Below are 56,249 nucleotides of genomic sequence, written 5' to 3'. Positions count from 1 at the left end.
GTGGTTTCGGCGGCGCTGCTGGTGGCCCTGCTGGCGATCTGGCAGATCGCCACTTCGGGCGTCGGCCAGACCCAGGCGATGGATCCGGAATACGCCAAGCTGATGGGCCTGACGGCGACGCAGGGCAAATCGGCAATGCCCGGCCCGCTCGATGTGGCGAAGATTCTCTGGGGCCATCTCGCCGATCCCTTCTATATCAAGGGGCCGAACGATCAGGGCATCGGCATCCAGCTCGGCTACTCCATCGGCCGCGTCGCGCTCGGCTTCGGCCTGGCGGTGATCGTCGCGGTGCCGCTCGGTTTCCTGATCGGCCTGTCGCCGCTGTTCCGCCAGGCGCTCGATCCGTTCATTCAGGTGATGCGGCCGGTTTCTCCATTGGCGTGGATGCCGCTGGCGCTCTACACGATCAAGGACAGCGCGATCTCATCGATCTTCGTCATCTTCATCTGCTCGGTCTGGCCGATGCTGACCAACACGGCCTTTGCCGTAGCGAATGTGCGGAAAGAGTGGCTTAACGTGGCGCGCACACTGGAGGTCGGCACCTTCCGCAAGATTTTCCGGGTCATCCTGCCGGCGGCGGCTCCCACCATCCTCACCGGCATGCGCATCTCGATCTCGATTGCCTGGCTGGTGATCGTGGCGGCCGAGATGCTCGTCGGCGGCACCGGCATCGGCTACTTCGTCTGGAACGAGTGGAACAACCTGTCGATCGCCAATGTGATCAACGCCATCCTGTTCATCGGCGTGATCGGCATGCTGCTCGACCAGCTGCTCGGTTTCCTCACGCGCCTCGTCACCTTTACCGAGTAGTTGCATGAGCCAGCATTTCATTTCTGTCGAAGCGCTCAAACGCCAGTTCCCCGGCAACGATACGGCGGTGTTCGACGACCTGTGGTTCAGCATGGACAAGGGCGAGTTCGTCTGCGTCATCGGTCATTCCGGCTGCGGCAAGACCACCGTGCTCAACATCATGGCCGGGCTGGATCATGCCAGCGCGGGCGGTATCATTTTTGACGGCACGGCGATCGAAGGTCCCAGCCTGGACCGTGCCGTGGTGTTCCAGGGTCATGCCCTGATGCCGTGGATGAGCGTGCTCGACAACGTGATGTTCGCGGTGCAGTCGCGCTGGCCGAAATGGAGCAAGGCCAAGGCGGCCGAACAGGCGCGCAAATATATCGCCATGGTCAACCTGACCGGCGCCGAGGACAAAAAGCCCTCACAGCTTTCGGGCGGCATGAAGCAGCGTGTCGGCATTGCCCGCGCGCTCAGCATCGAGCCGAAAACCCTGCTGATGGACGAACCATTTTCGGCTCTCGATGCCCTCACGCGCGGAACATTGCAGGATGAGGTGCTGCGCATCCGCGCCACGACCAGCCTGACCGTCTTCATGATCACTCATGATGTCGATGAGGCGATCCTGCTGGCCGACCGCATTGTGCTGATGACCAACGGGCCGGGTGCCCGCATTGCCGAAATTCTGGTCAACACCCTGCCCAAGACCCGCACGCGCGAAACCCTGCACCAGCTCGCCGACTATTATCCGATGCGCAACCACCTGCTCGATTTCCTGGTGCGGCGCTCGAAGAACTTCATCCCGCCGCCGGGCTGGGATGCCAGGAAACCGCCGCATGTTCGCGCCGCCGGCGTGAATGCGGCCGCCGAATAACACGACCCGAAGAAAGCACAGGAGAGAGACCCGTGAAGCGCGAAGCCGTTACCGAAAAGATCTGCGACGTGAAACGTGCGAAAGGCCTGACCTGGAAGGCCATCGCCAAGAAGATCGATGCCAGGGAATCACATATCCTGATCACCGCGGCCCTGCTGGGCCAGATGAAGCTGGAGCCGGCGCAGGCCGCCAAGGCCGCCAAGCTGCTCGGCCTCAGCAAGATGGAAGAGAAACTGCTCTGCGAGATTCCCTATCGCGGTTCACTGCCGCCGGGCCCGCCGACCGATCCGACCATCTATCGTTTCTACGAACTGGTGCAGGTTTACGGCACCACCTGGAAGGAGCTGATTCACGAGGAATTCGGCGACGGCATCATGTCGGCGATCGATTTCAACATGACGATGGAACGCCTGCCCGATCCGAAGGGCGACCGCGTCAAAATCGTGATGACAGGTAAATATCTCGAATACAAGCGGTACTGATCGTCGCTTCGGTGCGATGAGCGCACGGCTGCCGCAGGGTTAACCCTTCGGGGGTAGACGGCAGTCTGGATCAACAGGCGATGGCGGGATGTCGTGATGCGGCATCCCGCTTTTTTGTTGCTCGCGGGCACACGTGATCCGCGCAGAAGTCGTTCCGCCATCCCCGCAAGCGTGCTCTTGGCACGGATCATGCTTCGTTTTCAGTCGGCAATCATTCGATTGCAGCATCGCAAAAAGCGATAGAGGTGCGTGCATGTCCGATCGTCTTGGCGCTGGCCGCAACAGGTCGCGCAGTCTTTCCGTACTCGGTTTCATCGGATATGCCGCCTCACAGATGTTCGAATCCCGCCAGCTGACGGCGGAAGCACCGGCCGCGGCCATGGCCATCGCCTATGCGATTGCCGCCGGCGGACTGTGCCATGACCTGCAGCGCGAACGCGGCTCCAGCGCATTGTATCTCGGCAGCGGCGGCAGGGAATTCCGCGAGCAGCTGAAGGCGGCGCGCAGCAGCGTCGACCAGAAAGTGCTGGCGCTCCGCGCCGCGCTGGAGGACTGCAGCGATTTTGCGGTACTGCAGGATCTGGCGGCTGCCGGCGCAATCCTGAGCGCGACGCTCGACACGGCCCGCAATGCGCGCGACAGCATCGACCGGCTCGGCTTCACCACGCAGCAGTCGTTTGCCAACTGGACAACGCCGATCCGGCAGGCGCTGGAGAGCGTGCGCAGCCTCGGCTACATGCTGCAGAACATGGCGATTGCACGCGGGCTGGATGCCTTCCTCGCCCTGCTCGAAGGTCTGGAGAAATCGGCGCAGGAGCGCGCCACCGGCTCCGGCGCGCTGGCGGCGGGCAAGTTCGAGCTGACAGTGTTCCAGCGTCTGATGAGTCTCGGCTTCTTGCAGGATGCCGATTTCGCCGTCTTTAAATCGCATGCCAGCAAACAGCAGGTCGTGTTTTTCGATGAGGTCTGCGCCGGCCCTGCCTTTGCCGAAGTGGTGCAGTTGCGTGCGGCCATCTACGACGGCTATGCGCATGGAAATTCCACGGGCGGCATCGCCGCACCGCACTGGTTCCAGGTCACCACCCAGCGTATCGACCAGATCTGCCGCGTGCGCGACCGCGTCGCCGAAGACCTGTCCGCCACTTGCAGGACCCTGCTTGAACAGAAATCAGACCGGCTCGCCGCCGTGTTCGGTTTCTGCCTGATGCTCGGCCTGCCGGTGATCGCCAGCTTCGGCATTCTGGCCGGCGGTGGTGTCCGGCTGCAGCAACTGCGGCAATCCTGGCGCGACTGGCAGCATGGCATGATGGCGCGCCGCAAGGCCTCGCGCGACCGCCAGGTGGTGCGCGACGGCGAACAGCTCAAGCGTGCCGAAGCCGAGGCGAGGGAACGGGTTTCGGCCGCCGAAGTCACCGATCTGGTCAACCGCCTGCTGGCGGGCGATCTGTCCAGTCGCCTGTCGCAGGAAGGCAAGAGCGGCTTTTTCCTCGATCTCAGCAAGCAGCTCAACCGCTTCGCCGAAATCCTGCAGCATATGATGGACGAGATGGCACTGGTCACCGCGGCACTCGGGACCGGCGATCTCAGCCGCCAGATCACCGGCGACTATGCCGGCCTGTTCGGTCAGTTGAAAAACAGCACCAATGCGATGGCCGGTCTGCTCGGCGATTTCTCGGCCCGCCTGGCCGAGAGTGCGGCAGCGGTGAAAACCGCATCGGCGGAAATCTCATCGGGCAGCCTCGATCTGGCGCAGCGCAGCGAAAGCCAGGCGGCGGCGCTGGAACAGACCGCGGCAACCATGCAGCAGATCACCGCCACGGTGAAGCAGAATGCCGGGAATGCGACGCGTGCCGATGGCCTGAGCCACGGCGCGCGCGACAAGGCGGTGGCCAGCGGCGAGGTGGTGCAGGGCGTGATCGCGGCGATGCGGCAGATCGAGGCCAGTGCCGGCAGGATCGGCGACATCATCGCGGTGATGAACGAGATCGCCTTCCAGACCAACCTGCTGGCGCTGAATGCCAGCGTCGAGGCGGCGCGCGCCGGCGAGGCCGGCAAGGGCTTTGCGGTGGTGGCGCATGAGGTGCGCGCGCTGGCCCAGCGTTCGGCCAATGCAGCCAAGGAGATCAAGGGCCTGATCGAAACATCCAATGGCCATGTGCGCAACGGTGCCGGACTGGTGGAGCAGGCCGGCGGCGCGCTGACGGAGGTGAATGCGGCGATCCGCAGCGTCTCGGATATCATTGCCGAGATCGCCGCCGCCAGCCGCGAGCAGGCCACCGGACTGGAGCAGGTCAGCACGGCAGTGACGCAGATGGATGAGGCGACCCAGCGCAATGCGGCTCTGGTGGAGGAAACCACGGCGTCGGCGCAGGCACTGGCGCATCAGTCGACCGAACTGGCCGAGCTGGTCGGTTTCTTCCGGCGCTGAAAATGCGGCGACGCTAATAGAGAATCTTGGGCAGTATATCGAGAACTTCGCCGGTCGACACGCGCACCATCAGCACATTCTGGCCGACCACGACGCGGTCGGTATCGGGACGGCGCGGCGGCAATTCGCGCAGCAGCGGCCCGGGCAGGCGGTCCAACCGGGCGAGGATGTCCTGTGGCAGCAGGTCGCCTTTCGCCGGCGCGGCGGCGATCCCCTCGGGCAGGGCGCGCGGATATTCTTTGCTGCGTGAGGCGCGCTTCTGCTTCTCGCGCACCAGGGCGAAAAACTGCGGAATGATCCAGCTCTCGGCGATGTTGAACGCGACGCGATCATCGACCGGTGCGCGCAAGGGTGTCGTGACCGTATTCTCCGGTGTCTGAGTGGGTGCGATCGGTGTCGGCGCCAGGCTGGGGCCGCGCAACTGGGCCTGCGCGGCGGTGGCCAGCAGGGCGATGGCGAGGCCGGCGGAAATGGCGGCGCGATATTGCATCGGCGTCAGGCCGGCAGGGCGACGGCCGCGGCGTCTTTCGCGGCCTGCTCGCGCAGGATATCGGCCTTGCTGCGTTTTACGCTGGCGGATTTGAGCTGGCCGCAGGCGGCCATGATGTCGCGGCCGCGCGGCGTGCGCACCGGCGAGGAATAGCCGGCGTTGAACACGATGTCGCTGAATTTGCGGATCGCTTCGTCGCTTGAGCATTCATAGGGCGCGCCGGGCCAGGGATTGAACGGGATCAGGTTGACCTTGGCCGGCACGCCCTTCAGCAGCCGCACCAGTTCCCTGGCATCCGCCGGGCTGTCGTTGACACCCTTCAGCATCACGTATTCGAAGGTGATGCGGCGTGCATTGCTCAGGCCCGGATAGGCAGCACAGGCGGCCATCAGTTCCTTGATCGGATACTTTTTGTTGATCGGCACGATCACGTCGCGGATGTCGTCGCGCACAGCATGCAGGCTGATCGCAAGATTGACGCCCAGCTCGGCGCCGCAACGCGGAATCATCGGCACCACACCCGCCGTGGAGAGCGTGATGCGGCGCTTGGAAATCGCGATGCCCTCGTTGTCCATCACGATCTTCAGCGCCTTGGCGACGCTGTCGAAATTGTACAGCGGCTCGCCCATGCCCATCATCACGATGTTGGACAGCATGCGGCCGTCCGGCGGCGAGGGCCATTCATCCAGGTGGTCGCGGGCCAGCATCACCTGGCCGACGATTTCGGCGGCATCCAGGTTGCGCACCAGCTTCATCGTGCCGGTATGGCAGAAGCGGCAGGTCAGCGTGCAGCCGACCTGGCTGGAAACGCAGAGCGCGCCGCGGTCGTCTTCCGGGATATGCACGCATTCGGCTTCTTCGCCATCGGCGAATTTGAGCAGCCATTTGCGGGTGCCGTCGGTGCTCTTCAGGTCCTTGCTGGTCACCGGCCGGCCAATGCTGAACCGGGTCGCCAGCCGCTCGCGCAGCTCTTTCGACAGGGTCGTCATCTCGGCGAAATCGCGGCTGCCGCGGTAATAAATCCAGTGCCAGAGCTGACTGGCGCGCATCTTCGCCGGTTTCTCGGCCTCGCCGGCGGCAACCAGGGCAGCAGCAATTTCAGCGCGCGTCAGGCCGAGCAGCTCGGCGCGGTCATCCGGCGCGGCGGCCGGACGCGGCGCGCGGTCGCGCACCCCGATATCTGCAACAATTGCAGTCACGAGGTCGCCCCCATGCCGCAGGCCTTGTCGATCGCCTGCAGGGCTTGGCCGAAGCCGCCCAGATCGTAGGTATCGGTGGTCTTGGTACCGCGGGCTGACTCGCCCTTCACCACCAGCGTCTTGCCCCTGCGCAGGGCCTCGACCAGTTTCTGGTCGGTGGCGGAATCGGCAGCCCAGGCGGCTTCCTGGTGGGTGAACATCTCGATGGTGGTCGGGCCGATCACCGCCTGTGCCGGGCCGGTTTCCTTCAGCGGATAGCCGAAATAGATGCTGACCTCGTTGCGGATCTTTTCCTTCGGCTTGTGCGTCACCAGGATGTAGATCTCGCCGCGCTTGGCAGCGGCAGGTTCCTTCTTCTGCGGCAGGGCATGCAGGTAGCAGAGCTTGGCGCCCTTGTCGGTATGCTCATAGGCATCCCAGCCGGTGAAGCTGCCGATCCGCTTGGTCTCGGGCCTGGCGGCGACAGCGGCTTTCGGCTCGGCTTTCTTCGCCTGAGCCAAGGTCTGCGTCTGGGTCTGCGCCTGGGCATCGGGCAGGGCCAAGCAGGTTGCGAGAGCAAGCCCCAGCAGGATGAACCCCAGCATCGGAAGCTTTGGCAACAGAAGGAGCGAGGCGGGCAGCGAGACTGCCGGTCGGAGGGCCTTGTTGTCGATCATGGCGGCGAACATAGCTGTGGAGGTGAGTGATTTCCACCCGATTTCATGGCGACATCATGGCAGTCTTGCCACGGGCTGTGGCCCCGATCACGGATTGTTGCATAAACCTTTGGTGCCCTTGCCTTATCCTGCCGTTTTCAGCACCATCACCCCATGGACAGGGGGCGCCAGGCCAGCTTGATGCAGGCGGTGGCCGAAGCCGGCGACCGCGCCGCTTTCGGCACGCTCTACGACCATTTCGCGCCCCGGCTGAAAGCCTATCTGATGCGGCTCGGGGCGGCTGAAGACGTGGCCGAGGAACTGGCGCAGGAAAGCCTGATCGTCGCCTGGCGCCGCGCCGCCGGTTTCGACCCCGTGCAGGCCTCGGTGGCCACGTGGCTGTTTACCATCGCGCGCAACAAGCGGATCGACCGGCTGCGGCGGGAAAAACGGCCGGAATTTGACCCTAATGATCCGGCCCTGGTGCCCGAAGCGCCACCGCTGCCGGATCAGGGTCTGGATGTGGCGCGCGATGAAGCCCGCCTGCGGGCCGCCCTGCTGACCCTGCCGGAAGAGCAGACCCGTCTGCTGCGGCTGGCGTTTTTCTCGGATCTGTCGCACCGCGATATCGCCGAAAAAGAACGGCTGCCGCTGGGGACCGTGAAATCACGCATCCGGCTGGCCCTGGCCAGGCTGAAGGCGCAACTGGGCGATGGCGAAAACACGGATTAACACCCCTGTACGATATTTTAGACTCAAACGATTCCCGGCACAGTTGTAAGTCATTGAATCGGAATGAAAATTATCTGACAGTCGGATCATGTTACCGCAGCCCGATTCGTCCCGTCGGTTTTGAGATTTCGCGTTCCCGTGTCAGGCCTCTCTCTGCCTTTTGCCGACGACCGTATCCTGCTCAACTTGGCTGCCTATTGGTCCGCCAAGCGGGGTGCCCATCCGCTTCCGCCGCGCGCCGCCATCGATCCGCTCGATATGCCGCGGCGCCTGCTGCCGCATCTGGCGCTGGTTGAACCCACCGGGCAGGACGGCGAAATCCGTTTCCGTCTGGTTGGCACCGAACTGGTGCAGCGTTTCGGTCGCGATGCCACGGGCAAGACCAGCGCGGATCTTTACGCCGACGGCGAATACCGCCGGTATGTCGAGCAGATCTATTCCAGCGTGATCGAACGCGCCCAGCCGCTCTATATCGACAACACGCGACGCTTCATGGAAGAGGGCAGCGGTCGCGTGCGCCGCCTGCTGCTGCCGGTCGCGGCCGAAGCCGGCAGCGAGCGCGTCGGCTTCGTGCTCAGCACGATCAGCTGGAGCGCGGCGCAGGATACCGACGGCCATCAGCCGCCGCCATCGAGGCAGCGTCAGATCGCCGTCGAGGCGCTGGAAAAAGGCGTGCTGCAGGCCACCCTGCGCGGTCTGCTCGATCCGCCGTAAGCCGCGGCGCCCTTACTTCAGGCGCCCTTACTTCAGCAGCGCCGGATCAAAGGAAAACAGCAGCGGGAAGAAGGTCGCCCAGCTGTTCCAGCGCTGCGATCCGGCCTCGCCCACAGCCCATAGCAAGCCGTCGCTGCCGCGCGCCAGGTCTTCCAGTCCGGCCATCGCGTCATGCTGCGCCAGCACCGCGCCCGTCCGCGTATCGATGCGATGGAGTTTGCCCATGCGGCCGTTGCTGGTGCTGATCCACAGCGCACCCGCCGCATCGAAAGTCGCGCCCTGGGCATGGAACGGCAGCGGCAGGCTGCGCACCGCTTCGGCCGTGCGGAAGGGCCGGGCGTTGTTATTGCTGCTGCCACCGAACAGCACCGCCGGATCGGCGGCGATCAGCCGGGCCGCGCTGTCGTCGCGGCTGTAGCGGCCGAACCACAGCAGGCGGCCATCGAAGGCGAGGAAGTTGCTGCCCAGCGCCGGATCTTTTTCCAGCGAGCGCGGGTCGCCCACGGCGACGGCCATGCCGGCCTGCAGGGAACGCGGCAGATCGAAGGCGTGGAGGGTACGGCTGTTGTCGGCGAGAAACAGCAGGCCGCCATCGGGTGTCGCCGCCAGCCCGTCGGCATGACCGATGGCGGCCGGCAGGTCGAAGCCGCCGATCACCGCGCCGCTGTTCGGATCGACGGCGAAAATGCGCGCCGGGCCGCGATTGGTCTGTGCCTCGGTGCTGCGATAGGTGCCCACGAACAGCGTCCCGCGCACGAAGGTCAGGCCCTGCGGCACATAGCCCTGGTTCAGGCCCGGCGCCCAGTGACGCTGCCGGATCGCCCCGTCCATCGGCGTGGATGTCAGCGCCCGCTCGGTATAGGTGGGGCGTTCGCCGCCAATGGCCCCGCCGGGGGGTGCCACGCCGGGGGATGACTGGGCCCAGGCCGGCACGGCAAGGGTCCAGGACATGGCCAGGGTGGCAAGAAACCGGCGGTGCATGACGGGAACCATAGCGCCGGCCGGCCGGTTTTGTCGCCTATGCCGCTTGGCAAAAACCTCATGGCTACTTAAGTTTAACCCATGTCCACAGATACCGATGCCTGGCTCGAACGCCGCGCGCTCGCCCGCCGTGCCACCCGCTGGCGGGTGGTGGCCGTGCTGGCGGTCCTCGCCCTTGTCCTGATCGGGCTTTACCGCCTCGATCCCGGCAACCTGCTGGCCCAGCGCCAGGCCCATGTGGCCAGGCTGGAAATCAGCGGCGTGATTGCCGAAAACGACTGGTGGCTGGAAAAGCTGGAAGAGGCCGCCGAGGATGATCGCGTCGAGGCGGTGATCCTGCATATCAACAGCCCGGGTGGCAGCACCTATGGCGGCGAGGCGCTGTTCCAGGCGATCCGCAAGCTGGCCGAACACAAGCCCGTGGTCTCCGTGATCGGCACGCTGGGGGCCTCCGCCGGCTATATGGTCGCCATCGCCGGCGATCATGTGCTGGCCCGGGAAACCTCGCTGACCGGCTCGATCGGCGTGCTGTTCCAGACTGCGGAATTCTCCAAACTGATGGAAAAGGTCGGCGTCAGCGCCGAGACCATTACTTCCGGCCCGCTCAAGGCCGAACCCAATCCGACCCGGCCGATGAGCCCGGCCGGCCGGGCCCAGATCCAGGGCATGGTCGATGAGACCCATGCCTGGTTCGTCGACCTGGTGGCCAGCCGCCGCGACCTGCCGCGCGACGAGGTGGCAAAACTCGCCGACGGCCGGGTCTATTCCGGCCGGGCGGCCCTGCAAAGCCGGCTGATCGACGGCCTGGGCGGCCTGGCCGAGGCCCGGAGTTGGCTGACCCAGCAGCGCGGCATAGCCCCGGACCTGCCCCTGCGGGACATCCCGCCGGACCCGCCGGTCGGGATGCTGGATGGCCTGGGCAGCCGCGCCTTTGCCGCCCTGTTTGGAAAAAGCCTTTTCTCCGAACGGCTTAGGCTTGACGGGCTGGTCTCCCTTTGGCACCCTGAGTAGAGAACGAGGGGGCCCGCCGCCGCTGCGCAGGGAAAACCGATGATCAAGTCCGAACTCATCAACCGTCTGGCCGAACGCAATCAACATCTGACTCAGCGCGACATCGAGCGCATTGTCGGTACGATCTTCGACGAGATCGCAAACGCTTTGTCGCGCGGTGATCGTGTTGAATTGCGCGGTTTCGGAGCGTTTTCGGTAAAGCGTCGCCCGGCGCGCACCGGACGCAATCCGCGCACCGGTACTGCCGTGGAAGTGCAGGAGAAATTCGTACCCTTCTTCAAGACGGGTAAGGAACTGCGCCAGAAGCTGAATCTGTCGGCCAAGCAGACCGCCGACGCTGAATAGTTTTTTCATGGAGGTGCCGCATGCGCTTTCTGCGCGTTCTCATCGGCGCCCTGATTCTCCTGATCCTGATCGTTTTCGCCGTCGCCAATAAAAATGCGGTGACGGTCAGTGTCGATCCGCTGCCCTTCGAGATCGAATTGCCGCTCTATCTCTTGGTCTTCGCTGTGTTTTTCGGCGGCCTTGTGCTCGGTGTGGTGATCGGCCGGCTGAATGCCTGGTCGGCGTCACGCCACAGGGCACAGGCCGAAAAGCAGCGTCAGGCCCGGCAGGCGGTCCAGGTCTCCGGCGGGACCCAGCCGCCGTTGCCGCCTGCTCCGATCGCCTGATGGCCCTTCGTTTGATGACAGGTCGCCTTTTTTAAGGACAGTATTGGGATATGCGTTCGATCGATGCGGCCACCGTTCATGCGGCCCTGCCCTATGCCAAACTGATTCCACATTTGCGTGCGGCCTTTCGGGCCGGTGGCGAAGTGCCGGTGCGCAGCCATTATCATATCGACGCTCCCCAAGAAGGCATTGGAGCAGGTGGCGCCGGCGGTACCCTGCTGCTGATGCCGGCCTGGCAACCCGGTCGGCATATCGGCATCAAGGCGGTCAGCGTCTATCCGGATAACGCTAAGCTCGGATTGCCTTCGGTGACCGGCGCCTACCTGTTGCTTGATGCCCGCACCGGTCTGCCCAAGGCGGTGATCGACGGTGTCGCACTCACGCTGCGCCGTACCGGATGCGCTTCGGCGCTGGCGGCCGATTCCCTGGCGCGCAGGGATGCGCGGCATCTGCTGATGATCGGTGCCGGCTCGCTGGCGCCTCATCTCATCCGCGCCCATTGTGCGGTACGGCCCTATACACGGATCGAAGTGTGGAACCGCAATCGCGCCCGCGCCGAAGATATCGCCGAAAGGCTGGGCGATCTGAATGCCGCGATCGCGGTGATCGACGATCTGGAATCGGCGATCCGCGTCGCCGATACGATTTCCTGTGCCACGCTGTCGCGCGAGCCGCTGGTGCGCGGCGAATGGCTGAAGCCCGGCACGCATGTCGATCTGGTCGGCGGTTTCACGCCGGACATGCGCGAAGCCGATGATGCCACGCTGACGCGCGGCAGCGTCTGGGTCGACAGCCGCGCCGGCGCCCTGAAGGAAGCCGGCGACCTGGTGCTGCCGCTCAAGCAAGGTTTGCTGCGTGCCGAAGATGTGCGTGGCGATCTGTTCGATCTGTGTCGCAGCGATGCACCGGCGCGCCGCGACGACACGGAGATCACGGTGTTCAAGTCGGTCGGCCTGGCGCTGGAAGATCTGGCCGCGGCCGAGCTGGTCGTGCAGGGGCTGTCCACATGAAGACGATCATCGTCGGCGGCGGCATCATGGGGCTGAGCACGGCGCGGGCGCTGAAGAAACTCGGCCATGAGGTGGTGCTGATCGAACAGGGCGCGCTGCCCAATCCGCTCGGCACCTCGGTCGACCAGCATCGCCTGATCCGCTACCCCTATGGCGCGCAGCGCGGTTACACCCGCATGGTGCGCCACGCCTATCACGCCTGGAAGCGGCTGTGGCACGACCTGAAGATGACGCTCTATGCCGAGACCGGCACGCTGGTACTGAGCGGCGCGGGTGATGACTGGGCGAAAGCCTGTGCTGCCATTCTGACCGAAGAAGAGATCGAGCATCTGCCCTTCGATGCCGCCACCGTGCTCGGGCGCTGGCCGATGCTGAGCGGCGAGGGGTTGCAGGATGCCTTTTACTGCCCCTCCGGCGGCGTGCTGTTCGCCGAGGCGATTGTCGCTGCTTTGAGCTCGCATCTGCGCGAGCGCGGCGTCACGCTGCTGACGCAGAAGAAAGTCGTCGCCGTCGATCCCGAGATGGGCCGCGTCACGCTGGCCGACAAAACCGTGCTGCAGGCCGATCATGTGCTGGTCACCGCCGGGCCATGGACGGCGCAGCTGCTGCCCGGTCTGGCGCCGGTTTCGCGTTCCTCGCGTCAGGTGGTGGTGTATCTGCAGCCGCCGGCCGATCTCGGTGCGTCCTGGTACGCCGCGCCGATGCTGCTGGAGATCGGGCAGGGCCAGAATTCAGGCCAGGGTTTCTATCTGGTGCCGCCGCGCATCACCCGCGACGGCATGCGTACCGGACTGAAGATCGGCGACCATACCTTCGGGCCCACCGCCGATCCGGGCATCGACCGCGATGCGACGCAGGACGAGATCGATGCCATCCTCGCCAAGGCGCGCCACCGCATTGCCGACCTGGACCAGTATCGTGTCAGCCAGGCCAAGACCTGCTTCTACGATGTCGAGGCCGACGAGAAATTCCAGTTCCGCCAGATCGGGCCGCGCGGTTACGCCTTCTGCGGCACATCGGGCCATGGCTTCAAATTCGGCCCTGTTGTTGGCGAAGTGATCGCCGATGCGCTGGCCGGCAAGGCGAGCGTCGAGGAAACCGCGCGCTGGCTCGCCGGCGAGGCCGACGCTGATCACATCATATCGGTGCCCGCCGCTGCATCGGAGAGCAGCGGATAGCGCCGCGGCTGGAACAGCTGATAGTGCCACCATTCATTGCGATAGAAATCCCAGCCGGCAGAGGTCATGATGCCGAGCAGCAGGGCGCGATTGGCCTGCTGCTCCGGCGTGATCTCCAGCACGCCGTGGAAGGCGAGCGGCGTGAAGGCATCGAAACCGGTGCCCATGTCCAGCTCCTCGCCATCGGCATCCACCAGCGTGACATCCACCGCCGCGCCGCGCGAATGCGGCGAGCCTTTGCGCGGATCGGCCAGGAAGGTCGGATCGGGCGTATGGTTCCACAATGCCCAGGCCGCTTCGGTGGGGCGGAAGGCATCGAACACCTTCAGGCGCAGCTGCATCTGTGCGGCCAGCGCGATGGCCTTGTGCAGCAGTCCGGCGGCTTCGGCGTTGAGATAGCAGGCCGGACGGCGATAGATCGGCGCGCCGGTCAGGTTGTCGGCGGTGGCATAGCGCAGGTCGAGCAGCACCGGAAAGGCGGGCGGCCTGATTTCGACGAGCGGCATGCGGCGGACTCCGGGATGACGGTTCCGTTCTCCTACCATCGGAGCATGGCGCCGTGAAGCTGCTCGGCATCGACACTGCCCTGAATGCCTGCTCGGTCGCCATCATCGACGGCGATGCGACATTGGCGACGGTCGTTTCCGCCGGCGGCAAGGGTAATGCCGAACGGCTGCTGCCGGCGCTGGAACAGGCGCGGCAGCAGGCCGGCATTCAGCTGGCCGATCTGGATGGCATTGCCGCCACCATCGGCCCGGGGTCCTTCACCGGCATTCGCACGGCGCTGGCGACGGCGCGCGCGCTCGGCCTGGCGCTCGGGAAACCGGTCTGGGGCATCACCACGACCGAGGTTCTGGCGACAGCTGCCGCGCAGCCCGGCCTGCCCACGGTGGCGGTGATCGATGCGCGGCGCGATGAAGTCTATATCCAGTGCTTTGCCGCTGCGGCATCCGGACCTGGCGCTGCCCTGACCGAACCGCAACTACTCGGCATCGCCGCTGCCGTCGCCATCCTGCCGCAGGGCCCGGCCGTGCTGGTCGGCAGCGGCAGCGCATTGCTGCAAGACGCGGCACGGCGCGATGACCTGCATCTGTCGCTGCAATCGCCTGATCCCGATCCGGCCCTGGTGGCACGGCTCGCCGCGGCACGGCCACGCCCATTGATGGCGCCGGCGCCGCTCTATATCCGGCCGCCGGATGCCAAACTGCCGACCGCCTCGCCGGCCGTGACGCAGCCCGCGGCCCGGCTGACCCTGAATATCCGGGCCTGTGGTGTGGAAAGCGCTGCCGTGCTGGCCGCCCTGCATGCCGATGGTTTCGCCGGGCATGGCGAAGTCTGGACGGCGGCAAGCCTGCGCGATCTGCTGGCCATGCCGGGCGCATTGGCGCTGCTGGCCCTGGACGACGGCGATCAGCCGGCGGGCTTCATCCTGCTGCGCCAGGCCGCCGACGAGGCCGAAATCATCACGCTTGCCGTGCGGCCGCGCCTGCGCCGCCTGGGCGTGGCGCGCCGGCTGCTGCTGGTGGGGCTGGACAAGCTGGCCGGACGCGGGGCGCCGCATTGTTTTCTGGAGGTGGCCGAGGACAATGTCGCCGCCCGGGCGCTCTATGCGACCGCGGGCTTCACCGAGATCGGCCGCCGGCCCGGCTATTACCGCGACCCCGCCGGCCGCCAGCACGACGCCATCGTGATGCGGACGTGAAGCCGCTGTGTTAAATAAAGTATAAGTTGAAGCAAGACCGGCATGACACGTTAAAATACAGTCCCGCTGCGCTGGATTTATTGAACTCGCTCCTTATATATTCGGCCATCCTCAAGCGTTTTACTTAAGTATTCAGGAGCGAGATCATGGCCCATTCCGCCGATCGATCCGAACTGCTGGCATTGACCGCAGAAATCGTGGCCGCCCATGTCTCCAACAACAAGCTTGAGGCCGGCGAACTGCCCGGGCTGATCCGGCAGATTTACGGCACCCTGGCCGGCATCGATGCACAGCCCGCGCCGGCCGGCGGGATGATCCGTGGCGGCAGCGGCGAACGCCCGGCTCCGGCGGTGCCGGTGAAAAAATCGGTGACGCCGGATTTCATCGTCTGCCTGGAAGACGGCAAGAAACTCAAGATGCTCAAGCGGCATCTGATGAGCCACTACAAGCTGACGCCGGAACAGTATCGCGAGCGCTGGGACCTGCCGGCCGATTATCCGATGGTGGCGCCGAACTATGCCATCCAGCGGCAGGTTCTAGCCAAGAAGATCGGTCTGGGCCGGGGCCGCCGTCGCCGGTAGGCCTTTGGAACGCCGGGGCTTTGTCGTAGCGCCTCGCCAATGCGTTTCATCGTGCTGCGGGCCATGCTAAACTGCCAGTTGACCCATCGGGGTCGGTCTGACAGGGATTCTCATTCACAAAAGAAGGCGTTCGGCGCATGAGCAGCCGCCTCGAACAACTCTGCGAACAGCTTGGTATGCGGATGACCGACCAGCGGCGTGTGATCGCCCGGGTCCTCAGTGCGTCGCATGATCACCCCGATGTGGAAGAGCTGCATCGCCGCTCCGTCGCGGTCGATCCGCGCATCTCGATCGCCACGGTGTATCGCACCGTGCGCATGTTTGAGGAAAACGGCATTCTCAGCCGGCTCGATCTCGGCGATGGCCGCGCGCGCTACGAAGAGATGCCGGAATCGCACCATGACCACCTGATCGACACCCGCTCGGGCAAGATCATCGAGTTCAACGACCCCGAACTCGAAGCCCTGCAGGAGAAGATCGCCGCCCGCCTCGGCTACCGGCTGGTCGACCACCGCCTCGAACTCTTCGGCGTTCCGCTCGACGACAAGGATGGTAAGAAGGGTAAGGCCTGAGCCTTGTCCTTCTCCTTTTCCCATGGCGGCCCGCCCTGCATGACAGCCCGAACCTGATGACCGCGCGCGCCATTTTCACGCTCACCGTTTTCCTGATCTGGACGGTGCTGCTGATCCCCGTGCAGATGCTGCTGGTCCAGCTCAAATCGCCGCTGATGCGCAGCCTGCCGTATTTCTACCATCGCACCGTGGCCTGGCTGCTGCGCGTGAAGGTGCGCAAGGTCGGCGAGCCTTCGGCGGCCGCACCCACATTATTCGTCAGCAACCACATCTCCTGGCTCGATATCGTGGTGCTGTCGGCGGCGATGAGCAATGTCAGCTTCATCGCCAAGCAGGAAGTGGCGACCTGGCCCTTTTTCGGCACGCTGGCGCGGCTGCAGCGCACGGTTTTCGTCGAACGCGAAAAACGGCATCGCACCGCCGAGCATCGCGACGAAATGGTTGAACGGCTCGCCAATGGCGACAGCCTGATCCTGTTCCCCGAGGGTACCTCGTCGGACGGTCTGCGCATCCACAATTTCAAGTCGGCCTTCTTCGCCGCCGCCGAACGGCCGGTCGGCAGCCGGCGCCTGACCGTGCAGCCGGTCTCGATCGGCTATGCCCGGCTCAACCATATGCCGGTCGGCCGGCGCTGGATGCGGCTGTTTGCCTGGGTCGGCGACGAGGATCTGCTGCCGCATCTGTGGCGCTTCCTCAAGGCAGGCCCCTGCGAGGCGGTGGTCGAATTCCATCAGCCGGTCACGATCGACCAGTTCAACTCGCGCAAGGGCCTGGCGGCCTGGTGCCATCAGCGTGTGCTCGAAGGCCTGAGCGACATCAATGCCGGCCGCGAGCCGGGCCAGCGCAGCCTGCCCAAGCCGCTGCACAAGACGCCGCCGCAGCATGCGGCCTCCGCCGCGGACTAGACCTGGTCGGTAACCGGCAGCGCAATGCCGCGCGGCGCCTCGCCACGGCAATGCAGGTTCCAGATCGCGGCATAGGCCGCTTCCACATCGCGCGTCAGCTGCGGCGTGTCGAACAATGCGGCGCCGGGCAGGTTCGCCTGCAGTTTGCCGCGCAGGGCCGCAAGAGCCGCGCGGTCGCGTCCGAGCCGGATCGCGGTGGCGACATAGTCTTCCAGTGTCGTCATCGCCAGTTCGGGCAGGCCGGCCGCCCGCAGGATGCTGCCGGCCACGCGCGAGGCGAAGGTTTCGCCGCTTAAGCCGAGCAGCGGGCAGCCGGCCCAGAGGCAGTCGCTGGCGGTCGAATGCGAGCCATAGGGAAACGTATCCAGCACCAGGTCGACGGCGCGGTAGCGCGCGAGATACTGCGGCTGCGGCAGGGTGCCGGCAAAGACCAGCCGTGTTGCCTCGACGCCATGCTGTTCCGCCGCGCGCCGCAGATTGTCGGCGGCCTCGCGCGCAGGCGCGTAGAGCAGCAGCACGCTGCCTGGCACGGCCTGCAAAATCCGCATCCAGGCGGCAAACATCGCCGGGCGGATTTTCACCGGCCGGTTGAAGCAGGCGAATACCACGCCATCGTCGGGCAGGCCGTAGTCGGCGCGGGGTGCTGCCTCGGCCACCATGCGTTGCCGGTTGTTCGGCTGGTAGCAGTGCGGCAGGCGGATCACCTGCTCGCTGTAATAAGGTTCCGCACCGGGCGGAATCACGGTTGCGTCGGCCATGATGTAGTCGACATTCAGGCCGGTGCCCATCGTGCCGGGAAACCCGATCCAGTCGATCTGCAGCGGTGCCAGCCGCTGCGTCAGCAGCGGTGCGAAGCTGCCGACCGTGTAGCCCTGAAGATCGATCAGGATGTCGAGCTGCATCTCGCGGATGCTGCGGCCCAGCGCGGCCAGGTCGCGGCCGGCAAGATCGCGGAAGCCGGGAATGGCGCGATAGCGCCGGTGAATCTCGCTGCCATCATCGCGGCCGGTGGAGAGCAGGGCGATATCGAAGCGGCCGCGGTCGTGCAGCTCGAACAGTTCCGGCATGATATGCCCGACCGCGTGGTTGCGCAGATCCTGGCTCAGATAGCCGATGCGGATGCGGCGGTCCTGCCGCGCCGCCGGCCACACCGGTGGCGGCAGTACGACGGTGTGGCCGGCGGCGATCTGCGCGGCGCGGCGCTCGGCCCAGCGCCGCTGTAGCGCCGGATCCTCGGTGAAGAACACCAGCGGAAACGGATTGACCGTGCCGGTGCTGCCGGTCGCATCGGTCAGTAACCCCTGCACGGTCGCGGCTTCGGCGGCATCCCAGCGGCACAGCATGCCGGCGGAGAAATGTCGCGCCACCGCGATATCGACACGGCCGGGCTGGGCGCGGGCCGCGATATCGAGGCCAGGCAGCGCCTCGGCATGGCGGCCGAGATCGAACAGCAGCGTGGCGCGCTCGGCCAGTGTTTCCGCGTGGTCCGGCGCCAGAGCCAGGGCGGCATCGAAGGCGGCCACGGCATCGTCCTGCCGTCCGAGTGCGCGCAGGCACAGCGCATGCGACAGATGCAGCTTGGCGTCATGGCTGTCGAATGCCAGTGCCCGTTCGTAGCAGCGCAGGGCCTCCGCATGGCGCCGCTGCTGGCTCAGCAGCAGGCCGAGCAGCCGCAGCGCGCCGCCGTGATCGGGCTGCTGCTGCAAAAAGTCGGTATAGGCGGCAATCGCCTCGTCCGGCCGCTTGCCGGTATGCAGCCGGATGGCGTCCTGCAGAAGATCGGGAGCGGTCGTGGGAGGCGCGGTCATGGCTGCAGGCAGGCTATGGGGCGGGGGTTAAGGGCAGCTTTAAGTGTGTAACTTGCGAATTATTCTTAATTAGAATAGCTTCATGCCTTCATTAGGAGGGGGCGTGGCGGACGACGTTGCATCATCTGGCCTGCGAGCGCAGTTTGCCGTGCTTTTTGCCGCACAGCGCGGCACGCTGGTCCGGTCGCTGGCTCGTTTGATCGGCGATCGTCATACGGCGGAAGATTTGGCGCAGGACGCCTATCTGAAGGTGGCGGCCGCGGCCGAGACGGGCAAGGTCGAACATCTGCAGCCCTTCCTTTATCAAACCGCACGCAATCTGGCTTTTGATCATCTACGCAAACAGAAGGTGCGCGCGGTGGTACATCCATTGCCGGGCGCCGCGTCGGATGCCGTGATTGCGGCCGTACCCGCAGCAGAACCTTCCCCGGAAGCTCGCATGCTAGATCGCGACCGGGTACGGCGTTTCCAGGTTGCATTGGCGGATTTGCCCGAACGGGCGCGGCAGGTTTTGCTGCTGCACCGGCTGCATGGCCTCAGCCAGACCGAGATAGCGCGCCGTTTCGGCGTCAGCGAGCGCACGATCGCCAAGGATCTGGCGCGGGCGCTCGCGCATTGCCTTGCCGCCGACGATTCTGACTGACTTCAGGTTTGACCAGCCCCACACGTCTTATGGATATGCCCCGTCATCCGCCCCCGGAAATACAGCAGCAGGCCGCCGACTGGTTCGCCCGCCTGCGCGGCGATGCCGACGCAACAGTGCAGGAGTCGTTCGCGCGCTGGGTTGCTGCCGATCCCGCCCATGCCGCGGCCTATGCCCGTGTCGAGGCGCTGTGGACCGATGCAGATCTTGCGACAGCGCTGTTTGCCGAAGCTGGCACAAAATCCCGAACTCGCGGTCTTGACCTGCTGCGCCGTGCCGCGGCGGTGATCGTGCTGCTGTTGGGTGCTGGTGCCGTGCTGCACTTCAGCGGTCTGGACTCCGATCTTCTCGCCGATCATGTGGCGCCGAGCGGCTTGCCACAGCGTGTGAACCTCCCCGATGGGTCACTATTGCTGCTTGATGCCGGCACGGCCATCGACGTCGATTACCGGGATGGCGGCCGGCGCATTGTATTGCGGAGGGGACGCGTGCTGGCCGATGTGCGACCCGATACAAGACGGCCTTTCACCATCACCACCGCCAGTGCGGCGGCGCAGGCGCTCGGAACGGTATACAGCGTTGCGCAGCGCGCGGACGGGACATCTGTTGCGGTACGCGAGGGCGAGGTGCTGGTGATCCCGAAAGTTGGCGCCGATCCCGGAACCGTTCTCCAGGCCGGTCAGGGCATGACAGTGGTGGATGGGCAGCCGCGGGCGGCGCCCGCGGAGGATTTTGCCTGGGCCGAGGGCCGTCTGGTTTTTACCGACCGTCCGCTGAATGCAGTGCTTGCCGATCTCGACCGCTACTGGCCCGGCCTGATCTGGGTGCGTGGCGACGATCTCGCAGCGCTGCCGGTTTCAGGTAGCTATCGTCTGGACGATCCGCCGGCGGTTGTGGCCGCGCTGGCTAGTGCGACCGGTGCGCAAGTCTCCGCTTATGGCGGACGCCTCCTGGTCCTGTCGCGTTAGCTTTTTTCAGAAATTTGCTTCTGGTTTCGGAACACCTGCACGTCAGGGCTAAGATATGTAAATGCGACGCATTTGCGTAAATTGGCACTGGGGGTTCAAGATGTGTGGGATGTCATGGCGTGGCGCGTTGCTTCTGGGGACCGCGATTGGAGTTACAGGGCTTGTGTCTGAGGTCCATGCACAGGGCCAACCGGTGCAGCAGGCCGCGCCGGCGCAGCAACACTTCGATATTCCAACCCAGCCGTTAAGTGCCGCCCTTGACACCTTCGCCCGCAATTCCGGCTGGCAGGTCGGTTATCCAGCCGTGCTGGCCCAGGGCAAAACGTCGGCTGTCGTGCAGGGCCGATTCGCGCCGCCAGAGGCTCTGGCCCGTCTCCTGGCCGGCACCGGCCTGACCTATCGCGTCACCGGCCACAATACGGTGACGCTGGTAGAAATGCCGCAGAACAGCAGCGCTACGGTGCTGCCGCCAGTGATGGTGGAAGGCAGGGGGCAGCCTGTCGAAACCGCCTATGGCCCTGTCGATGGCTATGTCGCCACGCGTAGCGCCACGGGCAGCAAGACCGACACGCCGTTGCTGGAAATGCCGCAATCGGTGTCGGTGATCACCCGCGAGCAGATGGCTGCGCAGGGCGTACAGTCGTTGGAGCAGGCCCTCGCTTACACACCAGGCGTGATGGCGGGGCCGTTTGGCGACGATACGCGGTATGACCAGTTCAATCTGCGAGGCTTCACCGGTACGACCAATGCCAATTATCTCGATGGCCTGCGCCAGTGGGGCGCATTCTTTGCCTTTCCGCAGAATGAGCCATATGGCCTGGAAAAGGTCGGGGTGATCCGCGGTCCGGCCTCCGTGCTCTACGGCCAGATCGCGCCGGGCGGCCTGGTCGAAAGCATCAGTAAACGCCCAACGGCGGAACCGTTGCATGAAGTTGTCCTGCAGGGCGGGACCAATAGCCATATGCAGGGTCAGTTCGATTTTGGTGGTCCGGTCGACGAGTCTGGGCGCGTATTATATCGCCTGACTGGCCTGTTGCGTGATGCGGAAACCGAGCTGGATGCGCCGAATGACCGCCGCTTCGTTGCGCCAGCGCTCACGCTGCGAAACGACAGCACCTCATTGACGCTGTTGTCGCAATATCAGGAATTCAAAACCGGCAACTGGCCTTACTATTATAACGCAAATGGCGATGTCAGCCGTGTCTGGCTCGGCGATCCCAATTTCAACAATTTCAACCTTGTGCAATATCACGTCGGTTATCTGTTCGAGCACAGTTTCAACGATACCTGGAAAGTACGGCAGAATTTCCGCTATGGCCGCGTCGAACTCGATACGCAATATGTCGATTATCTCAGTCTGTCCGGCAGTGTCGTCAGCCGCTATGCCGGTATAGCAAACCAGGATCTGACCAATTACGCGATCGACAACCAGCTGCAGGCCGATTTCGAGACGGGATTGGTCAAGCACACGACACTGTTCGGCGTTGGCTATGACCGTATGTACTACGATTATCGTGGTGGCGAGGGCGCGGCCCCGTCACTCAATCTGAATTCCCCGGTTTATGGTCAGTCGGTCACGGCGCCAGCCGTTAGCGACCGTTCGCGTCAGACCCAGGAACAACTTGGGGCCTATCTCCAAGAGCAAGCCCGGATCGGCCGAGTAGCGCTAACCTTGGGTGGTCGCTGGGATCGCGCACAGGCCGAGACAAAAACACTGAATTCCGGTGCCTACAGCCATCAGGACGACATGCAATTCACCGGCAAGGTTGGCGCAGTCTACCTGTTTGATAACGGGCTCGCTCCCTATGTCAGCTACGCGGAATCGTTCCTGCCGACCTCTGGCACAAGCCGGCTTGGTGCGGCATTCAAACCGCAAGCCGGCACCCAGACAGAATTGGGTGTGAAATATCAGCCGCCGGGTCACGGCAGTTTCGTGAGTCTCGCGGCCTTTGACCTGGTGCAGGAAAATGTGCTGACCACTGATCCGGTCAACAGCAATTTCAGCATCCAGACCGGCGAGGTGACGTCGCGCGGCCTGGAATTCGAAGCGAAGGTGTCGCTGAGCGAAAGTTTGAATCTGATCGGCTCTTACACCTACACCGATGCCGAGGTGACCAGTAGCACTACGAACACGCTCGGCAAGTCACCGACGGCAGTGCCGTCGCATATGGCGGGGCTTTGGGCCGATTATGGTTTTGCTACCGGCTATGCGCGTGGCCTGCGCATCGGCGGCGGTCTGCGCTATGTAGGCTCCACATATGCCAATGACACCAATACTCGGGAAAATGCAGCGCATGTCCTGACCGATGCCATGCTGCGCTACGATCTTTCGGTTCTGTCCCCCGATCTGCAAGGCGTCGAAGCCGGGCTGAATGCCAGCAATCTGTTCGATCGCGATGTCGCGTTTTGCAATGGCAGTACATGCAGTTGGCTGGCCGGACGAATCGTGATGGGCAGCCTGCGGTATCGCTGGTGACGGGACGGGAGCAGAAAATTTTCTCCGCCCCTACGCAAGATTCGCCCGCCTCATTCGTCATAATAAGAGGGACCGGGCGCAAACCCGGTTTCGACCAGCCCGCCCGCCAGTCGCATCCCTTGCGACAAGCCAGCCAGCCGCCGTCCGGTCCCGGAATTATCCGTCTTGCCCAAGATTATTAACCTATTGATTTTACTGTGAAGAATCTGTGACGCCGGGCCGTGGCCAGCGTCGTTTCGCTTTCCTTGCGACGATTCGGGTGCTACCTTCGATTCGGTTGTCACTCGTTAACAAGGAGCGTCTGGGGCGCCCGCCGCACCTCTCTTTCGGCACCCGCCCCGCTGAAACCCGGATTTGGCCAAAAAGCTGTTCATCAAGACCCATGGCTGCCAGATGAACGTCTACGACTCCGCCCGCATGGCGGACGTGCTGGCCCCGCTGGGATACGCCAAGACCGAGACGCCCGATGACGCCGACATGGTGATCATCAATACCTGCCACATCCGCGAAAAAGCCGCCGAAAAGGTCTTCTCCGAGCTCGGCCACTGGCGCATCCGCAAGCAGACTGCCCAGGCCCGGGGCGGTGACGTTACCATCGCGGTGGCCGGCTGCGTCGCCCAGGCCGAGGGCGAGGAACTGGTCAATCGCGCGCCCTTCGTCGATCTGGTGATCGGCAGCCAGGCCTATCACCGGCTGCCCGAACTGCTGGCGCGGGCCGAGCGGGCCCGGGTCAAGGGCAGCGGCGGGCCCCATGCTGCGGGGCAGGGCATCCTGGCCACGGAATTTCCGGCCGAATCGAAATTCGATCACCTGCCCGATGAAATCAGCACCGCACCGGGACCGGTAGGGTATCTCGCCATCCAGGAAGGCTGCGACAAGTTCTGCACCTTCTGCGTCGTGCCCTATACGCGCGGCGCCGAGTATTCGCGTCCGGCCGAGGCGATCATCCGCGAGGCCGAGCGCCTGATGGCGACCGGCGTGCAGGAGATCGCCCTGCTTGGCCAGAATGTGAATGCCTGGCATGGCGAAGGACCGGATGGCAGTGCATGGTCGCTCGGCCGCCTGCTGCGCGTGCTCAACGACCGTTTTGCCCAATCGCATCCGCGCCTGCGCTGGCGCTACACCACCTCGCATCCGCGCGAAATGGATGACGACCTGATCGCCGCCCATGGCGAAGTGGCCGGGCTGATGCCCTTCCTGCATCTGCCGATCCAGGCGGGATCCGATGCCGTGCTGAAAGCGATGAATCGCGGCCATCGCGCAGAAGACTATCTGCGCATCGTCGAGAAGCTGCGCGCCGCCCGCCCCGATCTTGCGTTGAGCGGCGATTTCATCACCGGCTTCCCCGGCGAAACCGATGCCGATTTCGAACAGACGCTGCAACTCGTGCGCGAGGCGCGCTATGCGGCGGCCTATTCCTTCAAATATTCCGCCCGCCCCGGCACGCCGGGCAGCCTGCTGCCGAAGCAGGTGCCCGATGCGGTCAGCACCGAGCGGCTCCATGCGCTGCAGGCCCTGCTGCAGCAGCAGTCGGAAGCCTTCAATCGCGCCTGCGAGGGTCGCGTGCTGGATGTGCTGTTCGAGCGTCCGGGCCGCCAGCCCGGCCAGCTGATCGGCCGTTCGCAGTATATGCAGGCCGTCTACGTTTCCGATCCGGGCTTGCGGATCGGCGATTTCCTGCCGGTGACGATCGCCGGCGGCTATGCCAATTCGCTTGCCGGCGAGATCGCCCGGCGCGAGGCCGCGTGACGCGGGCGCGGCACAAGGATCTTTTGGAAGCAACGAGGCTGAAGCCTGTGAGCGATGCACGCGGTGCGGATAATTCCGGTCAACCGATCATTCTCGATTTCGACGACAACCGCCTGCTGGCCCTGCTGTTCGGCGAGCATGATCGTCATCTGGCGCGTATCGAAGAACGCATCGGCGTGGCGGTCGCCTCGCGCGGCAACCGGCTGATGATCAGCGGGCCGGCGGATGCGCAGGCGCAGGCAAGGAAAGTGTTGACCGATCTCTACCGCCGGCTCGAAACCGGCACCGAGATCGAAATGGGCGATGTCGATGGTGCGATCCGAATGACCCAGGGAGGTCCGATGAATGCTCCGGTGACGGCGAAGTTGCGTGACAAGGCCGAGTTGATCCGTGACGACCGGCCCATCCCCGAAGGCGCGGTGCGCACCAAGAAGCGCATCATCCTGCCGCGCTCGCATACGCAGAAAGTCTATTTCGATGCGTTGCAGAAGCACGAGCTGGTCTTCGGCCTCGGCCCGGCCGGCACCGGCAAGACCTATCTTGCGGTCGCCATGGCGGTGAACTTCCTGCTGGAAGGCCGCGTCGACCGCATCATCCTCTCGCGGCCTGCCGTGGAAGCCGGCGAACGCCTCGGCTTCCTGCCCGGCGACATGCGCGACAAGATCGATCCCTATCTGCGCCCGCTCTATGACGCGCTCTACGACATGTTGCCCGCCGAGCGCGTCGCCAAGGGCCTGGAAAGCGGCGAGGTTGAAGTGGCGCCGCTCGCCTTCATGCGCGGCCGTACGCTGGCCAATGCCTTCGTCATCCTCGACGAGGCGCAGAACACCTCGCCGGTGCAGATGAAGATGCTGCTCACCCGGCTGGGCGAAAATTCGCGTCTTGTGGTCACCGGCGATCTGTCGCAGATCGATCTGCCGATCGGGGTGCCGTCCGGCCTGCGCCATGCGCTGGATATCCTGGAGGGGGTCGAAGGCATCGCTTTCGTGCGCTTCGGCGAGGCCGATGTGGTGCGTCACCCGCTGGTCACCAAGATCGTGCGGGCCTATTCGCAGCACGAACAGGAGCTCGGTCTGGCCCGTCCGGATGCCGCCGGCCGGCCAAAACGATGACCGGTTCGCTGCTGATCCGCTCTGCTGATTGAATTGAGCCGCCGAATTTGCCACAAAGCCCTGCATCATGCCCGACGGTTCCAGTATCGACATCGATATCCGCATTGCCAGCAGCGCCTGGCGTGCGGCCCTGCCCAATCCGAAAGCGGCGATCCGCCGGGCGGTGCTGGCGGCGCTGAAGGCCGAACTGCCCGCCAAAGCGAAGACCGGCCTGAGCGTCCTGCTCACCGACGATGCCGAGATGCGCAAGCTGAATGCCGGCTGGCGTGCCAAGGACAAGCCGACCAACGTGCTGTCCTTTCCTGCCGAATCCGCCATCGATCCGGCGCGGCCGCCCGCCTATCTGGGCGATATCGCGCTGGCGCTCGCCACCTGCAGGCGCGAGGCGAAAGAGCAAAAGAAAACCCTCGCCGACCATGTGACGCATCTGACGGTGCATGGCGTGCTGCATCTGCTCGGTTACGACCATATGGATGACGAGCAGGCCGAGGCGATGGAGCCGCTGGAAACCGCGACCCTCGCCGCAATGGGTATCGCCGATCCCTACAGGGCGGTCCCCGCGAAGCCGAAGCCGAAAACCGCCGTGAAGAAAACCACTGTGAAGAAAACCGCTGTGAAAAAGCCGGTGGCCAGGAAGGCCGCGCCGGTCAGGCGGAAGAAAGCAGCCGCAGCGAAGCGGAAAAACGTGAAATGAGCGAGACCCGGGAAAACGGCGGTGGTGGCGGTACCTTCTGGCGGCGCCTGTTGTCGCTGCTGCGCGGCCGCGGCGACGAATCCTTGCGCGACAGCATAGAGGAACTGCTCGAAGAGCATGCCGATGACAGCGCGACGCCGGAGGAGAATGCCGAACGCGCGCTGCTGCGCAACGTGCTGGAAGTGGGCGAGCTGCGCGTCGGTGAAATCCGCGTGCCGCGCACCGATATCATCGCCGTGCCGGCTGAGATCGAATTCGAAAAACTGGTGAAGACGCTGGTCGATGCCGAACATTCGCGCCTGCCGGTCTATCGTGGCACGCTCGATGATGTGGTCGGCATGATCCATGTGAAGGACGTGCTGCCTTATCTGGCCGGCCGCGCCGGCTTCTCGCTCGAGAAGGTGTTGCGCAAGCTGCTGGTGGTGCCGCCGTCGAAATCGGTGCTCGAACTGTTGCGCGAGATGCGCGATACCCGCGTCCATATGGCCATCGTGGTCGATGAATACGGCGGGCTGGACGGTCTCGTCACCATCGAGGATCTGGTCGAGCAGATCGTCGGCGAAATCGACGACGAGCATGATGTGGCCGCCGGCGGCATGCTGATCCAGCGCGCCGATGGCGTGCTGGAGGCGCTCGGGCGCTGCCCGATCGAGGATCTGGAAGAAAAGCTCGGCCATACCCTGCTCGATCCGGAAGACGATGGCGATGTCGATACCGTGGGCGGCCTGATCGTGTCGCATCTCGGCCGTGTACCGCTGCGTGGCGAGCAGATCGACCATCCGGCAGGACTGGTTTTCGAAGTGCTGGAGGCCGATCCCCGCCGCGTCAAGCGCGTGCGCATCCGCACGCTCGTGCCGCAATCCAGCGCCGATGCGGCGTAAGCTCTAGATGATTCGCCTGCACGCCGGTCTGGCCGCGTGGCAGGGCCTGCGCGGCTGGCGCCGCTATGGTGCCGCGCTGCTGCTCGGCATGCTGCTCGCAGTCGCCCAGGCGCCGCTGTCGCTCTGGCCGCTCGCCTTCGTCGCTTTCATCGGACTGCTGCATCTGGATGATGGCGGCAGCGATATCGCGGCGGGCCATGCGTCCGCCAGGCTGCGCAGCTTCTTCACGCTGTTTGCCTTCGCCTACGGTTATTTCGTCGTCGGCCATTACTGGATCGGCATCTCGTTTTTCGTCGATGCCGAGAAATACGCGCTGCTGCTGCCGCTGCCGGTACTCGGCCTGCCCATCGTGCTGGCGGCTTTTCCCGCTACCGGCGCCTGGCTGGCCTGGCTTGTCGCCGGCAATCGCCACAGTCTCTATTTCCTGCTGATGCCCTTCGGCTGGCTGGTCGGCGAATGGCTGCGCGGTCGCGTCGCCACCGGCTTCCCATGGAATCTGGTCGGCTATGTCTGGGGCGACTGGCCGGCGGCGATGCAACTGGCCGCCTCTGTCGGCGCGCAGGGCCTCGGCCTGCTCACCATGCTGGCGGCCAGCGGTTTCGCCATCGCGCTGCGGCCCGGCCGGCGCAGCCGGTTCGGCCTGGTCCTGCCGTTGTTGTTTGTCGCGGCCGCCGCCCTGTCCGCCCTGCGCATGCCGGCCACCACGGCTATGCTGCCCGATGTCTATCTGCGCCTGGTGCAGCCCAGCATCGTGCAGACCCTGAAATGGCGCGACGACCTGCGCCAGCAGCATCTGCAGCAGCATGTCGCCCTCAGCCTGCAGCCGCCAAAAGACATCACGGAGAAGCCGCTCACCCATGTGATCTGGCCGGAAACCGCCATTCCCTATCTGCTGGACGAGGAAGCCGGTCTGCGCGATGCGCTGGCGCGGCGGCTGGCGCCGGGCACGGTGCTGATCACCGGCGCACCAAGACGAGAAGCGGCCGCCGGCAATCCGCGCGACGTGGTGATTTACAACAGCGTCTTTGTCATGGACAGTGATGCCGAAATCGCCGCGCGTTACGACAAGGTGCATCTGGTGCCGTTCGGCGAATATCTGCCGTTCCGCAGCCTGCTTAAACCGCTCGGGCTCGATGCGCTGGCGGCCGGCGCGGTCGATTTCTCGCCCGGCCGCGACATGATGCCGATCGCCATTCCCGGCCTGCCGTTTGCCCGCGTGCTGATCTGCTACGAGGCGATCTTCGCCGATGAATCGATGCAGGTCTTCGATGGTCGCGTGCCGGCGGCGGGGCTGCTGCTCAATCTCACCAACGATGCCTGGTTCGGCCGCTCGTCCGGTCCGTATCAGCATTTCGCCGCCGCGCGTTTCCGCGCGGTCGAACAGGGCCTGCCGCTGGTGCGCGCCGCCAATAACGGCATCAGCGCCATCGTCGATCCCTATGGCCGTGTTGTTGCGAGCCTTGGCCTTGACGCCATCGGCGTGGTCGATGGCCCGTTGCCTGCTGCAATGACGAAGCCCCCGCTTTATGCGCGTATCGGCGACGCACCTCTGCTCGTTTTTGCGCTGCTGAGTCTCGTCGCGGGCTTTGTATTCAATCGCAAGACCAGAAGGCATTGACCCCGCCGCTCATGGCAGGTTTAGTCCATCTTCGTGTTGTGATTTCCGTACAGCGTAAAGGACAGTTCAGTGCCGAAGAATTCGGTTGATGTGCATGTGGGTAACCGGTTGAAACTGCGTCGCACCATGGTGGGCATGAGTCAGGACCGCCTTGGTCAGATGGTCGGGCTGACCTTCCAGCAGATCCAGAAATACGAGAAGGGCGCCAACCGCATCGGCGCCAGCCGGCTCTATCAGTTCGCCACGCTGCTCGATGTGCCGCCGGCCTATTTCTTCCAGGGCCTGGAGGGCCAGCCGGTGACCAGCCGGGATGGACGCCAGCTCGAAGCCGCCGTGCCGGCCGACAGCCCGACCGCATCTTTCACGCGGGAGGATGTGGAACTGCTGCGGGCCTTCCACGGCCTGCAGCAGCAGGGCCTGCGCCGGCGCATCATCGACCTGGTCTGGGCGATGAATAACAGCGCCGAAGCCGGTCATAATGGGCCTGCCGGCGCGGCTGCAACCGCGGATGACGCTGCGGCGCCGTCGCCCCGAACCGCCCAGGATCACGGCCCGGATCGCCCTCCGGGCTCAATTCGGTCACGCCATTCCGCTTGACCCCCGCGTCCAGCTCTGCGAAATAACCGGACTTTCGCGTTTTCCCAATCCCGGCGTGCGCCAAGCGACCGGTGCGGGGATACGTAGCTTCGGGCCGGTTGGCGCGGCCGCTTGAGGAGATAAAAACGTGGCGCGTTCCTCTTATCTGTTTACCAGTGAATCGGTTTCCGAAGGCCATCCCGACAAGGTCTGCGACCAGATCTCCGATGGCGTGCTGGATCTCTTCCTGAAGGAAGACCCCTATGCCCGGGTCGCCTGCGAAACCCTGACCACCACCAACCGCATCGTGCTGGCCGGCGAAGTGCGCGGGCCGAAAAGCCTGGTGTCGAAGTCGGGCGCGGTGAACAAGAAGAAGATCGAAGAGGTGGCGCGCGCCACCGTGAAGAAGATCGGCTACGAGCAAAAGGGCTTCCACTGGAAGACTGCCAAGGTCGATGTGCTGCTGCACGGCCAGTCGGCCGATATCGCCGTCGGCGTCGATGCCGCCGGCAACAAGGACGAGGGTGCCGGCGACCAGGGCATCATGTTCGGCTATGCCTGCAACGAGACGCCGGAACTGATGCCGGCGCCGATCCAGCTGTCGCACAATATCCTGAAGTCGATGGCCGATGCCCGCCACAGCGGCAAGGAGCCGCTGCTCGGCCCCGATGCCAAGAGCCAGGTGACCCTGCTGTACAAGAACGGCAAGCCGACCGGCGCCACCGCCATCGTGGTTTCGACCCAGCATGCCGCCAAGGACAAGAAGGGCCGCGAGCTGGAATCGGGCGATATCCGGCGCATCGTGCGCCCCTATGTGCTGAAGGCCCTGCCCAAGGGCTGGATGTGCGATGAGGAGCATTTCTACGTCAATCCGACCGGCCGTTTCGTCATCGGCGGTCCCGACGGCGACGCCGGCCTGACCGGCCGCAAGATCATCGTCGACACTTACGGCGGCGCGGCCCCGCATGGCGGCGGCGCCTTCTCGGGCAAGGACCCGACCAAGGTCGACCGCTCGGCCGCCTATGCGGCGCGCTACCTGGCCAAGAACGTGGTGGCCGCCGGTCTGGCCGAGAAATGCCTGATCCAGCTGTCCTACGCGATCGGCGTGGCCTATCCGCTGTCGGTCTATGTCGACACTTTCGGCACCGGCAAGGCCGACGAGAACAAGATCTCCAAGATCCTGCAGGAGCTGATGAAGCTCAGCCCGCGCGGCATCCGCGAGCATCTCAAGCTCAACCGCCCGATCTATGCCCGCACCGCCGCCTACGGCCATTTCGGCCGCAAGCCGGAAAAGGACGGCGGCTTCTCCTGGGAGAAGACCGATCTGGTCAAGGACCTGAAGTCGGCCTTCAACGTCCGGTAAGGGCGTTCACGAGGTTTCGTGTCTGACGAGTCCCATGATGCGGCTGCGCCGCGACGCCTGATCTTCGGGCGCCGGCGCGGCCGCAAGCTTTCCCCCCATCGCGAACAGACCTTCGCCGACTGGCTGCCGCGTCTCAGCATTCCGCTGCCGGCGCCCGGTGGCGTGCTTGATCCCGCTTCGCTGTTCCCGCAGCCGAAACAGGCCTACTGGGTCGAGGTCGGTTTCGGCGATGGCGGGCATCTGTTTGCCCTGGCTGAGCAGCATCCCGAGATCGGCTTTCTCGGCGTGGAGCCCTTCGAGCATGGCGTCGCCAAACTGGTGATGCGCCTCGCCGCGAAGCTGGAGGCGGGTGGCGCGGATAACATCCGTATCCTGACGGACGATGCGCGCCTGCTGCTGAAGGCCCTGCCGGATCGCAGCATCCAGCGCGGTTTCACGCTGTTTCCCGATCCCTGGCCGAAGAAGCGGCACCAGTGGCGCCGCATCGTCAACGCTGAGACTTTGGCCGAGTGGGCCCGACTGATCCCGCCGGGCGGCGAGCTGCGGCTGGCCACCGATGTGCCGGATTACCAGCGCTGGATGCTGCGCCATATCCTGGCCGAACCGCGTTTCGCCTGGCTGGCCGAGACCAGCCGCGACTGGCTGCAGCGCCCGGCCGACTGGCCGCCCAGCAAATACGAGCAAAAGGCCATCGCCGCCGGCCGCACGCCGCATTACTATCGTCTGCGCCGGGTCTGACCTGCTGCAGAAGAGGCGCCAGATGCCTTTCCGCCTGTTGGCCGCTGCCTTCATGGCGGCTTTGCTTGCCACGCTCGGGCTGATGTTCCTTCGGGTGGCGACCACCCCTGCGGGCCAGCTCGACATCGCCGAAGGCGATTTCCTGCTGCTGCGCCATCTGGCGCTGGGCCTGTGCGGCGGCCTGACCCTGCAGGTCGTGTTCCTGCACAAACCGCCCGGTATCTATCGCGGTCTCGCCTGGGGCGGTGCCGGGTTCCTCGCCCTGACCCTGATGCCCTGGCTGGCGCTGCCCGGCAGCATGCCCGGCCGGGTTTCGCCGGAGCAGCCGCTGCTCTGGCTCAGCGTGATGGCGGCCAGTGCCGGCGGGCTGTGGCTGCTGTGGTGGCCCGGCGACAGCGGGAAACCGTCGCCGGTCCGCCGCCTGGGCGGCCTGGCCCTGCTGCTGCTGGCCGGGGTCTCGGGTGGCGGCTTTGAAGACGGGCTGCCCCGGGCCGAACCGATGGCGGATGACGACCCAGAGCTGGGGGTTTGGCGCGGCTTGGGCCTCAACCTGCTGTTCTGGCTGCTGCTGGGGCTGTTTTCGGTCCTGGCGGCCCGCCGGGTGGTGCAGCGCCCGGGTCCGGATCCGGATCCCAAAACCGGTCCCGATCACGGCTGATCCAGGCCGCCAAAACGGGGTTAAACCCCTTGCATTAGCTGAATTTGCCGCTATAACAGCGTCCGACATTGCTGGCCTGGTCCATGGTCGGATCGGGAAGAGGACATGGGCCGGCTGGCCCATTTTTTGTTTCTGCCGGGCAGAACCGTCCGGCAGGGTCCCGGGCCGGCCTGTCCACAGATAACGGCAAGAGTGTTTTTTAAGGATCGAAGCGCACGCATGGATGCGGCGAAGCGGATTGCGGACCTGATTGCCCCCACGCTGGACGCGATGGGCTTCCAGCTCGTGCGCGTCAAGCTGATGGGCACCGAACGTCCGGTGCTGCAGATCATGTTCGAGCGCGACACCGGTGGCGCCCCGCATGACGGCGGCATCACGGTGGATGACTGTGCCGAGGCCAGCCGTGCCGTCAGCGCCGTGCTGGATGTGGAAGATCCGATCAGCGGTGCCTACCGGCTCGAGGTCTCCTCGCCCGGCCTGGATCGCCCGCTGACCAAGGCGGCCGATTTCGAGCGATTCAAGGGCTTCGCCGCCAAGGTCGAGCTCGGTCGTCCGCTCGAGGGCCGCAAGCGTTTCCAGGGCCGCATCGGCGGCCTGGCTGGCGATGCGGTGGTGTTGCGCGACGAGGAGAAGGGCGCCGAGGCGCGCCTGCCGGTTGCCGAGATCGCCAGCGCCAAACTGATTGTTACCGACGACCTGATCACCGCCAGCCTGGCGGGACGCAGTGCGCCGGCGAATTGAGTCTTTACCGGTAACGAGTTTCGAGGAACAGGAACAATGGAAACGGTAACCAGTTTCAACCGGCTTGAGCTGCTGCAGGTGGCCGATGCCGTGGCCCGTGAGAAAGCCATCGAGCGCGATGTCGTGCTGATGGCGATGGAAGATGCGATCCAGAAGGCGGCGCGTTCGCGCTACGGCCTGGAAAACGACATCCATGCCGAGATCGATCGCAAGTCGGGCGAGATTCGTCTGGAGCGTCATCTGCAGGTCGTCGACAAGATCGAGAACGACGCGATCGAGATCGGTATCATCGAGGCGCAGCGCCGCAATCCCGATGCCCAGGTGGGCGACGTGATCGCCGAGCCGCTGCCGCCGATCGATTTCGGCCGCATCGCCGCCCAGACCGCCAAGCAGGTGATCGTGCAGAAGGTGCGGGAAGCCGAGCGCGAGCGCCAGTATATGGAATACAAGGACCGCATCGGCGAGATCGTGAACGGTCTGGTCAAGCGCGTCGAATACGGCAATGTCACCATCGATCTCGGCCGCGCCGAGGCGATCCTGCGCCGCGACGAACTGCTGCCGCGCGAGACCTTCCGCCAGGGCGACCGGGCGCGCGCCTATATCTACGACGTGCGCCGCGAGCCGCGCGGGCCGCAGATTTTCCTGTCGCGCTCGCACCCGCAGTTCATGTCCAAGCTGTTCGCCCAGGAAGTGCCGGAAGTCTACGACGGCATCATCGAGATCCGCGCCGTGGCGCGCGATCCGGGCAGCCGCGCCAAGATCGCCGTGCTCTCCAATGACAATTCGATCGATCCGGTCGGCGCCTGCGTCGGCATGCGGGGCAGCCGCGTGCAGGCCGTGGTGAACGAACTGCAGGGCGAGAAGATCGACATCATCAAGTGGTCGCCCGATCCGGCCACCTTCATCGTCAATGCGCTGGCCCCGGCCGAAGTGGCCAAGGTGGTGCTGGACGAAGAGGCCAATGCCGTCGAAGTGGTGGTGCCGACCGACCAGCTGTCGCTGGCCATCGGCCGCCGCGGCCAGAATGTGCGTCTGGCCTCGCAGCTGACCGGCTACGACATCGACATCCTTACCGAGGAAGAAGAGAGCGAGCGCCGCCAGAAGGAATTCCGCGAGCGCAGCCAGCTCTTCATCGATTCGCTGGATGTGGATGAGACCCTGGCCCAGCTGCTGGTCACCGAAGGTTTCACCAAGGTCGAGGAACTCGCCTATCTGCCGGTCGAGGAACTGGCCGAGATCGAGGGTTTCGACGGCGATATCGCCAACGAGCTGCATGAGCGCGCGGTCGAATACATCGAGAAGCGTAACTCCGAATTCGAAGAGAAGCGCCAGGCGCTCGGCGTCAGCGACGAAATCGCCGGCATCGAGGGCATCACGCCGGCCATGCTGGTCGCGCTGGGCGAGAAGGGCGTGAAGACGCTCGACGACCTCGGTGATCTGGCCGGCGACGAACTGCAGGAGATCGTCGGCGAGGGCCTTTCCAATGAAGATGCGAACGCCATCATTATGGCGGCGCGTCAGCATTGGTTCGACGGCGAGGAAGGCGGCCAGGCGTAAGCCCGGCGGCCAGGCGTTCCCGCGTCATGCCGCAGCGGCGTTGCCTGCTGACCGGCCAGCGCGCGGAGGCCGAAACCCTGCTGCGCTTCGGCGTGGTGGCGGGCAGTGTGGAGCCGGATCCGGCTCATCGGCTGCCAGGTCGCGGGCTCTGGCTCGTGCCCGGCCCCGATGCGGTGGCGACGGCGGTGGCCAGGGGCATGTTCGCCCGGGCTGCGAAACGCAAGCTGCTGGTGCCGGCCGATCTGCCGGCCCGCAGCGTGGATGCCTGGATGGCCCATGTGGCCGGCCAGGTGAAGAAAGCCCGGCAAGCCGGGCTGGTACTGGCCGAGGCGGCCGCGGCGGAAGGCGACCCGGAAACAGACGGGGCGCTGTCCTGCGATGCGGCGGTGCTCGGTCTGGGGCGGCTGGCGCTGAAACGCACGCCGCTGACACGGCGCGCGGTAGCCGATCTGGCGCTGCTCGCCCGGCTGCGCCCGCTGCCGTGACGGCGGCGGGACGTTGACGGACCGGGTGGGGGGTGCCATGAGGCTGGGCCCGCCATAGGTTAAGGCCACTGGCACCAGTCGGTATCAGTGGAATGTGGTTTTAGGCGGTAGGCGGAAGCGGACTGTATGAGCGACGTGAACGAGCAGGACAAGGACAAGGCGGCAGCGAAGCCCAAGCGGCTGGAGCTGAAAAAGACCGTTGAGACCGGACAGGTGCGCCAGAGCTTCAGCCATGGCCGTACCAAGGCGGTGACGGTCGAGGTGCGCAAGAAGCGCACCATTGTCCCGCCGGGTTCGAAGGCTGCTGCGGAAACCGCCGCCGCGCCGGCTGCCGCCCAGGGCGCCGCCCAAAGCGCCGCTCAGGGCGCCACCTCGGCTGCCGCTGCCAAGGCAGCTGCACCCAGCGTGCATGTGCCCTCGCGCGCCGAGATCATTGCCGAACATGATGCGGCCCAGGCCGCCAGGGTTGCCGAAGAGGCCGCCGCCCGCGTGGCAGCGGAAGCGGCGAAGGCCGCGGCGGCTCCCGCCGCCGCTGCACCGGCCGTGGCCCAGACTGCCGCTCCGGCCGAGCCCAAAGCCGCCGCGACTGCGGCGCCGACCGCCCGCATTGTCGATCCGCAGCGCACCGGCCCGCGCATGACGGCGCAGCCGACCGGCGATGTTCGCCCGGGCACCGCTTCTGGCCGCGACCGCACGCCCGCCCCGCCCCGGACGTCGCAGCGCACCAGCGGCATGGTGCTCAAACCGATGTCGGAGGAGGAGCGGCAGGCCCGCACCCGCGTCAACGAGGACGAACGCCGCAAATACGCCGAGATGCGCCGCGTCGCCGAAGAGGGCATGCGTCGCCGTATGGACGACCAGTCCAAGATTCACGCCGAACGCGAAGCCGCGTTGCGCCGCCAGGCCGACGAGGATGCCCGCAAGAAGGCCGAGGAAGAGACCCGCAAGAAGGCCGAGGCCGAAGCGGCACGCCGCCTGAATACGCCGGAGACCCCCGGCACGGCGGCAGCGCCGGGTGCAGCGGCGCCGACCGGCGTGCGCCCCGCGGCGATGGATGACGAGGATGACGGCGGCGCCAAGCGGCGCGGCGGTCCGGGTGCCAAGGTAACGCCGGCCAAGCCGACCACGCTGCGCCCCAGCCGCGATACCGGCGAACGCCGTACCGGCAAGCTGAGCGTGACCAAGGCGCTGGACGACAACGAGCGCGTGCGCTCGGTGGCCTCCTTCCGCCGCCGCATCGAACGCGAGAAGCGCTCGCATCATCAGGATTCCGCCGAGCAGCAGAAGGTTCTGCGCGACGTGGTTGTGCCTGAAACCATCACCGTGCAGGAACTGGCCAACCGTATGGCCGAGCGCGGCGTGGATGTGGTCAAGGCGCTGATGAAAATGGGCGTGATGGCCACCATCAACCAGACCATCGATGCCGATACCGCCGAGCTGATCGTCAGCGAATTCGGCCACCGCGTGCAGCGCGTGGCGGAATCCGATATCGAAGTGGGTCTCGCCGGCGAGAAGGACGAGGATGCGGTGCTGGTGCCGCGCTCGCCCGTCGTCACCGTCATGGGCCACGTCGACCACGGCAAGACCTCGCTGCTCGATGCGCTGCGCCAGACCGATGTGGTCAGCGGCGAAGCCGGCGGCATCACCCAGCATATCGGCGCCTACCAGGTGCATATGAAGTCGGGCAAGGCGATCACCTTCCTCGATACTCCGGGCCATGAGGCCTTCACGCAAATGCGCGCCCGCGGCGCCAAGGTCACCGACATCGTCGTGCTGGTGGTTGCCGCCGACGACAGCGTGATGCCGCAGACCGTGGAAGCGATCCATCATGCCAAGGCGGCCGGCGTGCCGATCGTCATTGCCATCAACAAATGCGACAAGCCGGCTGCCAATCCGCAGAAGGTGCGGCAGGAACTGCTGCAGCACGAGATCGTCGTGGAACAGATGGGCGGCGAAGTGCAGTCCATCGAAGTGTCGGCCAAGACCAAGGCCGGCCTCGATGCACTGGAAGAAGCCATCCTGCTGCAGGCTGAAATCCTCGACCTCAAGGCCAACCCGGATCGCCGTGCCGAAGGCGTGGTGGTCGAAGCCAAGCTGGAGCGCGGCCGTGGTTCGGTCGCCACCGTGCTGGTGGCTCGCGGCACGCTGCATGTCGGCGATGTCTTCGTGGCCGGCAGCGCCTGGGGCCGCGTGCGCGCCCTGATCGACGATCACGGCAAGAATGTCGTTTCGGCCGGCCCGTCCGTGCCGGTCGAGGTGCTCGGCCTGCAGGGCAATCCGGAAGCCGGCGACGAATTCGTCGTCGTCGAGAACGAAGCCCGTGCCCGCGAAGTCGCCGAATTCCGCGAACGCAAGCAGCGCGAAGCCCGCTCGGCCATTTCGGCGCGCGGCTCGCTCGAGCAGATGTTCTCCAAGATCCAGGCCGGCGAAGCTAAGGAACTGCCGATCGTCATCAAGACCGACGTGCAGGGCTCGCTGGAAGCGATCCAGGCCGCCGTCAACAAGCTGGGCACCGAGGAAGTGGTCGTCCGCTTCCTGCATGGCGCCATCGGCGGTATCAACGAATCCGACGTCTCGCTGGCGGCGGCCTCGAAGGGCGCCATCATCGGCTTCAACGTGCGTGCCTCCAAGCAGGCGCGTGAGCTGGCCGAACGCGAAGGCGTCGATATCCGCTACTACTCGATCATCTACAACCTGATCGATGACCTGAAGGCGCTGCTCTCGGGCATGCTGGCACCGTCGATCCGCGAGAACTTCCTCGGCTATGCCGAGATCCGCGAGGTGTTCAACATCACCAAGGTCGGCAAGGTCGCGGGTTGCATGGTCACCGAAGGCCTGGTCAAGCGTGGCGCCAAGGTGCGCCTGTTGCGCGACAACGTGGTCATCCACGAAGGCGCGCTGTCGACCCTCAAGCGCTTCAAGGACGAGGCGCGCGAGGTCAAGCAGGGCATGGATTGCGGTATGTCGTTCGAGAATTACAACGACATCCAGGTCGGCGACATGATCGAGTGTTTCGAACTCGAGAGCGTGGCGCGCGAGCTGTAAGCCCGCGCGTCCTCTTCGCTTCAGGGAGACTGTCATGGCGCAGCGCAAGCGCAGCAGTGGCACCGTTGGCGGCAAGGGTGCCAAAAGCGGCAGCCGCGATGAACTGCCCGGCGGCCGCAGCCAGCGTCAGCTGCGCGTCGGCGAGGAACTGCGCCACATCCTGTCCGATGTGCTGCGCAATGGCCATTTCCGCGATCCCGACCTGGCCGATCTGGTCGTCACCGTCACCGAGGTGCGCGTCAGTCCCGATCTGAAGGCGGCCACCGCCTTCGTCATGCCGCTGGCCGGCAAGGATGCTCCCAAGATCATCGCCGGGCTCAACCGCGCCACCTCCTATATCCGCATGGAGGCCGTGAAGCAGATCGACCTGCGCGTGGCGCCGCAATTCTCCTTCAAGCTGGATCACAGCTTCGACGAGGCGGCACGGGTGACCAAGCTGCTGCAGCAGCCGGCCGTGCAGGCCGATCTCGAAAAAACGCCCGAGTCCGAGGAATGAAGCGCGGCCTGCGATGAAGAAGCGTGGCCGGCCGGTCCACGGCTGGGTGATCGTCGACAAGCCGCTCGGCCTCACCTCGACGCAGTGCCTGGCGAAAGTGCGCCGGCTCACCGATGCGGCCAAGGCCGGCCATGGCGGCACGCTCGATCCGCTCGCCACCGGCATCCTGCCGATTGCGCTCGGCGAAGCCACCAAGACGGTCAACTGGGTGATGGGCGCGGGCAAGACATACCGCTTCACCGTGCGCTGGGGCGAGGGCACCGAAACCGACGATGCCGAGGGCCCGGTCACGCAGCGCTCCGATATCCGCCCCGACCGCCTCGCCATCGAAGCCATGCTGCCGGTCTTCACCGGCGAAATCATGCAGCGCCCGCCGGCCTATTCCGCCATCAAGGTCGACGGTCGGCGGTCCTATGACCTGGCCAGGAAGGGCGAGGCCCAGGACCTGGCCGCCCGGCCGATCCGCATCGATGCGCTGCGTCTGATCGACTGTCCGGACCCGGACCACGCCATCTTCGAGGTGGATTGCGGCAAGGGCGCCTATGTGCGCGCGCTGGGCCGGGATTTTGCTTTATATTTAGGGACTTACGGCCATATCACGGCCCTGCGGCGCACCCGGGTCGGGCGCTATGGAGAAAAGGCGGCCTTTTCGCTGGATTCACTGGAGGAACTGTGCCAAAACGACGCCGCGCACGCGTATCTGCTGCCGATTGAAACCGCGCTGGACGACATCCCGGCCCTGGTTCTGACCGGCCCGCAGGCTGACCGCCTCAAACACGGGCAGCCTATAAAGATCGCGCTCACGGCCCCCGGGCTCCCGCCGGAAGGAGAATTGCTGGTGACCGCCGACGGCAAGCCCGTCGGAATCGCCGAGCGTCTCGCTGACGAAGTCCGGCCACTGCGTTTGTTCAACCTTTGATGTCGCGGAGTTAGACCATGACCATTACCGCCGAGCGCAAGACCGCGCTGGTTTCCGAATATGCCACCAAGAAGGGCGACACCGGTTCGCCGGAAGTCCAGGTGGCCGTGCTCACCGAGCGCATCAACAACCTCACCGACCATTTCAAGACCCACAAGAAGGACGTGCATTCGCGCCGCGGCCTGCTGATGATGGTGAGCAAGCGCCGCAGCCTGCTCGACTATCTCAAGAACATCGACACCGCGCGCTATGATTCGCTGATTCAGCGACTGGGTCTGCGCAAGTAACGATTATGGCCGCTGCCGCGAATGCAATCGCCAGCAGCCGTATTCCGGATACGATGAACCACGCCCGCTCCCGGACCGCCGGGGCGGGCGTCGTTTTTTCGTAGGCCGGAGTTTTGGCCGGCGGCATCGGGATGGACTCGATGCGCCGGTTTGCCGCGTGCGACTGATTCCAGTCGTGCCGGCCGGGCGGGAGGCGATGGGCGCCGTCCCGCCGGGTGCCTAGGTCAGGGACAGTCCGAAGGACCGAAGGGTGCCGAGGAAGGAAGAAAGACTATGTTCAATATCCACAAGACCGAACTGATGTGGGGCGGCCGCAAGCTCACCATCGAGACCGGCAAGATCGCCCGCCAGGCCGACGGCGCCGTGATGGTGACCTATGGCGACACCATCGTGCTGTGCACGGCCGTGGCCGCGAAAAACCCGAAGCCGGGCGTCGACTTTTTCCCGCTCACCGTGAACTACCAGGAAAAGACCTTTGCCGCCGGCAAGATTCCCGGTGGCTTCTTCAAGCGCGAAGGCCGTCCGAGCGAGAAGGAGACGCTGACCTCGCGTCTGATCGATCGTCCGATCCGCCCGCTGTTCGCCGACGGTTTCCGCAACGAGACCCAGGTGGTCGCCACCGTGCTGTCGCATGACATGGAGAACGATCCCGATATCGTCGCTCTGGTCGGCGCCTCGGCCGCGCTCACCATCTCGGGCATTCCCTTCATGGGCCCGATCGGCGCCGCCCGCGTTGGCTATATCAACGGCGAATACGTGCTCAACCCGCTGAAGTCCCAGCTGGGCGACAGCAAGCTCGACCTCGTCGTCGCCGGCACCGCCGACGCCGTGCTGATGGTCGAATCCGAAGCCCAGCAGCTGCCGGAAGACGTCATGCTCGGCGCCGTGATGTTCGGTCACAAGGGCTTCCAGCCGGTGATCGAAGCCATCATCGGCCTGGCCGAACGCGCCGCCAAGGATGCGATGCCGCTGCAGGCCCGCACCGGCTACGAGACCGCCTTCAAGAAGCTGCAGGATTCGGGTATCGAAGCCGAACTGCGCGTCGCCTATGAAGAGAAGGTCAAGCAGGCCCGCTACGCCAAGGTCGGCGAAGTAAAGGCCAAGGCCAAGGCGCTGTTCGCCGATGGCGAAGCCAACCCGGTCGACGTTTCCGATGCCTTCAAGCATCTGGAAGCCCAGGTCGTGCGCTTCAACATCCTCGACACCGGCCTGCGCATCGACGGCCGCGACACCAAGACCGTGCGTCCGATCGTGTCGGAAGTCGGCGTGCTGCCGCGTGCCCATGGCGCCGCGCTGTTCACCCGTGGCGAGACCCAGGCGCTGGTGGTCACCACGCTGGGCACCGGCACCGACGAGCAGATCATCGATGCGCTGGACGGCGAATACCGCGAAGCCTTCATGCTGCATTACAACTTCCCTCCCTACTCGGTCGGTGAAGCCGGCCGCATGGGTTCGCCGGGCCGCCGCGAAATCGGCCACGGCAAGCTGGCCTGGCGCGCCGTGCGCCCGCTGCTGCCGGCGAAGGAAGCCTTCCCCTACACCATCCGCGTCGTCTCGGAGATCACCGAGTCGAACGGTTCCTCCTCGATGGCCACCGTCTGCGGCACCTCGCTGGCGCTGATGGATGCCGGCGTGCCGCTGACCGCTCCGGTCGCCGGCATTGCCATGGGCCTGATCCTGGAAGGCAGCCGCTTCGCCGTGCTGTCCGACATCCTGGGCGACGAGGATCATCTCGGCGACATGGACTTCAAGGTGGCCGGTACCGACGAGGGTGTCACCGCCCTGCAGATGGACATCAAGATCGCCGGCATCACCGAAGAGATCATGAAGGTGGCGCTGGAGCAGGCCAAGCACGGCCGCGTCCATATCCTGAGCGAGATGGCCAAGGCGATGTCGCAGAACCGCAGCGGCGTGAAGGAAAACGCTCCGCGCATCACCACGATGAGCGTGCCGAAGGACAAGATCCGCGAAGTGATCGGGTCGGGCGGCAAGGTGATCCGCGAGATCGTCGAGAAGACCGGCACCAAGATCGACATCGAGGACGATGGCACGATCAAGATCGCTTCCAGCGATCCGGCCGCCGCCGATGCCGCCGTGCAGTGGATCAAGTCGATCGTCTCGGAACCCGAGGTCGGCATGATCTACAAGGGCAAGGTCGTCAAGCTGGTCGATTTCGGCGCCTTCGTGAACTTCTTCGGCAGCCGCGACGGCCTCGTGCATGTCTCGGAAATGGCACCCAAGCGCATCAACAAGCCGAGCGACGTGGTGTCGGAAGGCCAGGAAGTGCGCGTCAAGGTGCTCGGCATCGATGAGCGCGGCAAGGTCCGCCTCTCGATGAAGGTGGTCGACCAGGCCACCGGCGAGGACCTGTCGAACAAGCCGCGCAGCGACGAGGCTGTCGAAGCCGAGTAAGCCTCAGGGCAATCGAATGCGGAAAGGCCGGGAGTGATCCCGGCCTTTTTCATTTCAGGGCTGGCCGCGACTGCAGAGCGTGCGGTGCTGTCCGGGTTTAGGGAATGTTAAGCGCCGGCGGCGATGCTGGCGGCAATGTGCCATTTCCTGTCCGGGCCGATCCCTGACAGTCCCGACGAGGTGCGTCTTGCGGTTCCACGGTAAAACCGATCTGCCTTTCGAGCCCTATTTCGTGGTGGGTGCCCAGCGCACCGGCACGACCGTGCTGCATGCCCTGATCTGCACGGATGATGCGACCAACGACTTCATTGCCGAGAGTAATTACTACACCGAGCTGCTGACGCCCTTCCTGTCGGGCTGGGCGCAGTTCGAGTCCAAGACCAAGGAATTCTTCGTCGATCGCCAGCGCTATATCGACTACCACGGCCATCTGATGCGCGCGGTGCTGCACGATATCTGGGTGCAGCTGGGTCAGCCGAAGAAGCTGGTGCTCAAGGACCCGATCCTCAGCCTGCATATGCATATCCTGGCGCAGCTGGTGCCGGAGACGAAATTCGTCATCTCGATCCGCGATCCGCGCGATGTGGTGGCCTCGCGCGTCGTGGTGCACCGGAAAGCCAAGCCGGATGTGCAGGTCAGCGACCACGACATCGCGCGTTTCTGCAACGATTTCAATTCGTCCTACATGGCCCTGACCAAGATGCCCGGCACTTTCGCCGGACGCGCCCTTCTGGTGCCCTATGAAGGTCTGGCGCGCACGGGCGACCTGTCGTCGGTGGAGGCATTCGTCGGCGTCACCTGCCGCAAGGATAAAGTGTGGCAATCGGAACTGACCGATATCAATACCGGCAAGTCGGAATGGCAGACCGAACAATACGGCAAGCCGCTGAATGCCGATTCGATCGGCAATTACAGCAAGACCCTGACCGGGCCGCAGGTGGAGCTGGTGCTGCGCCACTGTGGTTTCCTGATGCAGGCGCTTGACCTGCCGCTCGCCTGAGCCGGGCTCAGGACGGATTTTCCAGCGCCACCAGCGGCGCGACGATGCGGCGGTAACGTCCATCGGCGCGCATCGCGCGATAGGCGGCGCGCAGGGTGTTGACGGTGTCTTTCGGCAGATTGGGCGAGGCGGCGATCCAGAACGGCAGGGTGGCGAAGGACTCGCTGGCGCGCAATTCGCTCTGGATGAAATTCAGCTCGGCCCAGGTGGCGCGGCCCACCGCGCGCAACGCGAACCAGCCGTCGATCCGGCTGGCCTGCAGCAGGCGTGCGTTGTCGGTCTCGCTGTTGGCGGTTTCGAAATTTTCCAGCCCGAAGGATTTCAGCATGCCCTGCAGTTCCGAGCCGCGCATGACGCTGATGCGCGGCAGCTGGCGCGCGGCCTCCAGGTTGCCGACGGTTCCGGCGCTGCGTCGGGTGAAAAAGACGGCGCGATCCGCATAGACCTCGCCGATCCAGATATAGCGGCTCTCCCGCTGCGGCGTGCGCAGCAGGGCCGGGTAGAGCGTGCCGCCCTGGTCGAGCGCCATCACCGCCCGCTGGAAGGGCAGGATACGTACGGTCGGATCGATGCCGATGGCGCGGGCCAGCGGCTGCACCAGCTCCACTGCCGGGCCGCTGCCGATGCCGTCCCGTTCGATCACATAGGGCGGCCGGCTGGCGCCCACGATCTGCAGGGCGGCTTGCGCGGCCGGGGCCTGCACAGACGGAGCCGGCACAGCCGGAGATTGGGCGCGCGCCGACGTGACCGCGACACCGGCCAGGGCGCCGGTCAGTCCGATCATGAGAACGGCAATCGCTGCCCGCGGAAAATACAAGATCGCAATCCTCCCCGGCCTGCCCAGATTAGCGTATGGCTGGTAAGAAACCGGTTATTTTCCGGTCATATACAGAGCGAAAGCAGGAAGAACCGCGATTCGCGCCAGGGATGATCGCCGGTCCGTCCCGGCGCTGCCGCCGGACCATCCCGGGCCGGCCTGATTCTTGCCGTTTTTTAGCGTTTAGGTTGCGATAGCCGAGTCTGCGTGGAGTCAAAAAATGCCGATGCAACGCCCATGTCCCGGTCCGGTCCGCCCTGCCAGCCTGCTGGCGGCCGGGTTCCTGCTGGCCGGCCTTCTGCTGCCGGTTGCCCGGCCGGCCGTGGCGCAGACCCAGCCGGCGCCGGCGCAGCCATCGGAAGCGTCCGAGCCGGCCGATACCGAGGATGTCACCGAGGGGGCCGTCATCGTGCGGGGCAAACACAGCGCCGGCGACACGACGGTCGACTGGGAGGCCGCCCTGCGCAACGGCAAGCCGGAGCGGATTGCCGAGTGGCGCGACTATGGCGGCAACGGCAACGCCAATGTGGTGTTCAGTTTTCACAACGGCGATCTGATGCATTATGCCGAGCATGGCCGGCGCCGTGGCGGCCAGGCCGGATCGATGGACGGTCTGCGCCGCGTCGAACTGAATCTCTCGTTTTCCAATGGCCGCTATACCGGCGGCCGCAAGACGGTCGACGGAATCGAAACCGAACCGACCGATGCGGAAATCCGTGGTGCCAATGTGCAGGCGCTGGCGGCGCTGGAGCGGCTGGCGGTGGCCAAGCCGGCCTGGCAGGAAAGTCGCCAGATCACCGGTTTCTCGATCGCCTCGATCCCGCAGCCGGGTGGGCCGAGTGCCGAAGCGCGCCGCCTCGCCGGTGCCGGCGGCGAAATCGTGTTCCGCTGCAGCGATACGCTTTTCGCCGTGCTGGGCGCGGCGCAGGATCGCCTGGTGGTCGAAACCCAGGGCCGCGATCCGGTGACCCTGCAGCGCCAGACGGCGGGGCAGCGGTATGACTATTTCGGCGCCGGCTGGGGCGCCCAGCGCCGCGGCGAGGAACTCCGTCTCGAGGAAGCCAGCGGTCGCGCCATGCTCTGCCGCATCGTTTCGGCGGCGGCACCGCCCTCTTCACTGCCCCCGTCTGCACCGACACCGCCTTCATCGGCGCCGTCTTCCGCAGCGCCGGCACCGTCGCAGCCTGTCGGCGCGGGTGAGCCGCTGCCCACCGTCACCATCCCGCCCGCACGCTAGATGCGCGCGACGACCTTGAAGGTGGCGGTGGCGCGGTTGGTGACCAGGCTGCCGACTCGCAGTTCGCAGGCGACCGTCAGGATATCGCCTTCGAATTTCAGGTCGGCCAGCTGGCATTCCAGCCAGGCGCCCATCGGCACCGGCCGCCGGTAATCCAGGGTCAGCTGCGTTGTCCACATTTTGCCGATCTCCGGCCGCTGGTGCAGGATGAAGGCGGCCATGAAGGTATCGGCCAGCGTGGCGAGGAAGCCGCCATGGCCGGTGCCGTGGCGGTTGCCGTGTTTGGGCCGCACATGCAGGCCGAAGACCGGCGGCGCACCGCTGCGGTCATCACGAACGTAAACCTTGCCCAGGCTTCCGAAGAATTTCGACACCGGCGGCAGCACGGTAAAACCGGGCGGCACCGGCGCCGCTCTGTAGCCATGATTCGTGCGGCGCTGTTTCATGGACAGGTGAATGGCCCATGCAGCGGCGGAAGGCAAGTCATGCAGGCGATGCATGCTGCATACAAAAAATGAGGGGCGACCGGGGGGGAGGTCGCCCCTCAAAGGGGGTATTCATAGGGGAGGAAATAAGAAACGAAGCGACTCTGCAAAATCTCTCCGTCTCATGGTTCCTATATAGGATGTCCTGCGCCAGCGTGCAGTGATGGTGGTCACTTTTCTGCACCCCGCCCTGAAATCGTCATGTTTCAGAAGGTTTCAGGGCCTGTTCCGCAGGCGCACCGCCAGCGGGATCAGCAGCAGCAACGCCGCGATGACCAGCAAAGTCAGGCTGAGCGGCCGGGTGACGAAGGTGGTCATGTCGCCGGCCGAGATCGTCATCGCGCGACGGAACTCCTGTTCGGCGAGCGGGCCGAGGATCATGCCGATCACCGCCGGCGCGGTGGGAAAATCGAAGCGCCGCATCAGATAGCCCACGCCGCCGATCAGGTAGAGCAGCACCAGGTCGACCCATGACTGGCTGATGCCATAGGTGCCGATGGTGGCGAACACCAGGATGCCGCCATAGAGCCAGGGCGCCGGGATGGTGAGGATCTTCGCCCACAGGCCGACCAGCGGCAGGTTGAGCACCAGCAGCATCACGTTGCCGACATACAGCGACGCGATCAGGCCCCATACCAGTTCCGGCTGGTTCTGCAGCAGCAGCGGGCCGGGATTGATGCCATAGGACTGAAATGCCGACAGCATGATGGCGGCGGTCGCCGAGGTCGGCAGGCCGAGCGCCAGCATCGGCACCAGCACGCCGGCGGCCGAGGCATTGTTGGCCGCTTCCGGCCCGGCCACGCCTTCGATGGCGCCGTGGCCGAACTCTTCCGGTTTCTTCGACAGCTTTTTCTCCAGGAAATAGCTGATGAAGGTCGGCACTTCCGCGCCGCCGGCCGGCAGCGCGCCAAAGGGAAAGCCCAGCGCCGAACCGCGCAGCCACGGCTTCCACGACCGCTTCCAGTCATCCTTCGTCATGCCGGCGCGGCCCTGCAGCGTCATCACGCTGGCCTGCACCTTCGGCCGTGCGGCGAGATAGAGCGTCTCGCCGACGGCAAACAGTCCGACGGCGACGACGATCACGTTGATGCCGTCCAGCAGTTCCGGCAGGCCGAAGGTGAAGCGCGCCTGGCCGGTCTGCAGGTCGATGCCCACCAGGCCGAGCAGGATGCCGAACGCCAGCGCGGTCAGGCCGCGCAGCACCGATGTGCCCAGCACGGCGGAGACCGCGACGAAGGCCACGATCATCAGCGAGAAATAATCCGCCGGGCCGAAACGCAGGGCGAATTCCACCAGCGGCGGAGCGAGGAAGGTCAGGCCGATGGTGCCGATCGTGCCGGCGACGAAGCTGCCGATCGCGGCGGTGGCCAGCGCCGCCGCGGCGCGGCCCTGCTTCGCCATCTTGTGCCCTTCCAGCGCCGTGATGATGGTGGCGCTTTCGCCCGGCGTGTTGAGCAGGATCGATGTGGTGCTGCCGCCATACATGGCGCCGTAATAGATGCCGGCAAACAGGATGAAGGCGGCGGTGGGCGGCACGCTGAAGGTGATCGGCAGCAGCAGCGCGATGGTCAGGGCCGGGCCGAGGCCGGGCAGCACGCCGATGGCGGTGCCGAGCGTGACGCCGACCAGCGCCCACATCAGGTTGATCGGCTGCAGGGCGACGGCGAAGCCGCCGGCCAGGAGACTGAAGGTTTCCATCAGATCAGGCCTTCCAGCAGGCTGACGACAAGATCGCCCTCACCGATATTGATGCCGAGCAGCTGGGCGAAACCGAAATAGGCCACGGCAGCGAAGCCAAGACCGATCAGCGCGTCGCGGCCCGGCCGGCGGCTGCCGAAGGCGCGTGCCGTGCAGGCAAACAGCAGCACCGATGCCGGAATGAAGCCAAGCGGGCCGATCAGGCCGATATTCAGCACCAGGCCGAGCAGCAGCCAGCCGACAGCGCGGAGATCGAAGCCGGCTTCGGTTTCCTCGGGCGGGCTGGTCCAGATACCGCGCCAGGCCTGCGCCAGCAGGGCGAGGCCGAGCGCGATCAGCAGTCCGCTGGCGATATAGGCCACCAGTGTCGGCCCGACCTGGGCATACATCGGCGACACCGGAATCTCGGCGGTCTCGTAGAGGGCGACGATGCCCAGCATGATGACACCGAGCGCCAGCAGCACTTCGGGTTTGCGGAGACGGTCCATGCGCTATGACCGGTTCGCCGGGTGGCGATCAGGCCAGGCCCAGATCTTTCAGGATCGCCTCGATGCGCGTGTTTTCCTCGGTCAGGTATTTGCCATAGGCGTCACCGGCCAGGAAAACGTCGGTCCATTCGCGCGTCTTCAACTGCTCGGTCCAGGCCGGCGAGCCGCGCATCCTGGTCATCAGGTCGATCAGCACCGCCTTGTCGGTATCCTTGATGCCCGGCGGGGCGAACACGCCGCGCCAGTTATACAGCTCCACATCCAGTCCCTGTTCCTTGATGGTGGGAACATCGATACCGGGCTGGCGCTTGTCGGCCGAGATCGCCAGCGCGCGCAGTTTGCCAGCCTTGATCTGCTCGCTGAACTCGCCCCAGCCGGAGACGCCGCAGGTCACCTGGTTGCCGAGCAGGGCGGCCTGGGCCGGGCCGCCGCCGGAATAGGCCACATAGGCCACCTTCTTCGCCTCGCCGCCGGCCGCCTTGGCGATCATGCCGGCCAGGATGTGATCGGTGCCGCCGGCCGAACCGCCGGCCCAGGACACCTTGGTCGGATCGGCCTTGAAGGCGGCCGCCAGGTCCTTCAGCGTCTTGTGTGGCGAATCGGGCGGCACCACGATGACCTCGAATTCGCCGGTCAGGCGGGCGATCGGCACGGTCTGCGTGATCTTGACCGGCGATTTGTTGGTGATCAGCGCGCCCACCATCACCATGCCGGCCACCATCAGCGCATTGCCGCGGCCTTTCCACTGGTTGACGAACTGCGGCAGGCCGACCGCGCCGCCGGCGCCGCCCACATTGGTCACCTGCGCACCCTTGATCAGGCCGGCGGTCTTCAGCGCCTGCTCCATGCTGCGCGCGGTCTGGTCCCAGCCGCCACCGGGATTGGCCGGCACGAACAGCAGCAGATTGTCGATGGCTGCCGCCTTTGACTGGGCCAGGGCGTCGTTGCCAAAAGCCGGCAGCAGGGCAGTGGCGGCGGCGGCCGTGACCGTGGATTGCAGGAAGCTGCGGCGATTGATCATGTTTCTCTCCCGGACTCGATTCTGGTTGTTTCGGCAGTAGAAACAGGCGGTCGGCCGAAGACAAGGAAATATCCTGTAAACCGGCCGTTCCCCGGGATGGTTCCTGGGCCGCGGAGGTTTGGCCGCAGGCTGATTATTTCCGGGGGTTGAATGCGCGCCGCACCGCCTTACATTCACTTTTTGTTCCTTTATTGAGTAAAACGGGACGTGGCGAACCGCCGCGAACCTGAACGAGCGCAAACGAAACCAAACGAACCGAAACGAACCCGAACGAAGCGAAACGGATTCAAACGAACCGAAACGGATTCAAACGAACCGAAACGGGGCTCAGGCCGGCAGCAGCACTTCCACCGTGGTGCCCTGGCCGGGCTCGCTGCGGATGTCGAGCCGGCCGCCATGCAGCTCCACCAGGCTGCGGCAGATCGACAGGCCCAGGCCGGCGCCACTGTTGGCGCGGGTGCGGTAGACGTCGGCGCGATGCAGGTGCAGCGGCTGGATCACGGCGCGGCTTTCCGCCGCGCTCATGCCGATGCCGGTATCGATCACGCGGATGCGCACCACGCCGTTGCTCTGCCCGGCCTCCAGAGTGACGCGGTCGCCCGGGCGGCTGAACTTCACCGCATTGCCCAGCAGGTTGATCAGGATCTGCGTCAGGGCGCGGGCGTCGGCATTCAGCGTCAGGCCGGTCGGACCGGACTGCAGCGCCACCTCGGCCTGGCGGGCCTGCGGCTGCACCATGGCCAGCGCGCTGCTGGCGATCTGGTCGAAGCTGCAGGCCTCGATATTCATGTCGAGCCGGCCGCTTTCCAGCCGCGACAGGTCGAGGATGTCGTTCACCAGTCGCAGCAGGTGTTCGCCCGATTCCTGGATATTGGCGGCATACCCCTGGGCGCGGTCGCTCAGCGGCCCGGCATAGCCGCCCTTCATCATTTCGGCGAAGCCGATGATGGCATTCAGCGGCGTGCGCAATTCATGGCTCATGTTGGACAGGAAGGTGGTCTTGGTCCGGCTGGCGCTTTCGGCCGCCTCGCGCTGCTCGATCAGCTGGGCCTCGGTTTCTTTCAGGCGCGTGATGTCGATGCCGCAGGTGATGATGCCGAGGATACGGCCATCCGTGTCGCGCAGCGGCACCTTCTGGGCCCAGATCACGATGGGGCGGCCATCCGGCCCGGTCCAGGCCTGTTCCATATGCGCCGTCTCGCCGGTCGCCAGAACCTGGCGGTCGATATTCTCGATCACGGCGGCAACATCGGGGCCGACGATCTCGCTCCAGCTGCGGCCCATGTAATTCTGGTCATAGGCCTGGCGCAGGCTGTGCATGCGCCGGTTCATCATCTGGTAGCGCAGGTCGGTATCCTTGTAGCTCATGGTGGCCGGCATGGCATTCAGCAGCGCTTCCAGGAACTGCGTCGTTTCATGTTCGGTGCGCCGTGCTTCGACCTCGCGCTGCCGCGCATTGTCGAACTCGATCATGATCAGGCACAGGCCGGTGGTCAGGTTGATCAGGATCGACAATGCGAAGGATTCGTTCAGCGATGCGGTCTGCGCCATCAGCTGCGTGGCATAGAAGATCGACAGCCCGCTGCGTACCAGCAGAATGATGCCGGCAGCGATATAGAAAACCGAACGGCGATGCGTCAGGAGCAGGATGCCGGCATAAAGCAGCAGGGCGGCTGAAACCACCAGCGCAGTCGGGTAATAGGCGGTGCTGCTGACCTGCTGCAGCAGCAGGGTAAAGCCGCCGATCGCAAGCGCCGCCAGCAGCGCGGCGGGCATGCTGTCCTGGCGACCGGTCAGGCTGCGCATGCCGGCGGTAATGAAGACGATGGCGGCGGTGCCCAGCCCGGCGGCAACCATGAAGACGGGATGCCCGCCCTGCCAGTCGAGGAAGCCGGCGATGGCAAAGGGCGGCGCCAGACAGGCATGGCCCAGCGCCCAGAACAGCAGGTGCCGTCCGCCATCGAGCTTGCGCCAGGCCACCAGACAGGCCAGGGCCACCAGCAGGGGCGCCAGGGTGGCCGCAATCGCGATAATCGGAATTGCCATGAATCGTCCGTCTGTTCCCCGTATCCTCCGATTTAGGGCGATTCCGTTTCAATCAAAAACTGCAGCCGGCTCCCGGTTTCTGCCGCCCCCGGGGCAGGGCTTGAAAGCCAGAATCATTCTCTCCACAGTGCCGGCCATGACAATGCAATGGTCGCGGCTGCTTTCGGCCCAGCGTCTCGGTCACCAGGGCGCCGAACCGGTGACCCCGGCGCGCAATCCGTTCCAGAAGGACTGGGATCGCGTGGTGTTCTGTTCGGCCTTCCGCAGGTTGCAGGACAAAACACAGGTTCACTCGCTTCCCGAGAGCGACTATGTGCGCAACCGGCTGACCCACTCGCTGGAAGTCTCCTCGGTCGGCCGCTCGCTCGGCGCCCAGGTCGGACAGACCGTGCTGCAGCGGGCGGATACGAAGAAACTGGGCGCCGCAGCCGCTGACGGCATCGGCGCCGCCGAATTCGGTCATATCGTCGCGGCGGCCTGCCTCGGCCACGATATCGGCAATCCGCCGTTCGGCCATTTCGGCGAGGCGACGATCCAGCACTGGTTCCGCTCCGGCCCGGGTGCCGCGCTGATCGGGGAACTCGGCCCGGTCGAACAGCGTGATTTCCTGTTCTTCGAGGGCAATGCCCAGGGCTTCCGGGTGATGACACGGCTGCAGAACTGGCGCGATGCCGGCGGCCTGCGGCTCACCTGCGCCACGCTCGCCACCTTCATGAAATATCCCTTCGGCAGCGTTGCAGCCGATCCGCAGAAAAAGAAATTCGGCCATTTCGCCGCCGAGGCGATGCTGTTCGAGGAAATGGCCGGCAATGTCGGTCTGCTGACGCTGGGCGAGGACCGCTATGCGCGCCATCCGCTCACCTACCTGGTCGAGGCGGCCGACGATATCTGCTATTCGGTGGTCGACATCGAGGATGGTTTCAAGCTCGGCCGCATCACCTTCGCGGAGGCCGAAGAACGGTTGAAAGGCCTGTTGCGCCGCCTGCCGCCGCGTTATGTCGAAATCGCCGATGAAACCTGGAAGATCGCCTATCTGCGCGCCAAGGTGATCGGCGACCTGATCGATCTGGCGGTGGAAGTCTTCCTCGACCATGAGACCGACATCCTGAGCGGCCGCTTCACTGGCGATCTGCTGTCGCAGACCGCGATGGCGCCGCAGCTCGACGCGATTGCCGGCTTTACCCGCCAGCGCATTTTCGAGACGCGCGAGCGTTTCCAGACTGAGGTGATGGGCGGCGAAATTCTCACCAGCCTGCTGGCCGCCTTCTGCGATGCGCATCATGCGCTGGAACTGGCCGGCGGCGACACCGTTTCGCTGGCGCCGCGCCAGCGGGCGCTGCTGCGCCTGATGCCGCTGCCGCCGCGCGGCGATGCAACGCGGTATGACTGGCTGCTCAGTGTCACCGATTTCATCAGCGGCATGACCGATACCTACGCGCTGTCGCAGTTCCAGCGATTGCGCGGCCTGCAGTAAGATAACCCGACGAGGAAACGATGGCGGCCCAGATCGATTACTACACCTTCATCAGTTCGCCCTGGGCCTATCTCGGTTCCAGGCGCTTCGCCGCCATGGCGGCGAAGTATGGCGCCAGGGTGAAGATCACGCCCATGGCGCCGCTGATGGTGTTCGAGGCCACCGGCGGGCTGCCGCTGGGCAAGCGGTCGCAGCAGCGCCAGGACTATCGCTTCGTCGAGCTGGAACGCTGGCGCAGCCATCTCGGCGTCAAACTGAACCTGCGTCCGGCCGGTTTCCCGGTGAACGAGACGCTGGCGGGCAAGCTGGTGGTCGCGGCCCGTGATGACGGCGGTAATGACGCTGCCATTGCGTTGGCTCATGCCATGATGCAGGCGCTCTGGGCCGAAGAGCGCAACATCGCCGATCCGGAAAATCTGGAAGAGATCCTCAACGAGGCTGGTCTCGATCCGGCCAGGCTGTTTGCCGCCGCCGACAGCGACACGGTGCAGGCGGAATACGAGCGCGGCACGCGGCAGGCGATCGCAGCAGGCGCCTTTGGCGCACCGTTCTATGTGGTGGACGGCGAGCCCTTCTGGGGCCAGGATCGCCTCGATTTCGTTGAGCGGAAGCTGGCCGCGGCGAAATGATCGCGCGCCGGCTGACCGGTCTCGTGCTGCTGGCGGTGCTCATCGCTGCCCGCCCGGTCATGGCGCAGGACAGCGCGGCACAGGTGCCGAGCCCGTCGAGGGCGCTGGACGATGAAACCAAATGCCTGGCGCTCGCCATCTACTGGGAAGGCAAGACCGAGACGCGCGCCGGCCAGCTGGCGGTGGCGCATACGGTGCTCAATCGCGTGAAGCATGCGAAATTTCCCGACACGATCTGCGGCGTCGTATCGCAGAAAGCCGAGGATGGCCGAAAACGCTGCCAGTTCTCCTGGTGGTGCGACGGCAAGCGCGATGTACCGATGAATGACACGGACTGGGAGCAGGCTATGGGCAACGCGCGCGCCGCCCTGCATGATGGTGCGCAGGATCCTACCCGCGGTGCGCTGTATTTCCACAGCGCCAGGATCAAGCCGCCGAAATGGACGGCTGGCCGCAAGAAGCTGGCCCGCATCGGCAATCACGTCTTTTATAAATAAACACGAAGGAGCGATGCGATGGCGAAGGAAGATGAAACCAGGGCGTTGTTCGAAGCCGGCCTGAAAGTGCGCCGCGAGGTGCTGGGCAAGGACTATGTCGACACATCGCTTGCCAAGGCCAACGACTTCATGATGGCGTTCCAGCACATCACCACCGAATGGTGCTGGGGCTATGGCTGGGACCGGCCGGGCCTCGATCGCAAGACCCGCAGCATGCTCAACCTCGCCATGCTGACCGCGCTGAACCGCGCGCCGGAAATCAAGCTGCATGTGAGGGGCGCGCTCAACAACGGCGTCAGCGTCGACGAGATCAAGGAAGTGCTTTTGCACGCCACGATCTATTGCGGCATTCCGGCCGGCCTGGATGCCTTCAAGGCCGCCAACGAGGTGCTGGTCGAGGCCGGCGCGGTGCCGGCAAAGCCGTAGGCGGCCGGAATAAGAAAAGCCCGGTCTCACGGCCGGGCTTTTCCATGGAGGCGGATCTGGCTGCGGGGTCAGTTCACGCTCTGGATCGCGTCCTTCAGAATGCCGAAGATGTCGTCGATATGGCCCTTGTTGAGGATCAGCGGCGGCGACAGCGCGATGGTGTCGCCGGTGAGCCGGCACATCAGGCCCTTCTCATAGGCTTTCACGAACACATCGTAGCCGCGCTTGCCGGCGCCGTCTTCGCGGGCCGACAGTTCGATACCGGCCATGATGCCGATATTGCGGATGTCGATCACGTTCTTCACGCCCTTGAGACTGTGGGCGGCCTCTTCCCAGTAGGGCGCCAGCGCCTTGGCATTCTCGAAAATGCCCTCGTCGCGATAGAGGTCGAGCGTGGCGATGCCGGCGGCGCAGGCCAGTGCATGGGCCGAATAGGTATAGCCGTGGAACAGTTCGATCATGTTCTCCGGGCCGCTCATGAAGGCGTCATGCACATGCTTGCGGGTGAAGACTGCGGCAGCGGGCACGGCAGCATTGGTCAGGCCCTTGGCCACCGTCATCATGTCCGGGATCACGTCGAAGGTGTCGGCACCGAAGGCCGCGCCGGTGCGGCCGAAGCCACAGATCACCTCGTCGAAGATCAGCAGGATGCCGTGCTTGTCGCAGATCTGGCGCAGCTTCTGCAGATAGCCCTTCGGCGGAATCAGCACGCCGGTGGAGCCGGCCACCGGTTCGACGATCACGGCGGCAATCGTGCTGGCATCGTGCAGCGCGACGATGCGCTCCAGCTCGTCGGCCAGATGGGTGCCCCAGTCCGGCTGGCCCTTGCTGAAAGCCATGTCCTTCAGGCTGTGGGTATGCGGCAGATGGTCGACGCCGGCCAGCAGCGGGCCGAACACCTTGCGGTTCGACACGATGCCGCCGACCGAGATGCCGCCGAAGCCGACGCCGTGATAGCCGCGCTCGCGACCGATCAGGCGGGTGCGGGCGCCTTCGCCGCGGGCGCGGTGATAGGCGATGGCGATCTTCAGCGCGGTATCGACCGCTTCGGAGCCGGAATTGGCGAAGAAGACGTGATTGAGATCGCCCGGTGCGAGATGGGCGAGGCGGGCGGCGAATTCAAACGCCTTGGGGTGGCCCATCTGGAAGGTCGGCGCGAAATCCATTTCGGCGGCCTGCTTCTGGATCGCATCCACGATCGGCTTGCGGCAGTGGCCTGCATTGACGCACCACAGGCCGGCGCTGCCATCGATCACCTGGCGGCCGTCATGGGTGGTGTAATGCATGTCCTTGGCACCGACGAGCAGGCGTGGATTGGCCTTGAACTGGCGGTTGGCGGTGAAGGGCATCCACCAGGATTCGAGGTCGTTCGGCACGGCCGTGTTTTCGTTGGAAACAAGGGCGGGTTTGGCGGACATGGCGGGCTCCGGCAGCGCTGAGGGGAGGGATGCTGGAGCCATCATCGGGGCTTTCGCGATGGCGAAACAGTGCTTTTCTGCTGTCCGCTAACCCCTTGATCTTTATGGAGTGATAAGCAGAATGTTCAGGATCGTGAACAGCGAAACGGGGTGCTGCCCATGGAAAAAGCCTCTGACATCGATATCGGCAGCCGGCTGAAGGCGGTGCGGCTGGCCGCCAAGCTGTCGCAGCGCGAGCTGGCGCGCCGAGCCGGCGTCACCAATGCCACCATTTCGCTGATCGAGGCCAACCAGATGAACCCGTCGGTCGGCGCACTGAAACGCGTACTCGACGGCCTGCCGATGAGCCTGGCGGAATTTTTCGCCATGGAAGACATGCCGGCGCCGCGCAAGGCCTTTTATAAAGCCGACGAGCTGGCCGAGGTCGGCAAGGGCAAGATCAGCTATCGCCAGGTCGGCGCCGATCTGCGCGGCCGCGCGCTGCAGATTCTGGTGGAGCGCTATGCGCCCGGCGCCGATACCGGCCGGGTCATGCTGAAGCATGAAGGCGAGGAGGGCGGCGTGGTGATCCGCGGCCGCATGGAAGTGACGGTGGCGGACCAGGTGCGCGTGCTGGGTCCGGGCGATGCCTATTATTTCGAAAGCGACCAGCCGCACCGGTTTCGCAATATCGGCCGCGAACCCTGCGAGCTGATCAGCGCCTGCACACCGCCTACCTTCTGAGCGGCGCGCAGGGCGAAGGTCAGTCCTTCGTCGCGGCGACGCAGACGATCTCCACCATATGCGGATGTTCCAGCGTGGCGCCGATGCAGGCGCGCTGCGGCGGATTG

General features: G+C 65.1%; 54 protein-coding genes and 1 pseudogene (1 of these 55 cut by a window edge). 42 read left to right on the top strand and 13 right to left on the bottom strand.

Going from position 1 to position 56,249, the window contains the following annotated elements; genetic code table 11:
* The 4 genes from ntrB to OJJ21_RS08980 all read left to right on the top strand — a co-directional run.
* Positions 1–810 carry the 3' portion of a nitrate ABC transporter permease gene (ntrB, locus tag OJJ21_RS08995; RefSeq protein WP_297685286.1) on the top strand. Its footprint begins 30 nt before the window's first position, so only the last 810 of its 840 coding nucleotides appear in the window; its start codon lies off the left edge, out of view; the stop codon is at positions 808–810.
* A 4-nt stretch (positions 811–814) separates the two neighbouring features.
* Positions 815–1,666 carry an ABC transporter ATP-binding protein gene (locus tag OJJ21_RS08990; RefSeq protein WP_297685283.1) on the top strand — a complete coding sequence of 284 codons (852 nt, stop codon included), beginning with the start codon at positions 815–817 and terminating at the stop codon, positions 1,664–1,666.
* A 32-nt stretch (positions 1,667–1,698) separates the two neighbouring features.
* Positions 1,699–2,148 carry a cyanase gene (gene cynS / locus OJJ21_RS08985; RefSeq protein ID WP_297685281.1) on the top strand — a complete coding sequence of 150 codons (450 nt, stop codon included), beginning with the start codon at positions 1,699–1,701 and terminating at the stop codon, positions 2,146–2,148.
* Positions 2,149–2,401: 253 nt separating this feature from the next.
* Complete coding sequence (locus tag OJJ21_RS08980; RefSeq protein ID WP_297685279.1) at positions 2,402–4,576, top strand: methyl-accepting chemotaxis protein; 2,175 nt, start codon at positions 2,402–2,404, stop codon at positions 4,574–4,576.
* A gap of 13 nt (positions 4,577–4,589) precedes the next feature.
* Here OJJ21_RS08980 and OJJ21_RS08975 read toward each other — a convergent pair whose 3' ends face one another.
* The 3 genes from OJJ21_RS08975 to OJJ21_RS08965 are packed head-to-tail and all read right to left on the bottom strand — an operon-like array spanning position 4,590 to position 6,849.
* Positions 4,590–5,066: a hypothetical protein gene (locus OJJ21_RS08975; protein ID WP_297685277.1), complete on the bottom strand. Its 477-nt coding sequence runs from the start codon at positions 5,064–5,066 to the stop codon at positions 4,590–4,592.
* 5 nt (positions 5,067–5,071) lie between these two features.
* Positions 5,072–6,244, bottom strand: coding sequence for a 23S rRNA (adenine(2503)-C(2))-methyltransferase RlmN (gene rlmN / locus OJJ21_RS08970; RefSeq protein ID WP_297685344.1), 1,173 nt, complete (start codon positions 6,242–6,244; stop codon positions 5,072–5,074).
* A gap of 17 nt (positions 6,245–6,261) precedes the next feature.
* Entirely contained in the window at positions 6,262–6,849 is a 588-nt protein-coding gene (locus tag OJJ21_RS08965; protein ID WP_297685275.1) for an invasion associated locus B family protein, read from the bottom strand.
* A 225-nt stretch (positions 6,850–7,074) separates the two neighbouring features.
* Here OJJ21_RS08965 and OJJ21_RS08960 point away from each other — a divergent pair, with 225 nt between their 5' ends.
* The gene (locus tag OJJ21_RS08960; RefSeq protein WP_297685273.1) at positions 7,075–7,632 is read left to right on the top strand and encodes a sigma-70 family RNA polymerase sigma factor; all 558 of its coding nucleotides are present in this window, start codon (positions 7,075–7,077) and stop codon (positions 7,630–7,632) included.
* 138 nt (positions 7,633–7,770) lie between these two features.
* Positions 7,771–8,346, top strand: coding sequence for a PAS domain-containing protein (locus OJJ21_RS08955; RefSeq protein WP_297685270.1), 576 nt, complete (start codon positions 7,771–7,773; stop codon positions 8,344–8,346).
* A gap of 27 nt (positions 8,347–8,373) precedes the next feature.
* On the opposite strand, the gene OJJ21_RS08950 is transcribed toward OJJ21_RS08955, so the two are convergent.
* A complete protein-coding gene (locus tag OJJ21_RS08950) occupies positions 8,374–9,327 on the bottom strand; it encodes a hypothetical protein (protein WP_297685268.1) in 954 nt (317 codons plus the stop codon).
* 81 nt (positions 9,328–9,408) lie between these two features.
* Here OJJ21_RS08950 and sppA point away from each other — a divergent pair, with 81 nt between their 5' ends.
* The 5 genes from sppA to OJJ21_RS08925 are packed head-to-tail and all read left to right on the top strand — an operon-like array spanning position 9,409 to position 13,197.
* Positions 9,409–10,338, top strand: a complete 930-nt coding sequence (sppA, locus tag OJJ21_RS08945) for a signal peptide peptidase SppA (protein WP_297685266.1) — start codon at positions 9,409–9,411, stop codon at positions 10,336–10,338.
* A 39-nt stretch (positions 10,339–10,377) separates the two neighbouring features.
* Positions 10,378–10,683 (top strand): integration host factor subunit beta, encoded by a 306-nt coding sequence (gene ihfB / locus OJJ21_RS08940; RefSeq protein ID WP_297685264.1) that lies wholly within the window; start codon positions 10,378–10,380, stop codon positions 10,681–10,683.
* A gap of 20 nt (positions 10,684–10,703) precedes the next feature.
* The gene (locus tag OJJ21_RS08935; protein ID WP_297685262.1) at positions 10,704–11,009 is read left to right on the top strand and encodes a LapA family protein; all 306 of its coding nucleotides are present in this window, start codon (positions 10,704–10,706) and stop codon (positions 11,007–11,009) included.
* A gap of 50 nt (positions 11,010–11,059) precedes the next feature.
* Positions 11,060–12,019, top strand: coding sequence for an ornithine cyclodeaminase family protein (locus tag OJJ21_RS08930; RefSeq protein ID WP_297685260.1), 960 nt, complete (start codon positions 11,060–11,062; stop codon positions 12,017–12,019).
* The gene (locus OJJ21_RS08925) at positions 12,016–13,197 is read left to right on the top strand and encodes an FAD-dependent oxidoreductase (RefSeq protein ID WP_297685258.1); all 1,182 of its coding nucleotides are present in this window, start codon (positions 12,016–12,018) and stop codon (positions 13,195–13,197) included. The genes OJJ21_RS08930 and OJJ21_RS08925 overlap by 4 nt, the downstream gene beginning before the upstream one ends.
* Here OJJ21_RS08925 and ddpX read toward each other — a convergent pair.
* The gene (gene ddpX / locus OJJ21_RS08920) at positions 13,152–13,703 is read right to left on the bottom strand and encodes a D-alanyl-D-alanine dipeptidase (protein ID WP_297685256.1); all 552 of its coding nucleotides are present in this window, start codon (positions 13,701–13,703) and stop codon (positions 13,152–13,154) included. The genes OJJ21_RS08925 and ddpX overlap by 46 nt on opposite strands.
* A gap of 53 nt (positions 13,704–13,756) precedes the next feature.
* On the opposite strand from ddpX, the gene tsaB reads away from it, so the two are divergent.
* The 4 genes from tsaB (at position 13,757) to OJJ21_RS08900 (ending at position 16,957) form a co-directional block, all read left to right on the top strand.
* Positions 13,757–14,899: a tRNA (adenosine(37)-N6)-threonylcarbamoyltransferase complex dimerization subunit type 1 TsaB gene (gene tsaB, locus OJJ21_RS08915; protein ID WP_297685254.1), complete on the top strand. Its 1,143-nt coding sequence runs from the start codon at positions 13,757–13,759 to the stop codon at positions 14,897–14,899.
* A 146-nt stretch (positions 14,900–15,045) separates the two neighbouring features.
* Complete coding sequence (locus OJJ21_RS08910) at positions 15,046–15,480, top strand: MucR family transcriptional regulator (RefSeq protein ID WP_297685251.1); 435 nt, start codon at positions 15,046–15,048, stop codon at positions 15,478–15,480.
* Between the two features lie 137 nt (positions 15,481–15,617).
* Positions 15,618–16,052, top strand: a complete 435-nt coding sequence (locus OJJ21_RS08905; protein WP_297685249.1) for a Fur family transcriptional regulator — start codon at positions 15,618–15,620, stop codon at positions 16,050–16,052.
* Positions 16,053–16,108: 56 nt separating this feature from the next.
* Positions 16,109–16,957 (top strand): lysophospholipid acyltransferase family protein, encoded by an 849-nt coding sequence (locus OJJ21_RS08900; RefSeq protein WP_297685247.1) that lies wholly within the window; start codon positions 16,109–16,111, stop codon positions 16,955–16,957.
* Here OJJ21_RS08900 and OJJ21_RS08895 read toward each other — a convergent pair.
* Positions 16,954–18,765, bottom strand: coding sequence for a glycosyltransferase family 41 protein (locus OJJ21_RS08895; protein ID WP_297685245.1), 1,812 nt, complete (start codon positions 18,763–18,765; stop codon positions 16,954–16,956). The two genes, OJJ21_RS08900 and OJJ21_RS08895, sit on opposite strands and share 4 nt — an antisense overlap.
* A gap of 103 nt (positions 18,766–18,868) precedes the next feature.
* Between OJJ21_RS08895 and OJJ21_RS08890 the strand changes: the two genes are divergently transcribed.
* The 21 genes and pseudogenes from OJJ21_RS08890 (at position 18,869) to OJJ21_RS08790 (ending at position 43,183) form a co-directional block, all read left to right on the top strand.
* Positions 18,869–19,408, top strand: coding sequence for an RNA polymerase sigma factor (locus tag OJJ21_RS08890; protein WP_297685243.1), 540 nt, complete (start codon positions 18,869–18,871; stop codon positions 19,406–19,408).
* 29 nt (positions 19,409–19,437) lie between these two features.
* The gene (locus OJJ21_RS08885) at positions 19,438–20,376 is read left to right on the top strand and encodes a FecR domain-containing protein (protein ID WP_297685241.1); all 939 of its coding nucleotides are present in this window, start codon (positions 19,438–19,440) and stop codon (positions 20,374–20,376) included.
* Positions 20,377–20,539: 163 nt separating this feature from the next.
* Complete coding sequence (locus tag OJJ21_RS08880) at positions 20,540–22,852, top strand: TonB-dependent siderophore receptor (protein ID WP_297685239.1); 2,313 nt, start codon at positions 20,540–20,542, stop codon at positions 22,850–22,852.
* Between the two features lie 354 nt (positions 22,853–23,206).
* Positions 23,207–24,601 carry a tRNA (N6-isopentenyl adenosine(37)-C2)-methylthiotransferase MiaB gene (miaB, locus tag OJJ21_RS08875; protein ID WP_297685237.1) on the top strand — a complete coding sequence of 465 codons (1,395 nt, stop codon included), beginning with the start codon at positions 23,207–23,209 and terminating at the stop codon, positions 24,599–24,601.
* 47 nt (positions 24,602–24,648) lie between these two features.
* A complete protein-coding gene (locus OJJ21_RS08870) occupies positions 24,649–25,713 on the top strand; it encodes a PhoH family protein (RefSeq protein WP_297685235.1) in 1,065 nt (354 codons plus the stop codon).
* A 67-nt stretch (positions 25,714–25,780) separates the two neighbouring features.
* A pseudogene (gene ybeY, locus OJJ21_RS08865) lies at positions 25,781–26,260 on the top strand (rRNA maturation RNase YbeY); the annotation flags it as partial.
* Between the two features lie 143 nt (positions 26,261–26,403).
* On the top strand, positions 26,404–27,288 hold the full coding sequence (locus tag OJJ21_RS08860) for a hemolysin family protein (RefSeq protein WP_297685233.1): 885 nt from the start codon (positions 26,404–26,406) through the stop codon (positions 27,286–27,288).
* A gap of 7 nt (positions 27,289–27,295) precedes the next feature.
* Complete coding sequence (gene lnt / locus OJJ21_RS08855; protein ID WP_297685231.1) at positions 27,296–28,906, top strand: apolipoprotein N-acyltransferase; 1,611 nt, start codon at positions 27,296–27,298, stop codon at positions 28,904–28,906.
* 69 nt (positions 28,907–28,975) lie between these two features.
* A complete protein-coding gene (locus OJJ21_RS08850) occupies positions 28,976–29,503 on the top strand; it encodes a helix-turn-helix domain-containing protein (RefSeq protein WP_297685229.1) in 528 nt (175 codons plus the stop codon).
* Between the two features lie 127 nt (positions 29,504–29,630).
* Entirely contained in the window at positions 29,631–30,845 is a 1,215-nt protein-coding gene (metK, locus tag OJJ21_RS08845) for a methionine adenosyltransferase (RefSeq protein WP_297685227.1), read from the top strand.
* Between the two features lie 18 nt (positions 30,846–30,863).
* Entirely contained in the window at positions 30,864–31,583 is a 720-nt protein-coding gene (gene trmB, locus OJJ21_RS08840; RefSeq protein WP_297685225.1) for a tRNA (guanosine(46)-N7)-methyltransferase TrmB, read from the top strand.
* A 22-nt stretch (positions 31,584–31,605) separates the two neighbouring features.
* Complete coding sequence (locus OJJ21_RS08835; RefSeq protein WP_297685223.1) at positions 31,606–32,241, top strand: CbtA family protein; 636 nt, start codon at positions 31,606–31,608, stop codon at positions 32,239–32,241.
* 219 nt (positions 32,242–32,460) lie between these two features.
* Positions 32,461–32,982, top strand: a complete 522-nt coding sequence (gene rimP / locus OJJ21_RS08830; protein ID WP_297685221.1) for a ribosome maturation factor RimP — start codon at positions 32,461–32,463, stop codon at positions 32,980–32,982.
* Between the two features lie 36 nt (positions 32,983–33,018).
* On the top strand, positions 33,019–34,539 hold the full coding sequence (gene nusA / locus OJJ21_RS08825; RefSeq protein ID WP_297685219.1) for a transcription termination factor NusA: 1,521 nt from the start codon (positions 33,019–33,021) through the stop codon (positions 34,537–34,539).
* Positions 34,540–34,565: 26 nt separating this feature from the next.
* Positions 34,566–35,024 carry a DUF448 domain-containing protein gene (locus OJJ21_RS08820; RefSeq protein ID WP_297685217.1) on the top strand — a complete coding sequence of 153 codons (459 nt, stop codon included), beginning with the start codon at positions 34,566–34,568 and terminating at the stop codon, positions 35,022–35,024.
* A gap of 126 nt (positions 35,025–35,150) precedes the next feature.
* On the top strand, positions 35,151–38,069 hold the full coding sequence (infB, locus tag OJJ21_RS08815; RefSeq protein ID WP_297685215.1) for a translation initiation factor IF-2: 2,919 nt from the start codon (positions 35,151–35,153) through the stop codon (positions 38,067–38,069).
* Positions 38,070–38,103: 34 nt separating this feature from the next.
* Positions 38,104–38,565, top strand: coding sequence for a 30S ribosome-binding factor RbfA (rbfA, locus tag OJJ21_RS08810; RefSeq protein ID WP_297685213.1), 462 nt, complete (start codon positions 38,104–38,106; stop codon positions 38,563–38,565).
* 13 nt (positions 38,566–38,578) lie between these two features.
* Entirely contained in the window at positions 38,579–39,484 is a 906-nt protein-coding gene (gene truB / locus OJJ21_RS08805) for a tRNA pseudouridine(55) synthase TruB (RefSeq protein ID WP_297685211.1), read from the top strand.
* 17 nt (positions 39,485–39,501) lie between these two features.
* On the top strand, positions 39,502–39,771 hold the full coding sequence (rpsO, locus tag OJJ21_RS08800; RefSeq protein ID WP_297685210.1) for a 30S ribosomal protein S15: 270 nt from the start codon (positions 39,502–39,504) through the stop codon (positions 39,769–39,771).
* Positions 39,772–40,044: 273 nt separating this feature from the next.
* Entirely contained in the window at positions 40,045–42,183 is a 2,139-nt protein-coding gene (gene pnp / locus OJJ21_RS08795; protein ID WP_297685209.1) for a polyribonucleotide nucleotidyltransferase, read from the top strand.
* A 187-nt stretch (positions 42,184–42,370) separates the two neighbouring features.
* Positions 42,371–43,183 carry a sulfotransferase gene (locus OJJ21_RS08790; RefSeq protein WP_297685207.1) on the top strand — a complete coding sequence of 271 codons (813 nt, stop codon included), beginning with the start codon at positions 42,371–42,373 and terminating at the stop codon, positions 43,181–43,183.
* Positions 43,184–43,190: 7 nt separating this feature from the next.
* On the opposite strand, the gene OJJ21_RS08785 is transcribed toward OJJ21_RS08790, so the two are convergent.
* The gene (locus OJJ21_RS08785; RefSeq protein WP_297685205.1) at positions 43,191–44,000 is read right to left on the bottom strand and encodes a transporter substrate-binding domain-containing protein; all 810 of its coding nucleotides are present in this window, start codon (positions 43,998–44,000) and stop codon (positions 43,191–43,193) included.
* A gap of 220 nt (positions 44,001–44,220) precedes the next feature.
* On the opposite strand from OJJ21_RS08785, the gene OJJ21_RS08780 reads away from it, so the two are divergent.
* Positions 44,221–45,237: a hypothetical protein gene (locus tag OJJ21_RS08780; RefSeq protein ID WP_297685203.1), complete on the top strand. Its 1,017-nt coding sequence runs from the start codon at positions 44,221–44,223 to the stop codon at positions 45,235–45,237.
* Here OJJ21_RS08780 and OJJ21_RS08775 read toward each other — a convergent pair.
* From OJJ21_RS08775 to OJJ21_RS08755, 5 genes are all read right to left on the bottom strand, one after another.
* Positions 45,234–45,683: a PaaI family thioesterase gene (locus OJJ21_RS08775; protein WP_297685201.1), complete on the bottom strand. Its 450-nt coding sequence runs from the start codon at positions 45,681–45,683 to the stop codon at positions 45,234–45,236. The genes OJJ21_RS08780 and OJJ21_RS08775 overlap by 4 nt on opposite strands.
* 255 nt (positions 45,684–45,938) lie before the next feature.
* The gene (locus OJJ21_RS08770) at positions 45,939–47,420 is read right to left on the bottom strand and encodes a tripartite tricarboxylate transporter permease (RefSeq protein WP_297685199.1); all 1,482 of its coding nucleotides are present in this window, start codon (positions 47,418–47,420) and stop codon (positions 45,939–45,941) included.
* Positions 47,420–47,908, bottom strand: coding sequence for a tripartite tricarboxylate transporter TctB family protein (locus tag OJJ21_RS08765; RefSeq protein WP_297685197.1), 489 nt, complete (start codon positions 47,906–47,908; stop codon positions 47,420–47,422). Before OJJ21_RS08765 ends, OJJ21_RS08770 begins: the two co-directional genes overlap by 1 nt.
* Before the next feature lie 28 nt (positions 47,909–47,936).
* Positions 47,937–48,929, bottom strand: a complete 993-nt coding sequence (locus OJJ21_RS08760) for a tripartite tricarboxylate transporter substrate-binding protein (RefSeq protein WP_297685195.1) — start codon at positions 48,927–48,929, stop codon at positions 47,937–47,939.
* A 327-nt stretch (positions 48,930–49,256) separates the two neighbouring features.
* Positions 49,257–50,975 carry a PAS domain-containing sensor histidine kinase gene (locus OJJ21_RS08755; protein ID WP_297685193.1) on the bottom strand — a complete coding sequence of 573 codons (1,719 nt, stop codon included), beginning with the start codon at positions 50,973–50,975 and terminating at the stop codon, positions 49,257–49,259.
* A 100-nt stretch (positions 50,976–51,075) separates the two neighbouring features.
* Here OJJ21_RS08755 and OJJ21_RS08750 point away from each other — a divergent pair, with 100 nt between their 5' ends.
* Genes OJJ21_RS08750 through OJJ21_RS08735 form a run of 4 tightly spaced genes read left to right on the top strand, consistent with a single transcriptional unit; the run spans position 51,076 to position 54,001 of the window.
* On the top strand, positions 51,076–52,449 hold the full coding sequence (locus OJJ21_RS08750) for a deoxyguanosinetriphosphate triphosphohydrolase (RefSeq protein ID WP_297685191.1): 1,374 nt from the start codon (positions 51,076–51,078) through the stop codon (positions 52,447–52,449).
* 20 nt (positions 52,450–52,469) lie between these two features.
* Positions 52,470–53,078 (top strand): 2-hydroxychromene-2-carboxylate isomerase, encoded by a 609-nt coding sequence (locus tag OJJ21_RS08745; protein WP_297685189.1) that lies wholly within the window; start codon positions 52,470–52,472, stop codon positions 53,076–53,078.
* The gene (locus tag OJJ21_RS08740) at positions 53,075–53,575 is read left to right on the top strand and encodes a cell wall hydrolase (RefSeq protein WP_297685187.1); all 501 of its coding nucleotides are present in this window, start codon (positions 53,075–53,077) and stop codon (positions 53,573–53,575) included. Before OJJ21_RS08745 ends, OJJ21_RS08740 begins: the two co-directional genes overlap by 4 nt.
* An 18-nt stretch (positions 53,576–53,593) precedes the next feature.
* Entirely contained in the window at positions 53,594–54,001 is a 408-nt protein-coding gene (locus tag OJJ21_RS08735; protein WP_297685185.1) for a carboxymuconolactone decarboxylase family protein, read from the top strand.
* A gap of 68 nt (positions 54,002–54,069) precedes the next feature.
* Here the strand turns inward: OJJ21_RS08735 and OJJ21_RS08730 are convergent, their stop codons facing one another.
* Positions 54,070–55,419, bottom strand: coding sequence for an aspartate aminotransferase family protein (locus tag OJJ21_RS08730; RefSeq protein WP_297685183.1), 1,350 nt, complete (start codon positions 55,417–55,419; stop codon positions 54,070–54,072).
* Positions 55,420–55,578: 159 nt separating this feature from the next.
* Here OJJ21_RS08730 and OJJ21_RS08725 point away from each other — a divergent pair, with 159 nt between their 5' ends.
* The gene (locus OJJ21_RS08725) at positions 55,579–56,142 is read left to right on the top strand and encodes a cupin domain-containing protein (protein ID WP_297685181.1); all 564 of its coding nucleotides are present in this window, start codon (positions 55,579–55,581) and stop codon (positions 56,140–56,142) included.
* Positions 56,143–56,249 lie beyond the last annotated feature (107 nt).

Origin of the sequence: Ferrovibrio sp., from assembly GCF_025869515.1 — a bacterium.
In the GTDB taxonomy this organism is placed as follows: domain Bacteria; phylum Pseudomonadota; class Alphaproteobacteria; order Ferrovibrionales; family Ferrovibrionaceae; genus Ferrovibrio.
This window is presented reverse-complemented; position numbering and strand designations above follow the sequence as displayed.

What these genes read in the sequence shown, in the direction of transcription:
- OJJ21_RS08950 (WP_297685268.1), bottom strand. Translation starts at nt 9,327, where the DNA reads ATGCACCGCCGGTTTCTTGCCACCCTGGCCATGTCCTGGACCCTTGCC.
- rpsO (WP_297685210.1), top strand. Translation starts at nt 39,502, where the DNA reads ATGACCATTACCGCCGAGCGCAAGACCGCGCTGGTTTCCGAATATGCC.
- OJJ21_RS08885 (WP_297685241.1), top strand. Translation starts at nt 19,438, where the DNA reads ATGGATATGCCCCGTCATCCGCCCCCGGAAATACAGCAGCAGGCCGCC.
- ddpX (WP_297685256.1), bottom strand. Translation starts at nt 13,703, where the DNA reads ATGCCGCTCGTCGAAATCAGGCCGCCCGCCTTTCCGGTGCTGCTCGAC.
- truB (WP_297685211.1), top strand. Translation starts at nt 38,579, where the DNA reads ATGAAGAAGCGTGGCCGGCCGGTCCACGGCTGGGTGATCGTCGACAAG.
- OJJ21_RS08960 (WP_297685273.1), top strand. Translation starts at nt 7,075, where the DNA reads ATGGACAGGGGGCGCCAGGCCAGCTTGATGCAGGCGGTGGCCGAAGCC.
- OJJ21_RS08860 (WP_297685233.1), top strand. Translation starts at nt 26,404, where the DNA reads ATGAGCGAGACCCGGGAAAACGGCGGTGGTGGCGGTACCTTCTGGCGG.
- OJJ21_RS08780 (WP_297685203.1), top strand. Translation starts at nt 44,221, where the DNA reads ATGCCGATGCAACGCCCATGTCCCGGTCCGGTCCGCCCTGCCAGCCTG.
- lnt (WP_297685231.1), top strand. Translation starts at nt 27,296, where the DNA reads ATGATTCGCCTGCACGCCGGTCTGGCCGCGTGGCAGGGCCTGCGCGGC.
- OJJ21_RS08930 (WP_297685260.1), top strand. Translation starts at nt 11,060, where the DNA reads ATGCGTTCGATCGATGCGGCCACCGTTCATGCGGCCCTGCCCTATGCC.
- OJJ21_RS08935 (WP_297685262.1), top strand. Translation starts at nt 10,704, where the DNA reads ATGCGCTTTCTGCGCGTTCTCATCGGCGCCCTGATTCTCCTGATCCTG.
- OJJ21_RS08820 (WP_297685217.1), top strand. Translation starts at nt 34,566, where the DNA reads ATGCCGCAGCGGCGTTGCCTGCTGACCGGCCAGCGCGCGGAGGCCGAA.
- nusA (WP_297685219.1), top strand. Translation starts at nt 33,019, where the DNA reads ATGGAAACGGTAACCAGTTTCAACCGGCTTGAGCTGCTGCAGGTGGCC.
- OJJ21_RS08835 (WP_297685223.1), top strand. Translation starts at nt 31,606, where the DNA reads ATGCCTTTCCGCCTGTTGGCCGCTGCCTTCATGGCGGCTTTGCTTGCC.
- OJJ21_RS08735 (WP_297685185.1), top strand. Translation starts at nt 53,594, where the DNA reads ATGGCGAAGGAAGATGAAACCAGGGCGTTGTTCGAAGCCGGCCTGAAA.
- OJJ21_RS08905 (WP_297685249.1), top strand. Translation starts at nt 15,618, where the DNA reads ATGAGCAGCCGCCTCGAACAACTCTGCGAACAGCTTGGTATGCGGATG.
- OJJ21_RS08770 (WP_297685199.1), bottom strand. Translation starts at nt 47,420, where the DNA reads ATGGAAACCTTCAGTCTCCTGGCCGGCGGCTTCGCCGTCGCCCTGCAG.
- pnp (WP_297685209.1), top strand. Translation starts at nt 40,045, where the DNA reads ATGTTCAATATCCACAAGACCGAACTGATGTGGGGCGGCCGCAAGCTC.
- OJJ21_RS08725 (WP_297685181.1), top strand. Translation starts at nt 55,579, where the DNA reads ATGGAAAAAGCCTCTGACATCGATATCGGCAGCCGGCTGAAGGCGGTG.
- OJJ21_RS08980 (WP_297685279.1), top strand. Translation starts at nt 2,402, where the DNA reads ATGTCCGATCGTCTTGGCGCTGGCCGCAACAGGTCGCGCAGTCTTTCC.
- OJJ21_RS08775 (WP_297685201.1), bottom strand. Translation starts at nt 45,683, where the DNA reads ATGAAACAGCGCCGCACGAATCATGGCTACAGAGCGGCGCCGGTGCCG.
- OJJ21_RS08745 (WP_297685189.1), top strand. Translation starts at nt 52,470, where the DNA reads ATGGCGGCCCAGATCGATTACTACACCTTCATCAGTTCGCCCTGGGCC.
- infB (WP_297685215.1), top strand. Translation starts at nt 35,151, where the DNA reads ATGAGCGACGTGAACGAGCAGGACAAGGACAAGGCGGCAGCGAAGCCC.
- OJJ21_RS08765 (WP_297685197.1), bottom strand. Translation starts at nt 47,908, where the DNA reads ATGGACCGTCTCCGCAAACCCGAAGTGCTGCTGGCGCTCGGTGTCATC.
- ihfB (WP_297685264.1), top strand. Translation starts at nt 10,378, where the DNA reads ATGATCAAGTCCGAACTCATCAACCGTCTGGCCGAACGCAATCAACAT.
- OJJ21_RS08895 (WP_297685245.1), bottom strand. Translation starts at nt 18,765, where the DNA reads ATGACCGCGCCTCCCACGACCGCTCCCGATCTTCTGCAGGACGCCATC.
- OJJ21_RS08730 (WP_297685183.1), bottom strand. Translation starts at nt 55,419, where the DNA reads ATGTCCGCCAAACCCGCCCTTGTTTCCAACGAAAACACGGCCGTGCCG.
- OJJ21_RS08740 (WP_297685187.1), top strand. Translation starts at nt 53,075, where the DNA reads ATGATCGCGCGCCGGCTGACCGGTCTCGTGCTGCTGGCGGTGCTCATC.
- rimP (WP_297685221.1), top strand. Translation starts at nt 32,461, where the DNA reads ATGGATGCGGCGAAGCGGATTGCGGACCTGATTGCCCCCACGCTGGAC.
- OJJ21_RS08990 (WP_297685283.1), top strand. Translation starts at nt 815, where the DNA reads ATGAGCCAGCATTTCATTTCTGTCGAAGCGCTCAAACGCCAGTTCCCC.
- OJJ21_RS08975 (WP_297685277.1), bottom strand. Translation starts at nt 5,066, where the DNA reads ATGCAATATCGCGCCGCCATTTCCGCCGGCCTCGCCATCGCCCTGCTG.
- OJJ21_RS08755 (WP_297685193.1), bottom strand. Translation starts at nt 50,975, where the DNA reads ATGGCAATTCCGATTATCGCGATTGCGGCCACCCTGGCGCCCCTGCTG.
- OJJ21_RS08760 (WP_297685195.1), bottom strand. Translation starts at nt 48,929, where the DNA reads ATGATCAATCGCCGCAGCTTCCTGCAATCCACGGTCACGGCCGCCGCC.
- OJJ21_RS08925 (WP_297685258.1), top strand. Translation starts at nt 12,016, where the DNA reads ATGAAGACGATCATCGTCGGCGGCGGCATCATGGGGCTGAGCACGGCG.
- rbfA (WP_297685213.1), top strand. Translation starts at nt 38,104, where the DNA reads ATGGCGCAGCGCAAGCGCAGCAGTGGCACCGTTGGCGGCAAGGGTGCC.
- OJJ21_RS08910 (WP_297685251.1), top strand. Translation starts at nt 15,046, where the DNA reads ATGGCCCATTCCGCCGATCGATCCGAACTGCTGGCATTGACCGCAGAA.
- OJJ21_RS08965 (WP_297685275.1), bottom strand. Translation starts at nt 6,849, where the DNA reads ATGCTGGGGTTCATCCTGCTGGGGCTTGCTCTCGCAACCTGCTTGGCC.
- sppA (WP_297685266.1), top strand. Translation starts at nt 9,409, where the DNA reads ATGTCCACAGATACCGATGCCTGGCTCGAACGCCGCGCGCTCGCCCGC.
- OJJ21_RS08900 (WP_297685247.1), top strand. Translation starts at nt 16,109, where the DNA reads ATGACCGCGCGCGCCATTTTCACGCTCACCGTTTTCCTGATCTGGACG.